This window comes from Streptomyces sp. NPDC002623, from assembly GCF_053592635.1.
In genome coordinates, this window is sequence record NZ_JBSFWB010000004.1 from 156,941 (window position 1) to 212,912 (window position 55,972).

Sequence of the window (55,972 nt, forward strand, 5' to 3'; positions counted from 1 at the left end):
GGTGGGTGTCACTCGGCCGGAACAGGCGTGACAGGTGCTCCGGCGAGCGCCCTGCAGTCATCACGTTACCCAGTGCTCCACATTTCTGTGAAACCCCTCCTGACCTGCGTTTTTGCTTGGATTTCCAAGTAAATCGGCAAAGTCGGGAAGGCACCTGGTCACAGCCTTGCAGGAGGCCGGAGCAACGGCACGTTATCCCGGCCACCCCGGCCACGGGAAGAGTCCGTCTTCGGGCGGGTCGTCGGGTGATGCGCCGGGGCGTACGAGGCGGCGGACGACCGTCGGCGACCGTCCGTGTCCCCGGTTGACCTTCGGTGACTGTCTGTGACAACGCCCAGCTCACAGCCTCGCATCGTGCCCTAGCATCGGGCGCGTGCCGCGCTCCTGTGTACCACCCTCAGTGCCCCACGCGCCCCCTCTGAGCGCCCTGCTCCGCCGCTACACCGCCGGCGCAGCGCTCGCCTGCGAGCCCGTCGAGGAGGGACTGCTGAACCGCGGCTACCGGCTGCACACCACCCGAGGCCGCTACTTCCTCAAGCACCACTTCGATCCGGACACCGCCGACCCCGTCTCCATCGCCCGCCAGCACCGGGCCACCGCGCGGCTGGCCGACCTCGGCGTCCCGGTCGCTCCCCCGCTGCCCGGCCACGACGGACGCACCGTCGCCGTCGTCGGCGGCCACGCCTACGCCCTCCACCCCTGGATCGACGGCCGCCACCGGCACGGCGCCCAGCTCACCCCCGGCCAGTGCGGCCGCCTGGGGGCTCTGCTGGGGGTGGTGCACGCCGGCCTGGAGCACGTGATGCCTTCAGGGGGCGCGGAGCCCGTACTACCGGCGCACGAACGGGAGCGCACCACCCCTGCCGACACGTTCACGCTCATCGACGACCTCCTCGCGCGCGTGCGCCGGCACCGCCCCGCCGACTCCTTCGACGAGCTCGCCCGCCACCGCCTCCTGGAGCGGCGCACGCTGCTGGAACGCCACGCGGACCGGCGTCCCCCGCACAGCGGCCCGGTCGGCTGGGTGCACGGGGACTTCCACCCGTTCAACCTGCTCTACCGCGGGGACGCCCCCGCCGCCATCGTCGACTGGGACCGGCTCGGCGTGCAGCCCCGCGCGGAGGAGGCCGTCCGCGCCGCCGCCATCTTCTTCGTCCGGCCCGACGGCGCCCTCGACCTGCCGAGGACGAGGGCGTACGCACGCGCGTACCGACGCACGGCCGACGCCTCGCCCTCCGAACTGGCGGCGGCCGTGCACCGCGTGTGGTGGGAGCGGCTCAACGACTTCTGGATGCTGCGCTGGCACTACGAGCGCGGCGACACCCGCGCGGACTCCCAGTTCCCGGCCGCCTCGGCCCTCGCGGTGTGGTGGACACGCGAGTACGACGCGGTGTGCGGGGCGTTCACCGACTGAGCGGACTCACCGGCGCACGGCCCGGAAACGACACGCGCGCGTGGAGCCCTGTCTCGGGCCCACGCGCACGTGGAAGAAAAGCCGACGGCCGGGAGCCTGGCGGGTCGGGCGGGTGGGGTCAGCCGCCGAGGCCGGTGCCGAGGGTGGTGGTGCCCTCCGTGCCGCCCGTCGGGTCCCCGCTCGGGTCGCTCGTCTCGGTCTCCGTGTCGGTCGGCTCGTCCGACGGCTGAGTCTCCGTCTCCTCGTCCGTGGGCTCGCTGCTGGCCGACTGGGAGGCGCTGGACGAGGGCGTCCAGGACGGCGAGTAGGACGGCGTCCAGCTCGATCCGGAGCCCGAGCCGCTGCCGTCGTCCGTGCTCTCGTCCGTGGACGTCTCGCTCTCCTCTTCGGTCGGCGACGCGCTGGGCGAGGTCGAGGCCGACGGTGAGACGGACGGCGACTTCGTGGTCTCGCTGCCGCCGCTGCCCTTCCCCTGGCCGTTCAGCGCGAGCGCGACGCCCGCGGCGATGGCGATCACCGCGAAGACGGCGAGTATCCACAGCTTGCCGCTGCCGCTGCCCTTGTTGCCGTGGCCCTCGAAGCCGCCGTCGTCACCGCCGCCGTAACCGGCGGGCAGGATCGGCTGCGGGATCTGCGAGGTCGCGGAGCCGTCGGCGCCGTGCGGCAGCACCGTCGTGTGCGCGAAGCCGCCGGGGGGCGTGCCCCGGCCGTCGTGCGCGCCGACCGGGCCGGTGTTCCAGGTGCCGGTGTGGGCGCCCTGGTCGTACAGCATCTGCAGCCCGTACTGGACGAGGCCGCGCATCTCCTCAGCCGTCTGGAACCGGTCGTCGGGGTCCTTGGCCAGTGAGCGCATGACGAGGCCGTCGAGCTCCGGCGGGCACTCGCCGTCCGAGGTCTGCGACGGCGGCACCGGAATGTCCTGCACATGCTGGTAGACCACCGAAAGCGGCGTCTCACCGGTGAACGGCGGCCGCAGCGCGAGCAGTTCGTACAGCAGACAGCCCGTCGCGTACAGGTCGGAGCGATGGTCGACGGCCTTGCCGAGCGCCTGCTCCGGGGAGAGGTACTGCGGCGTGCCCATGACCATGCCGGTCTGCGTCATCGTCGTGGACGCGCCGTGCAGGGCGCGCGCGATGCCGAAGTCCATCACCTTGACAGCGCCGTTGTGCGTGATGATCACGTTCGCCGGCTTGATGTCGCGGTGCACGATGCCGTGCTGGTGCGAGTAGGCGAGCGCCTCCAGGACGCCGGAGACGATGATCAGGGCCTGCTCCGGCCCGGGCGCCTCGGCATTGAGGAGAAGGTCGCGGATCGTGCGTCCCTCGACGATCTCCATCACGATGTACGGCACGCTCAGGCCGCCCACGAAGTCCTCGCCGGAGTCGTACACGGCGACGATCGCGTGGTGGTTGAGCCCGGCCACCGACTGGGCCTCGCGTGTGAAGCGGGCCTTCGAGGTCGGGTCCTCCGCGAGGTCGGCGCGCAGCAGTTTCACCGCGACGGTGCGCCCGAGACGTACGTCCTCGGCCGCGAACACCTCGGCCATGCCGCCTCGGCCGAGTCTGTGGGTGAGCCGATACCGGCCGTCCCCGACCAAGCCGCCGTTGCCCCAGTTCTCCGGCGCATCTGACATACCGCCGCCAGTCGCCTCGGGGTCGGACGGGCCCTGAGCGCGCTGCTGTGCCATCAGTCCTCGCCGTCGTTTCTGCCCGCGGTGCGCGCGGTGTTGTTACGGTCTCCGTCGGCCACGCTACAGCCTCTGCGCAAGCCTCCGGTCCGGGGCGATCCCCGAAGCGATGCCCGGGACGGGCCCGGACGCCGGTCCGAGACGGACCGGCCATGAAATCTGTACTCCGTGCCGGCGTGCAAATTCTGTGTACCGGCCGTACGGCACCTGTAACGCTTCCGCGACGCTTCTTTCTCGTAGGGTCACGGAACGGGCACCGAGCTTGACGTGTCAGTGCCCTGCGGCAGACTTGGCCGGGAATAGCACTTTCGATCAACGACAGTCAACGGCGCCTGAAGGCCTACGGGGGACGCAGAAGATGAGCCAGGACGGCGCGCAGGGCCGGTACGCGGGGCGGGCGCTGGCCGCCGGCCGCTATCAGCTGCGCGACTTGCTCGGCGAGGGCGGCATGGCCTCGGTGCACCTCGCCTACGACGCCGTGCTCGACCGTCAGGTCGCGGTGAAGACCCTGCACACCGAACTCGGCCGCGAGCAGGCCTTCCGCGAGCGCTTCCGCCGCGAGGCCCAGGCCGTGGCCAAGCTCACGCACACCAACATCGTCTCCGTCTTCGACACGGGCGAGGACGAGGTCGAGGGGCTGACGACCCCGTACATCGTCATGGAGTACATCGAGGGCCGCCCGCTCGGCTCGGTGCTCGACGAGGATGTGCGGCAGCAGGGCGCGATGCCCGCCGACAAGGCGCTGAAGATCACCGCGGACGTGCTGGCCGCACTGGAGATCAGCCACGAGATGGGCCTCGTCCACCGCGACATCAAGCCCGGCAACGTGATGATGACCAAGCGCGGCGTCGTCAAGGTGATGGACTTCGGCATCGCGCGCGCCATGCAGTCCGGCGTCACCTCCATGACGCAGACCGGCATGGTCGTCGGCACCCCGCAGTACCTCTCGCCCGAACAGGCGCTGGGGCGCGGTGTGGACGCCCGGTCCGACCTGTACTCGGTCGGCATCATGCTGTTCCAACTCGTCACCGGGCGGCTGCCCTTCGAGGCGGATTCACCGCTTGCGATCGCGTACGCGCACGTGCAGGAGGAGCCGGTGGCTCCCTCCTCGATCAACCGGGCGCTCCCGCCGGCCGTCGACGCGCTCGTCGCCCGCGCGCTGAAGAAGAACCCGAACGAGCGCTTCCCGACCGCCGTCGCCATGCGCGACGAATGCCTGCGCGTCGCCGCCTCCTTCCAGCCGGCCCCGCCGAGCATCGTCCCGGGCGCGCAGACGTCGAGCGGCGCGGGCGTCGGCTCCGCGGTGTTCCCGCCGGTCGGCCAGAGCACCCCGGCGCCGCCCCACCCGGGCGTCCAGACGCCCTACCAGCCGGCCCCGACCCCGAACCCGTACGGCACGCCCCCGACCCCGGCGCCGTCCTACGGCTATCCGCAGCAGGGCGGCTACCAGACGCCCGCTCCGGCGTACGGCCACCAGCAGGCGCCGCACACCCCGCCCGCGTACAACCTCAGCCCACAGCCGCCGACCACGGTGTCCGGCGGCGGCCGCAAGAACAGCAAGGCGGTGCTGATCGGCTCGACCGTCGTCGCCGTGGTGGCCGTCGGCGGCCTCATCACCGCGCTCATCATGGAGGGCGGCAGCGACGACGACGCCAAGGGCGGTACGACGAGCTCCTCGCCGTCGGCGTCGAAGGCGGCGGACTACCGCGGGCCGGACGCCTCGAAGACCATCGATTCGACGGAGTGCGTGGAGCCGCAGGAGTCGTACAACGACCCGGACAAAATCCAGGTGCCGAACTTCAAGTTCAAGTACATCGCCTCGGTCAAGGAGTGCTTCCAGGCCGCGGGCTGGAAGATGAAGATCACGAAGGTCGACGAGAACACCTACGGCGACGGCGCGGTCATGGACCAGTTCCCCTCCGCCGGGACGGACGTCGACCCGGCGGAGATGCCCGAGATCGAGCTCAAGGTGTCCTCGGGCAACCCGGCGTCCTGACGTCGCGCGCCAGGACACTCGGGCTCTCGGGCATTCGGGCATTCGGACATGTAGAAGGGGCCCGGCGTTTCGGACGCCGGGCCCCTTTTGCTTGGTCGCTGCCGTGGGTTCTACAGGTACGGGCCGCCCGAACGGCCGCCCGTACGCGGGTCGTCGGCGCCCTCATGACCGACGCCCGGCGGCAGCGCGCGGCGCATCTGCTCCAACTGGGCCCGCGCGGCCATCTGCTGAGCGAAGAGCGTGGTCTGGATGCCGTGGAAAAGGCCCTCCAGCCAGCCGACCAACTGGGCCTGCGCGATGCGCAGTTCCGCGTCGCTCGGAGTCGAGTCCTCGTTGAACGGCAGTGACAGCCGCTCCAGTTCCTCGACCAGCTCCGGCGCCAGGCCGTCCTCCAGTTCCTTCACCGAGCTCGCGTGGATCTCCTTCAGCCGGACCCGGCTCGCCTCGTCCAGGGGAGCCGCGCGCACCTCCTCGAGCAGCTGCTTGATCATGCTGCCGATCCGCATGACCTTCGCCGGTTGCTCGACCATCTCGGTGACCGGGATCTCACGGGAGTCCTCGTCAGCGTCGATGCCGCCGAGCGCCATGCCGTCCTGACCTACGACCAGGATCTTCTGGGCGTTCTCCGGCGACCTTTCGTTCCTCGGCATCTCCATGCCGCCATTCTCTCGCACGTCCCCACCTCATCACCCTGGTGCCCCCCTCGAAGGCTGATCCACCGTTTCCGTTCGGCGGAGTCCGGAATGCGGCGACAGTTCCCTGATGTGAGGCTTATTGCGTTCTTTTCCTTGGCGACCGGGCACCGGGAGGGGGTCACGAACGTGACTCCATGGCAGCAGGTGAAGTGCGCGACACGGGTATGCGTGGGGGTGGGCGTGGTCGCGACGAGCGTGGCGGGCATGATCGCGCTGCCCCACGGGAGCGCGAACGCCACACCGTACGCCGCGGTGTCGACGTATGCCGCCGTGTCGGCGTCCGCCCGCCCCACACCCGGCTCCACCGCCTCCTCCCCCGAGCCCGACCGGGCCGGCAGCCGGGCGGGCGAGGGGCGACAGCGGCCCGGACGGGCGGACGACGGGGGAGAGGACGCGGAGCCGGAGGGCTCGGAGGCCGAGGACCCGGGCGGCGAGGACACCGCGGGTGAGGACCCGGACGAGGTGAGCGGCGACACGGAGGCCGGCGACGGCGACCAGGTCGACGACACCGGCGCGTCCGCGTCCCCCGCCGCCGTCGCCCCCGTGGCCTCGGACGCACCGCAGGACGCGGTACGGCAGGCGGCCACCCAGGGTGAGCGGGCCGACGGACCCGTGCTGCAGATCCTGCCGCTCGGCAGCGGCCTCGTCCTCATCGGCCTGGGCATCGCCCTGGCCCTGGCCGCACTGCGCCTGCGCCGCTCCTAGGGCATGCCCCTACACCGTGAGCAGGACCTTGCCGACATGACCGCTCTCCTCGACGACCCGATGGGCGGCCGCCGCGTCGCTCATCGGGAGTTCGCGGTCGACGACCGGCCGTACCCGACCCGCCGCGATCAGGGGCCAGACATGCTCGCGGACGGCCGCCACGATGGCCGCCTTCTCCGCCAGGGGGCGGGCCCGCAGCGAGGTCGCGCTGATGGCGGCACGCTTGCCGAGGAGCGCGGCGATGTTCAGCTCGGCCTTGATGCCGCCCTGCATGCCGATGATCGCGAGCCGGCCGTTGACGGCGAGGGCCTGGACGTTGCGGTCCAGGTACTTCGCGCCCATGTTGTCGAGGATGACGTCGGCGCCCGCGCCGTCCGTGGCCTGCCGCACCTCGGCGACGAAGTCCTGCTCCCGGTAGTTGATCAGGATGTCCGCGCCCAGCTCGGCGCACCGGTCCAGCTTCTCCCTGGTGCCCGCGGTGACGGCGACCCGCGCGCCGGCGGCCTTGGCCAGCTGGATCGCCATGGTGCCGATGCCGCTGGAGCCGCCGTGCACCAGCAGCGTCTCACCGGGACGCAGGTGGGCGATCATGAAGACGTTCGACCAGACCGTGCTGGTCACCTCGGGGAGCGCGGCGGCCCGCGCCAGGTCGACGCCCTCGGGCACGGGCAGCAGCTGACCGGCCGGGACGGCGACCTTCTCGGCGTATCCGCCGCCCGCGAGCAGCGCGCACACCTCGTCGCCGACGCTCCAGCCGGAGACGCCGGGGCCGATCTCGGCGATCCGGCCGGAGCACTCCAGACCGGGGTGGCGGGAGGCGCCGGGCGGCGGGTCGTACAGGCCCTGCCGCTGCAGGATGTCCGCGCGGTTCACGGCCCCGGCCACCACCTCGACGAGGACCTCGCCCTCGCCGAGTACGGGATCGGGGACCTCGTCCCACACCAGCGCCTCGGGACCACCAGGTTCGGGAATCGTGATCGCATGCATGAAGGGGACGCTACTCCTCGTCGCGCCGCCGCCGGCCGCGGGCCCGCGCCGAAAAAAGGGTGCGATCACCGATGAGTTCCGGCCAGGGTAAAGGTCTCCCCATGCGTAACCCACGTGCGCGGAAGGACACCCCACCATGAGCCAGCACACGTCCGACCTGGCCATCGAGACCGCGGGACTGGTGAAGACGTTCGGTGAGACCCGGGCCGTCGACGGCGTCGATCTCGCCGTCCCGGCCGGCACGGTCTACGGCGTCCTCGGCCCCAACGGCGCCGGCAAGACGACGACCGTGAAAATGCTCGCCACCCTGCTGCGGCCCGACGCGGGCGAGGCACACGTCTTCGGCCACGACGTCGTACGGGAGGCCGACGAGGTCCGCGGCCGCGTCAGCCTCACCGGCCAGTACGCCTCCGTGGACGAGGACCTCACCGGCACCGAGAACCTGGTCCTGCTGGGCCGTCTCCTCGGCCACGGCAAGAAGGCCGCGCGGGTGCGTTCCGGGCAGCTGCTGGAGGCCTTCGGACTGACCGAGGCCGGTGGGAAACAGGTCAAGCACTACTCGGGCGGGATGCGGCGGCGTATCGACATCGCCGCGTCCATCCTGAACACCCCCGACCTGCTCTTCCTCGACGAGCCGACGACCGGGCTCGACCCGCGCAGCCGCAACCAGGTGTGGGACATCGTGCGCGCGGTCGTCGCCCAGGGCACGACCGTGCTGCTGACCACGCAGTATCTGGACGAGGCCGACCAGCTGGCGTCCCGGATCGCCGTCATCGACCGCGGCCGGGTGATCGCCGAGGGCACGAAGGGCGAGCTGAAGGCGTCCGTCGGCGCCGGCTCCGTCCACCTGCGGCTGCGGGACGCCGAGCAGCGGCCCGCGGCGGCCGAGGTGCTGCGGCGGACCCTGGACGCGACCGTGCAGCTGGAGCCCGACCCGGTCGCCCTCACGGCCCGGGTCGGCACGGCGACCAGCGGCATCGCCGCCGAGCAGGCCGCCCGGGCGCTCGGTGAACTGGCCCGCTCCGGAGTCACCGTGGACAACTTCTCGCTGGGGCAGCCCAGCCTGGACGAGGTGTTCCTCGCCCTCACCGGACACGACACGCATCGCCCGAAGGACGAGGTGGCGGCATGAGCACCACGACGACCACGGAAGCACAGGACCTGGCCCCCGTTCGCACCGAGTCGCTCGCCGCGCTGCTGGTCGCCGGGGAGCGGCCGCCGCGCCCGAGCGCATGGTCGGCCTCCCTCACCTTCGGCTGGCGGGCGATCCTCAAGATCAAGCACGTGCCGGAGCAGCTCTTCGACGTCACCGCGTTCCCGATCATGATGGTGCTGATGTACACGTACCTGTTCGGGGGTGCCCTGGCCGGGTCCCCGGAGGAGTACATCCAGTTCCTGCTGCCGGGCATCCTGGTGATGTCGGTCGTGATGATCACGATGTACACGGGCGTCTCGGTGAACACCGACATCGAGAAGGGCGTCTTCGACCGCTTCCGGTCGCTGCCGATCTGGCGGCCCTCGACGATGGTCGGCTATCTGCTCGGCGACGCCCTGCGCTACACCATCGCGTCCGTGGTGATGCTCACCGTGGGCATGCTGCTCGGCTACCGCCCGGACGGCGGGTTCGCGGGCGTCGTCGCCGGGATCGCCCTGCTGGTCGTCTTCTCGTTCGCGTTCTCGTGGATCTGGACGATGTTCGGGCTGCTGCTGCGCACCGAGAAGTCAGTGATGGGCGTCAGCATGATGGTGATCTTCCCGCTCACCTTCCTGTCCAACGTGTTCGTCGACCCCAGCACCATGCCGGGCTGGTTGCAGGCCTTCGTCAACAACAGCCCGGTGACCCATCTGTCGTCGGCGGTGCGGGGGTTGATGGCCGGTGACTGGCCGGGCGTCGAGGTCGCCTGGTCGCTGGGCTGGTCGGCACTGTTCGTGCTGGTCTTCGGGCCGGTGACGATGCGGCTCTACAACCGCAAGTAGCGGGTGGGGGCGTTCAGGCCGGCGGGAGGGGCGGGACACCGGGCATGCCGGGCGACCCGAGGGTGGGTCGTGCGCTGGGCGGGCCCACCCGCACGATGGTGACCAGCCGGTCCGTCGCCTCCAGCACGCCGATCGCCGGGTCGTCGTAGGCGAGGACGCGGTGCCCCCGGACGACGCTCACCACCAGGTCGGCCGTCTCGCGCGGGCCACGGCCCGTCTCGGCCTTGGTGACGGGCCGTTCGACGAGGTCCAGCCCGTCACCCTGCTGGATGAGGTCCTCCATGACCTTGCCCGCCGCCGGGCTGAGCACGGACAGGCCCAGGAGCCGGCCGGCCGCACCGGCGCTGGTGATGACCTCGTCGGCGCCGGACTGCTTGAGCAGCGGCGCGTTCTCCTCCTCGCGGACCGCCGCCACGATCTTCGCCCGCGGGTTGAGCTGGCGGGCCGTCAGCGCCACCAGGACGGCCGTGTCGTCGCGCTCGGTCGCGATGACGATCCGCCCCGCCCGCTGCACCTCGGCCCGCCGCAGCACATCACTGCGCGTCGCGTCGCCGACCACGCCCTCGTAGCCCTCGGCCGTCGCCGCGTCGACGACCTTCGCACTCGGGTCGATCACCACGACCTGCTCCTTGCGCAGGCCCGAGGTGCAGGCGGTCCGGATCGCGGACCGTCCCTTCGTGCCGAAGCCGACGACGACAGTGTGGTCACGCAAGGGGACCTCCGGGATCATGGACAGTTGGGGACTCATGAAGACGTGTTGCTTCATGACGGGCACCGACCCGCCGGGAACCATGGTGCCCGCCGCTCGAATGACCACCACAGGGGGCACGCGATGAAGGACCAGGAACGACACCCCGCCGGTCCGGCCCGGCTCTCTCTCTTCAGGTCCCTCTGGTACCGCTCGCGCGCCGAGGCCCGGGACGACGCCGAGGCGGGCCGCTCCATCACGATGCCCATGCACATCGGCGCGCCCCCGCTCCAGCAGGTGCTGCGACGCCTCGCCATGGGCCTGCTGGTGCTGGCCGTCACCACCCTGATCGTCTACGCCGACCACGACGGGTACAACGACAACTCGGACGGCTCGGTCGACCTCCTCGACGCCGCCTACTACGCCACCGTCACCCTCTCCACCACCGGCTACGGCGACATCACCCCGGTCAGCGACATGGCCCGGCTCGTCAACATCCTGGTCATCACACCGCTGCGCGTGGTGTTCCTGATCATCCTGGTCGGCACCACCCTGGAGGTGCTCACCGAGCGCACCCGCCAGCAGGTCCGCATCCACCGCTGGCGGGCCCGCACCAGCAACCACATCGTGGTCGTCGGATACGGCACGAAGGGCCGGCACGCCGTGCAGACCCTCATCGGGCAGGGCATCCCCAAGGACCGGATCGTGATCGTGGACGCACAGCGGAAGTCCGCGAGCATGGCCGGCGACGACGGGCTGGTCGCGGTGACCGGGGATGCCACCCGCTCCGAGACGCTCCTCAAGGCCGAGGTCCAGAACGCCTCCCGGGTGATCGTCGCCCCGCAACGCGACGACACGGCAGCCCTGGTCACCCTCACCGCCCGCCAGCTGAACCGGCGCGCCACGATCGTGACCGCCGCCCGGGAGGACGAGAACGTACCGCTGCTCAAGCAGAGCGGCGCGGACACCGTGATCACCAGCTCCAGCTCCGCCGGCCGACTGCTCGGCGTCTCGATGGTCAGCCCGACCGTGGCCCGGACCCTGGAGGACCTGATGACCCTCGGCAGCGGCCTGGACCTCATCGAGCGCCCGATCACCAAGGCGGAGGCGGGAAAGGCGCCACGGGCCTGCGCGGACCTGGTCGTCGCCGTAGTCCGGGGCAAGGAACTGCTGGACTACGCCGATCCCCGGCTCACCAGTCTGCGACCGGGAGATCACGTCATCACGGTCAGCCGGGCCGTTCCGCCCGCCGACCAGGCATGACGATGTTTCACGTGAAACAGCGCCCGATCCAAGGGTGTTGAGCGCCCGGTCCAGGGGGTGTTTCACGTGAAACACGGTGCATGTTTCACGTGAAACATGCACCGATCCCGGCGGTCGCCCACGGCAGGTCGAGGAGCTCGGCCTCCTGACCCGCCCGCGCGCCGCCGGGCGGGACGACGGCGAGGGCGTCGGCGGCCGCGATGCCCCGCAGCATGGCCGGCCCGTTGTAGTGCAGCGGCCCGGCATGGTCGCCGCGCAGGACGACCGGGATGAGCCGCGTGTCGTAGGGGTGCCCGTGCACCGATTCCCTCAGCGGCAGCGCATACGACTCCGGGGCCGACCGGGCGGCGAGCGTGCGCAACAGGGGCTCGGCGAGGGTGAGCAGGCCGGAGACGGCCGCCAGCGGATTGCCGGGCAGACCCACGAGGTGCTGGTCGTCCTTGATGCGGGCCAGCAGCATGGGGTGTCCCGGACGCACCTTGACGCCGTCGACGAGGAGTTCGGCGCCGATGCGGCGCAGTGTGGGGTGGACGTGGTCGACAGGGCCGGAGGCGGTGCCCCCGGTGGTGACGATCAGGTCGGCGCCGGACGAGGTGATGGCCTTGTGCAGGACCTTCGCGTCGTCACGAAGCCTGCGGACGGCGATGACCTCCGCGCCCAGCGCCCGCAGCCACGGGGGCAGCATCGGGCCGAGCGCGTCCCGGATGAGGCCGTCGTGCGGGCGGCCCTCGGTGAGCAGTTCGTCGCCCAGGACGAGCACCTCGACCCGGGGCCGGGGAACGACGGCCAGCGTGTCGTACCCGGCGGCCGCGGCGAGGCCGAGGACGGCCGGGGTCACCACGGCTCCGGCGAGCAGCAACTGGTCGCCGGAGCGGCACTCCTGACCCCGCGGGCGGATGTCCTGGCCGTGCTGCATCTCGCGGGTCGGGTGCAGTCGGCCGTTGTCGTCGGTGCGGCCGTGCTCGCTGCGCAGCACCGCGGTGGTGTCCGGGGGGATCCGGGCGCCGGTGGCGATCCGGACGGCCTCGCCGTCGGCGAGCGGTGCGTGTGCCGCGCTCCCGGCCAGCACGCCCTGGTCCCGCACATGCCAGGGGCCGGGACCTGCGACCGCCCAGCCGTCCATCGCCGAGGTGTCGAAGGAGGGCAGGTCGGTGAGGGCGGTCAGCGGGGCGGCCAGGACGAGTCCGAGAGCGTCGTCGAGGGTGACGGAGACGGGGGCGCGGCGGGCGCCGGACCGTGCGGCGCGGGCGGCGATCCTCCGCGCCTCGGGCCAGGCAGTGGCCTGGTGGCGGTGCTCGTCGGCGGCGGCCCGGTGCCCGGCCTGCGGAGCGGGGGAGGACTGCGTGCCGCTGCCGTCGCGCTGCGTGGGGCCGTTGCCGTCCTTCACGAGAGCGAGCGCCTCCTCGACGTCGAGGTCCTCGGCATCGAGGCCCTGCCGGGTGCCGCGGGGCGTCATCCGGCGTCCGGACCGGAGCCGCCGGCCTTCTCCTGCTCAGCCTTGTCCTGCTCGGCCTTGTCCTGCTCGGCCTCCTCCGCCCAGCGCAGCGCCAGCGCGGCGGCCTTGCGGGCGGCCTCGGCGACGGCCTCCGGGCCGCCCTGGGCCCGGGCGGCCGCGTAGCCCACCAGGAAGGTGGTCAGCGGCGCCGCGGGCCGGGCCACCCCGTGGGCGGCGTCGCGGGCGAGGTCGAGAAGGAGGCCGGTGTCGACATCGAGGTCGATGCCCAGCTCGTCCTTGACTGCGGAAATCCATTCGTCCAACACGTGGCCATGCTCCCTGATACGTGCCCTGGCGGTGGCGATGTCGTCCCAGGTGTCGCAGTCGAAGGACCCGACCGGGTCGGGGACGCGGGTGAGATCGAGCCCGGCGGTCAGCCGGCGCAGGGGCAGCCCGCCGAGGCCGCCCTGGTCTGCGGTGAGCGCCGCCAGTTCGCGGCGCAGGGCGGCGGTACGGTACGCGGCGACGAGCGGCTGGTCACGGCCGTCCGCGTCGGTGAGCAGCGCTCCCTCGGCCGCGTCGGCGCGCAGGGTGGTCAGCAGCCGCCGTACGGTGCCCGTCGCGAGGAACGGCAGGTCGGCGGAGAGGACCAGGACGTCCTGCGCGGTGGTGTGGCGCAGCCCCGCCTCGAGCGCGGCGACGGGACCCGCACCGGGCGGGTCCTCGCGCGCCCAGCGCACGGAGCGGGCGGTACGGCGCGGGTCGGCGACGACGACGGTGGTCCGCGCGTCGGCACAGGCGCCCAGCACCCGGTCCAGCAGCGCGCGCCCGCCCACCCGCACGCCCGGCTTGTCGGCTCCGCCGAGCCGTCGGGCACCGCCACCGGCGAGCACGACGGCGTCGTAGGCAGCGGCGTCCGCGGCATCGGCGGCGTCGTGTTCGACGGACTCGGCGGGCTCGTTCGAGGTCACCCCCCGAGTATGCGGTCCGTCCCGGGGATGCGTGCCCCCTGGATCACGGGGAACACGGAAGCCCGCCCGCGTTCACAGCGTGCGCAACAGCACCGCCGGCTGCTCCACGCAGTCCGCGACGTAGCGCAGGAACCCTCCCGCCGTGCCGCCGTCGCACACCCGGTGGTCGAAGGTCAGCGAGAGCTGGACGACCTGGCGCACGGCAAGCTCGCCCTCGTGCACCCACGGCTTGGGGATGATGCGGCCGACGCCGAGCATGGCCGCCTCGGGGTGGTTGATGATCGGCGTGGAGCCGTCGACGCCGAACACTCCGTAGTTGTTCAGCGTGAAGGTGCCGCCGGTCAACTCCCCCGGGGTGAGGCGTCCTTCGCGGCCGGCCTCGGTGAGCCGCGCGAGCTCGGCGGTGAGCCCCTCCGCGTCCCGGGCGTGCGCGTCCCGGATGACGGGCACGACGAGTCCCCGCGCGGTCTGCGCGGCGAAGCCGAGGTGGACATGGTCGAACTGGACGACCTCCCGGGCCGCCATGTCGACGCTCGAGTTGAGCTCCGGGAACCGGACCAGGGCCGCGGTGCAGATACGGGCCAGCAGCGCGAGGAGGGAGATCTTCGGCCCGCCCGTCGCGTTCATGGCGGCCCGGGCACGCATCAGCTCCGTCGCGTCGGCGTCCACCCAGCAGGTGGCGTCCGGAATCTCGTGCCGGCTGCGGGAGAGCTTGTCGGCGACGACACCGCGGACGCCCTTGAGGGGGATCCGGCGGCCGCCGACGAGCGCGGAGGAGGAGACGGGCTGTGCCGGTTGCGGGTGCTGGACGGGCTGGACGGGCGGGGCGACATGGTTGTCGGCAGTGCCCGCGCGCAGCGCGTTCTCGACGTCCGCGCGCAGGATCAGCCCGTCGCGGCCGGTGCCCGTGAGGTCCCGAAGGTCCAGGCCGTTCTCGCGGGCGAGACGACGCACGAGCGGGGAGATCACCGGGACGGGCCCGTCGGCGACCACCGAAGCCGCCGCTGCTGCCGCTGCTGCCACTGCTGCCGCCGAAGCCGCCCGAGCCGCCGGTGCCGGCGGCCGCTGCACCCGGCGCCTGCGCGCGGGGGCCTCCGCCGTGCCGTATCCGACCAGCACGTTGCCCGAGCCCGAGCCCGAGCCGGAGCCGGAGCCCGAGCCCTTGGTCGGGCCGGCGGGCTCGGCCGGGCCGAGCGCCTCGCCGGAGGCGGGCGCACCGACCGCGACCGTGATCAGCGGAGCGCCCACGGGCAGTTCCGTGCTCTCCTCGCCGAAGCGGGCCGTGACCACGCCGCCGTAGGGGCAGGGCACCTCGACCATCGCCTTGGCCGTCTCGACCTCGACGACCGGCTGGTCCACGGCGACGACATCGCCGACCTGGACCAGCCAGCGCACGATCGTCGCCTCGGTGAGCCCCTCGCCGAGGTCGGGCAGTTTGAACTCCAGCACCTGTGCCATCAGTTGTCGGCCTCCCACTGCAACCGTGCCACCGCGTCCAGGATCCGGTCGACGCCGGGCAGGTGGTGGCGCTCCAGCATCGGCGGCGGGTACGGGAGGTCGAACCCGGCGACGCGCAGCACCGGTGCCTCCAGGTGGTGGAAGCAGCGCTCCGTGACGCGGGCCGCGATCTCTCCGCCCGGGCCCCCGAAGGAGCCCGACTCATGGACGACGACCGCCCGGCCGGTCCGCCGTACCGAGGCGCAGACCGTGTCGTCGTCGAACGGCACCAGGGAGCGCAGATCGACGACTTCGAGATCCCAGCCCTCGGCGCTCGCCGCCTCGGCGGCTTCGAGGCAGACGGGCACCGACGGCCCGTACGTGATCAGTGTGGCGCTCCGCCCCGAGCGCCGCACCACCGCACGGCCTATCGGTTCAACGGTCCCCGGGTCCTCAGGGTTCCAGGAGTCCTTGGACCAGTACAGCCGCTTGGGTTCGAGGAAGACGACGGGGTCGTCGGAGGCGATGGCGGCACGCAGCAGGCCGTAGGCGTCGGCGACCGTGGCGGGCGCGACGACATGGAGGCCCGGGGTCGCCATGTAGTAGGCCTCGGACGAGTCGCTGTGGTGCTCGACGCCGCCGATGCCGCCGCCATAGGGCACCCGGACGGTGATCGGCAGCGGCATCCGGCCGCGGGTGCGGTTGCGCATACGGGCGACATGGCTGATGAGCTGCTCGAACGCCGGGTAGGCGAAGGCGTCGAACTGCATCTCGACGACCGGGCGCAGACCGTACATGGCCATGCCCACGGCGGTGCCGAGGATGCCGGCCTCGGCGAGCGGGGTGTCCGTGCAGCGGGCCTCGCCGAACTCCTTCGCCAGGCCGTCGGTGACGCGGAAGACGCCGCCGAGGGTGCCGACGTCCTCGCCCAGGACGTGCACGGAGGGGTCGGCGGCCATCGCGTCCCGCAGCGCGCGCGTGAGGGCCTGCGCCATGGTGGCGGGCTTGAGGGCGACGGTCGTCATCGGTGCGTGCCTTCCTGCTCCGCCTCGAGCTCCGCGCGCAGCAGCGCCCGCTGCTCCCGCAGTTGGGAGGTGGGTTCGGCGTACACGTGGGAGAACAGGTCCATGGGGTCGAGGTCGGGGTCCTGGTTCATCCGGGTGCGCAGGTCCGCGGCCATCGTCTCGGCGGCGTCCCGCGCGGATCTCTTCAGCTCCTCGTCGAGCAGTCCGCGCGCGGTCAGTTCGCGCTCCAGCAGCTCGATCGGGTCGTGCTCGCGCCAGGTCTCGACCTCGGCGTCGCCGCGGTAGCGGGTGGCGTCGTCGGCGTTGGTGTGCGCCTCGATGCGGTAGGTGACCGCCTCGACGAGCGTCGGACCGCCGCCCTCGCGCGCGCGGCGCACGGCGTCGGCCAGCACCTCGTGCACGGCGGCCGCGTCGTTGCCGTCGACCAGGCGGCCCGGCATGCCGTACCCGACGGCCTTGTGGGCCAGCGAGGGGGCGGCGGTCTGCTTGGCGAGCGGGACGGAGATCGCGAAGCCGTTGTTCTGCACGAAGAAGACGACCGGAGCCTGCCAGACGGCGGCGAAGTTCAGCGCCTCGTGGAAGTCGCCCTCGCTGGTGCCGCCGTCGCCGACCATGGCGAGCGCGACCACGTCGTCGCCCTTGAGTCGGGCGGCGTGCGCGAGGCCGACGGCATGCGGGAGCTGGGTGGCGAGCGGGGTGCACAGGGGCGCGACCCGGCGCTCATAGGGGTCGTAGCCGGTGTGCCAGTCGCCGCGCAGCAGGGTGAGGGCCTCGACGGGGTCCACGCCGCGTGCGACGACGGCGAGGGTGTCGCGGTAGCTGGGGAAGAGCCAGTCCCGCTCCTCGAGGGCGAGCGCGGCGGCGACCTCGCAGGCCTCCTGGCCGGTGCTGGAGGGGTAGACGGCGAGTCTGCCCTGCTTGGTGAGGGCGGTGGCCTGGACGTTGTAGCGGCGGCCGCGCACCAGCTGTGCGTAGAGCCGGCGCAGCAGCTCCGGGTCGGCCTGTGCGGCCGCGTCGGTGCCGAGGACGCGGTACGGCTCCGCGTCGGGCAGCAGCGGCGCGGGGTCGGTACGGGGCTGCCAGGCGGGCGGCGGCGTGGGGCGGTACGTGCCCCGCTGCTCCATGACCGTCATGACGGCACCTCCTCGTGGGAGCGGCTACGGGAGACGTGTCGGATGTGACCCGTCTCACCTACCGATTGTTCGGTCGTCGGCACATTTTGGCTACAGGCCCCCTCAGGCTGTGGACAAACGGTTCTCCACAGCCTGAGATGGACGCAGTACGTCCATGACAGGAAGGTGGGGGGACATGGCACCTGAACAAATGGCCGAAGGGCCGGAGCACGGTGCCACGCTTCCCGCGACCGGCCCGCAGCCGAGCGGCACACAGCCGACCAACCCCCAACCGAGCGGCACACAGCGGCCGGGCGGTCCGGCGCAGCCGGGCGGCGCGCCCCAGCCGCACAGCGCCCCCCTGTCGCCGCCGCGCCCGCTGGACGCCATCGATCAGGACATTCTGCAGATGCTCCAGGCGGACGGCCGCGCCTCGATACGGTCGGTCGCCGAACGGGTCCACGTCTCACGCGCAAACGCTTACGCGCGGATCAACCGGCTGATCGAGGACGGCGTCATCCGCGGCTTCGGCGCCCGGGTCGACCACGAGCGCGCGGGCCAGGGCACGAGCGCCTACATCACGCTGAAGATCGTCCAGAACTCCTGGCGGACGGTGCGCGAGCAGCTCACACAGCTGCCCGGCGCCTCCCACATCGCCCTCGTCGGGGGCGATTTCGACGTCCTGCTCCTGGTGCACACGCCCGACAACAGAGCGCTGCGCGAGGTCGTGCTGACCCGTCTCCAGGCGATCCCGGAGGTGCTCAGCACGCGCACGCTGCTGGTGTTCGAGGAGGAGGACCTGGAACCGCAGGGGTGAGCCCCCGAGCTCTCCCGTAGCTTCCCCGTAGCTCTCCCGAGCCCTAGGGGGCCGCTTGGGGAGCCGTTCGCAGCCCCTCGAAGACCAGCCGTACGACCGCGTCGGCCACCTCGCTCTCGACCATGCCCCGGCCGCCGGGCCGGTACCACTCGACGATCGAGTTGATCATCCCGAAGACCAGCCGCGTCGCGAGTCGCACCTCCACGTCGCCGCGTACCTCCCCGTCGGCGGCGGCCGCCTGCAACAGCTCGGCGACACGGTGGTCGAAGTCGCGGCGGCGCTCCAGCGCCCATCGCTCCGTGTCGGTGTTGCCGCGCACGCGCAGCAGCAGCGTGACGTAGGGCAGTTCGCCGATGAGCACCTCGACCATGCGCCGCACGACGTACTCCAGGCGCTGCGAGGCGTGCCCCACGCGCGCGTGCTCCTCGTCGAGGATCCCGAAGAGGCCGTCCAGGGCCCGGCTGACGGCCCGCCGCAGCAGTTCCTCCTTGCCGGCGACATGGTGGTAGATCGACGACTTGGAGATGCCTGCGGCCTTGGAGAGGTGCTCCATGGAGGTGCCGTCGTAGCCGCGCTCGTTGAAGATCTGCACGGCGACCGAGAGCAGGGTCTCCGGCGTGTAGGTGTCGCGCTTGGCGGTGGTCACGAGGCGCCCTCCCGCTTCTCGGTGGCGTAGGAGTGCCGGTAGAGCGCGAGGGACGGCGCATAGCGGCCGGAGGGGTCGCGGTCGTGCAGGTCGTCCAGGAGGGCGCAGGCCCAGGTGCGCCCGAGCCTGCGGCTCCACTCGAAGGGGCCCAGGGGGTAGTTCACGCCCAGGCGCATCGCGGTGTCGACGTCCTCCTCGGTGGCGACGCCCTTGGCCACGGCGTCGTGCGCGAGGTCGACGATCCGCGCGACCGTACGGGCGACGATCATCCCGGGGACGTCGCCGATGACGCTGACGTCCTTGCCGAGCGCCTGGAACAGGCCGATCGCCTCGGACATCGTCTGGGTGGAGGTGTCCTGGGAGGCGGACAGGGCGATGCGGGTGGCCTTGCGGTAGTCAAGGGCGAGGTCGAAGTAGACGACGTCCCGGAACTCCACGGAGGTCTGGCCGTCGGCCAGGGCGAGCTGTCCGCCGCCGGGCAGCACCAGGCGGGTGCCGTGGTCCTCTTCCTCCTCGCGGACCTGGACGCCCGCCTCACGGATCAGCGCGAGCAGCTCCGACGCGGGGCCCAGGTTGCCCTCGGCGACGACGTACGCGGGCGGCTGGGACGGCTCCGCGGTGTGCGGCTCGGCCGGCTCGCCTTCCTCCCGGTAGTCGTACCAGCCCTGGCCGGACTTGCGGCCGAGGCGGCCCGACTCGACCAGGCGGCGCTGGGCGAGCGAGGGCGTGAACCGCACGTCCTGGAAGAAGGAGTGCCACACGGAGTGCGTGACCGACTCGTTGACGTCCTGCCCGATCAGGTCGGTCAGTTCGAAGGCGCCCATCCGGAAGCCGCCCGACTCGCGCAGGATCGCGTCGATGGTGGCCGGGTCGGCGCCCTGTGCCTCGTAGACGGCGAACGCCTCGGCGTAGAAGGGCCGCGCGATGCGGTTGACGATGAAGCCGGGGGTGTCGGCGCAGGCGACCGGCGTCTTCCCCCAGGAGCGGGCGGTCTCGTACGCGCGCGTGGCCGAGGTGACGTCGGTGGCGTACCCGGAGACGACCTCCACCAGCGGCAGCAGCGGCGCCGGGTTGAAGAAGTGCAGGCCGACGAAGCGGCCCGGGTTGCGCAGGGCGCCCGCGACGGCGGTCACCGACAGGGACGAGGTGTTGGTGGCGAGGAGACAGTCCTCGCCGACCACGTCCTCCAGCTGCCGGAACAGCTCCTGCTTGGCCGCCAGGTCCTCGACGACGGCCTCGACGACCAGGGTGCAGTCCGCGAGGTCGGCGAGGCTCTCCGCGGCCTTCAGGCGGGCCCGGGCCTCGTCGCGGTCGGTGGCGGCGAGACGGTCCTTGTCGACGAGCCGGTCGAGCCGGGCACCGATCGCGGCGGCCGCCTCACGGGCGCGACCGGGGACGGCGTCGTACAGCCGCACGGGGTGGCCCGCTACCAGCGCGACCTGGGCGATGCCCTGGCCCATGGTGCCGGTGCCGACGACGGCCACGGGGCTGCTGAGGTCGTTTGCTGTCATGTGCGCGATCCTCCCGCACGGGGTTTTCCACAGATGCGGCAGGCCCCCTTGTCCCGACCGATCGTTCGGTTACTCTAACTCTGACGGGTGGTGCCTGCCCAGGTTTCCACCAGGTCATGGGCTCGAAGAAGAGTTCTCACGACGAGGAGTTGGTCCCGCATGGCCGCCGAACTGTCCGTGCCCGCCCTGATCGCCCAGCACCGGCCCACCCTCGATCAGGCCCTGGAAGCGATCCGCACCCGCGCGTACTGGTCCCCGCACCCGGAACACCCCAAGGCCTACGGGGAGAACGGCAGCCTGGACGCGGCGGCGGGCAGGGCCGCCTTCGACGCCGTCCTGAACACCCGGCTCGACCTCGGCCAGCCCGGCACCGACGACTGGGTGGGCGGCGAGGTCTCGCCGTACGGCGTAGAGCTGGGCGTCACGTACCCGCACGCGGACGTGGACACCCTGCTGCCCGCGATGGCGGCCGGACAGCGCGCCTGGCGGGAGGCGGGCGCGGAGGCCCGCGCGGTGGTCTGTGTGGAGATCCTCAAGCGGATCAGCGACCGGACGCACGAGTTCGCGCACGCGGTCATGCACACCTCCGGCCAGGCCTTCATGATGGCGTTCCAGGCGGGCGGCCCGCACGCGCAGGACCGCGGCCTGGAAGCGGTGGCGTACGCGTACGCGGAGCAGGTCCGCACGCCCGGCACGGCGGAGTGGGCCAAGCCCCAGGGCAAGCGCGACCCGCTCGCGCTGACCAAGAGCTTCACCCCGGTCCCGCGCGGCACGGCCCTGCTCATCGGCTGCAACACCTTCCCCACGTGGAACGGCTACCCGGGCCTGTTCGCCTCCCTCGCCACCGGCAACGCGGTCCTGGTCAAGCCCCACCCGCGCGCGGTGCTGCCGCTCGCGCTGACCGTCGGCGTCGCGCGCGAGGTGCTCGCCGCGGCCGGCTTCGACCCGAACCTGGTCGCGCTGGCCGCCGAGCGCCCCGGCGAGGGCATCGCCAAGACGCTGGCCACCCGTCCCGAGATCAGGATCGTCGACTACACCGGGTCGACCGCCTTCGGCGACTGGCTGGAGGCCAACGCCCGCCAGGCGCAGGTCTACACCGAGAAGGCCGGCGTCAACACGGTGATCGTGGACTCCACCGCGAACTACAAGGGCATGCTCGCCAACCTGGCGTTCTCGCTGTCCCTGTACAGCGGCCAGATGTGCACCACCCCGCAGAACCTGCTGATCCCCCGCGCGGGCATCCGCACCGACGAGGGCCTGAAGAGCTTCGACGAGGTCGTCGCCGACCTGGCCCGCTCTGTCGACGGCCTCCTCGGCGACGACACGCGCGCGAACGCGCTGCTCGGCGCGATCGTCAACCCGGACGTCAAGGCCCGTCTGGAGGCCGCGGCAGGCCTCGGCGAGGTCGCGCTCGCCTCCCGCGAGGTGAGCAACCCGGAGTTCCCGGACGCGGTCGTGCGCACCCCCGTCATCGTCAAGCTGGACGGCGCCAAGCCGGACGACGAAGCCGCCTACATGAACGAGTGCTTCGGCCCGGTCTCCTTCGCCGTGGCGGTCGACTCGGCGGCCGACGCGGTCGCCCTGCTGCGGCGCACGGTGCGTGAGAAGGGCGCGATGACGGTCGGCGCGTACACCACCGACGAGGAGGTCGAGCGGGCGATCGAGGAGGTCTGCCTGGAGGAGGCCGCCCAGCTGTCCCTCAACCTCACCGGCGGGGTGTACGTGAACCAGACGGCCGCGTTCTCCGACTTCCACGGCTCGGGCGGCAACCCGGCGGCCAACGCGGCCCTCACGGACGGCGCGTTCGTCGCGAACCGCTTCCGGGTGGTGGAGGTCCGCCGGGAGGCGTAGGCGCTACGCGGGTGCGCCCCCGGTGGCGCTCCAGTGGTACAGCGTCATGGCCACACTGGTCGCGAGGTTGTAGCTGGAGACCTGGGGGCGCATCGGCAGGGCCAGGAGATGGTCGGCACGCGCACGCAGCTCGGCGGAGAGCCCGCTGCGCTCCGAGCCGAACGCGAGGAGGGCGTCGTCCGGGAGCTTGACGCCCCGGATGTCGTCGCCCTCCGGGTCGAGGGCGAACACCGGGCCGGCCGGCAGCTCGTCGACCGTCAGCCGCTCCACGGCGGTCGCGAAGTGCAGCCCCGCCCCGCCGCGCACGACGGTCGGATGCCAGGGGTCGAGCGTGCCGGTGGTGACCACCCCGGTCGCCCCGAAGCCCGCCGCCAGCCGGATCACCGCCCCCGCGTTGCCCAGGTTGCGCGGGTCGTCGAGGACGACGACGGGAGTGGCCCGGGGCAGGTGCCCGAGCCGCTCCAGGTTGCCCGCGCGGGAGGGTCGTACGGCCAGGGCGGCGACGCCGGTCGGATGCGGGCGCGGCACCAGGGACGCGTACGTCGCCTCCGGGACCTCCGTCAGGAGCCCGTCCAGCCACTCGCGTACGTCGGGGGCGAGTTCGTCGGCCAGAGCGAGCGTCGCCCGCCGGTCGACGGCGACCGCGACACGGACCTCGGCCCCGAAGCGCACGGCGTGCTTGAGGGCGTGGAAGCCGTCGAGCAGGACGGCGTCGTCGGCGTACCGACGCCACCGGCCGAGCGGATCGGGTCCGTCGAGCCCGTCGGGTCCGTCGGGTCCGTCGGGCGGATCGAGCCGCTCGGAACCGGCGGTCGCGCGATCGGTCATGCCGTGAACCCTACGCGGGTGGGCTCGGGCTCCTTCTGGCCCGACGGCTCCGCCGCGGCCGTACGCCCGCCGCCGGAGAACAGCCGTCCACGCGCGCGTGCCGCCCATCCGCCCAGCCGGTGCAGGAACGGGGTCGGCAGGAAGACGGCGTCCGTCGCGATCATCGCCAGCGAGAAGAACGGCAGGCCGAGGACCACGGCGATCACCGCGTGCTCGGCCATCATCAGGGCCAGCAGGACGTTCTTGAGCCGCCGGTTGAACAGGGTGAACGGGAAGGCGACCTGCACGATGACGGTCCCGTAGGTCGCGAGCAGCACCATCGTGCCGCTGGCGGCCAGCAGGTCGGCGAGCGCGGGCCAGGGCGAGAAGTAGTCCAGGTGCAGCGGGTAGTACACGGCGGTGCCGTCCTGCCAGCGCGAGCCCTGGATCTTGTACCAGCCGGCCGTCGCGTAGATCAGACAGGCCTCGATCATGATCACGACCAGGGCGCCGTTGTGCAGGATGTTGCCGATCACCTCGAACAGGATCCGGGGCTCCGGCGACTTCCTGAGACGCCCGACGGCCCACCACAGGCCCTGCACGACCCACGCCGCCCACAGCAGCACGGGAATGGTCGCCTCGCTGTGGAAACGGCCCGCCACGGTCACCGTGACCAGCACGAACCCGGACGCGGCCCACAGCACGGGACCGACCCGGTCCGTTATCAGCTCCCCACGCGCGCGTGCCTCGCGCTCCCGCCGTGCCCGCCGCGCGTCCAGAGACCACACCTGGCCGCAGCGCATGAACACCAGATAGATCGACATCAGGTGCAGGACGTTGTCGCCGCCGTCTCCCATGAAGACGCTGCGGTTCTGCAGCGAGAGCACGCCGACCATGAACAGCACCGACATCGTGCGGGTGCGCCAGCCGAGCAGCAGCGCCACACTGGCGAGCAGCCCGAGCACGTACACGGCCTGGAACCAGGCCTGTCCGTCCGACCACATGAGGGCCGTGAACGCCCCGTTGGTGTCGATCAGCTGCCGGGCCAGCTCCCAGTCCCAGGGGCTGTCGGGGCCGTAGAGCTCCTGGCGGTGGGGGAACTCGCGCAGCAGGAACAGCAGCCAGGTGGCGCTGAAGCCGATCCGGACGACGGCGCTCTGGTACGGCGCGAGCGCCGACTCGGTGACACGGGCGATGGCCGTGGACACCGTCAGGGAGAACCGGTTCACCTCGCGCCTCCCTCGGTCTCGCCGGTCGGCACCGACCACCAGGACAGCTCGCGGTACACCGGGCTCATCGACACCTTCTCGGTGCTCCACTTCGGCGGGGTCACGTTGGTGGTCTGCGAGCGGACCTGGATCCGCTCGACGACACCGTCGCCGCCGGCCACGCCGCCCCGCTCCAGACGCAGCACCACGATGTGGCGCAGATACGTCTCGGAGAGAGCGCCGCGAACACCGACGGGGCGGTTCTCGTTGTTGTGCGTGGCGGTGAAGAAGTCCCAGGCACGACGCAGCTCGTTCTGCTGCGTGTGGCTCGGCAGCAGGTTGCCGTCGATGGCCCGGCCGTCCTGCGCGGACAGGTCGTACCAGCCGGTGGTCCGCGACCCGCCGTCCACGGTGCGGACCTGCGCGCGGACCTGGACGGCGATGTTCTGCTGCAGCGGGTTCGGTGCGAACAGCTTCCAGTTCTGTTCGAACTCCGGGTACACCCATTCGTCGATCGCCCGGCCGTGCGCCTTCGTGACCGTGTTCTGCGGCGCGACATGCAGGAACACCATCCCCACGTGCACACAGACGGCGACGGCGACGACGGCGAGCGCCAGCGCGGCACCGATCTGATAGCGCGGGGAGAGCGCGGCCACACCGGTCCGGGGCTCGGCGTGGGGAGGCTCGGCCGCGAGACCGAGGCCGGGGGTGGCCGCGAGGCCGGGGGCGGGGGCGGCCGCGAGGCCGGGGGCGGGGGCGGGGGGCGCGCTCGGACCGGCGGCACGGTCGGCAGCCGAGGCAGCGGCGGCGGGCTCGGCACCGGGACCGTCGGCGTCGGGACCGTCGTCGGCGGCGGCCCGCGAACCGGGTTCGGAGCTCGAGAGCTCCGTGCTCGGAAGCTCCGTGCTCGGAAGCTCCGTCCGGGGCCGGGGAACGACGTCGCCGGGAAGAACATCCTCCTCGGGCGGCGTCTGTGCCTCCGCCTCCGCGTCCGCGTCCGTCTCCGCCTCCCCTGACGTGTTGCGCCCCCGTGAAGCGCCAGAGCCTCCGTCGTACGCGTCCATTCCGCCCCGTTCCCCGATCCCGGTCGTCTTCGTGCTGCATCGCGCAATCGCGAACGGTACTCAGCCTCACCCGTTCGGCGCAGCCCTCCCCCCGCTTCGCCCGGGACGGGCCGGGGGCGGGGCGGTTGTCCACAGGGGACGCCCGCAGGTTATCCACAGCGGTTGACACCTTACGACGGCCGTCCCACCATGGAATCGGACGGACCGAACGATCGGTCGGGAGATGGCTCCGGGAGAGCCGTGGCCGAGGCATCCAGCCGAGGCCCGAGGTCAAGGGGGACCGCATGGCGACAGCAGCCGCGCACCAGACGGCCCGCACACAGGGGCACAGCGCGCAGGACAGCGGCGTCGAAGCCGACGCGGCGTACGAGCGCGCGTTCGACGCCACCGTGGCCGCCGACGAGCGCATCGAGCCACGCGACTGGATGCCCGACGCCTACCGCGCGACGCTGGTGCGCCAGATCGCCCAGCACGCCCACTCCGAGATCATCGGCATGCAGCCGGAGGCCAACTGGATCACCCGCGCCCCCTCCCTGCGCCGCAAGGCCATCCTGATGGCGAAGGTCCAGGACGAGGCGGGCCACGGGCTCTACCTCTACAGCGCGGCCGAAACCCTCGGCACCGGCCGCGACGAACTGCTCGACAAGCTCCACACCGGCCGCCAGAAGTACTCCTCGATCTTCAACTACCCCACCCTGACCTGGGCGGACGTCGGCGCGATCGGCTGGCTGGTGGACGGCGCCGCGATCACCAACCAGGTCCCCCTGTGCCGCTGCTCCTACGGCCCGTACGCGCGCGCGATGGTCCGCATCTGCAAGGAGGAGTCCTTCCACCAGCGCCAGGGGTACGAGCTCCTGCTGTCCCTCAGCCGCGGCACCCCGGAGCAGCACGCGATGGCGCAGGACGCGGTGGACCGCTGGTGGTGGCCCTCGCTCATGATGTTCGGCCCGCCCGACGACGAGTCCGCGCACTCCGCGCAGTCGATGGCCTGGAAGATCAAGCGCCACTCGAACGACGAACTGCGCCGGCGCTTCGTCGACATCTGCGTCCCCCAGGCGGAGTCCCTCGGCCTCACGCTCCCCGACCCGGAGCTGAAGTGGAACGAGGAGAGCGGGCACCACGACTTCGGCCCCATCGACTGGACCGAGTTCAAGCAGGTCCTCAAGGGCGACGGCCCCTGCAACGAAGAGCGGATATCCCAACGCAGGCGCGCACACGACGAGGGCGCATGGGTCCGGGAGGCGGCCGCGGCCTACGCGGACAAGCACAGCGGCGAGACAGGAGCGACACGAGCATGACGAACACCGACTGGCCCCTGTGGGAGGTCTTCGTGCGCTCCCGGCGCGGCCTCTCCCACACCCACGCCGGCAGCCTGCACGCGCCGGACGCCGAGTTCGCCCTGCGCAACGCACGCGACCTGTACACCCGCCGCGGCGAGGGCGTCTCGATCTGGGTCGTGCCGTCCTCGGCGATCACGGCCTCCTCGCCCGACGAGAAGGACCCGTTCTTCGAACCGTCCGCCGACAAGCCGTACCGGCACCCGACGTTCTACGAGATCCCGGAGGGGGTGAAGCACCTGTGAACGCACCCGTGAACGCACCCGTGAACGCGCCTGTGACCACGACGGTCGCCACGACCACCCCCACGACGACGGCCGCCCTCGCCCTCGGCGACGACGCCCTGGTGCTCTCCCACCGCCTGGGGGAGTGGATGGGCCACGCGCCCGTGCTGGAGGAGGAGGTCGCCCTCGCCAACATCGCCCTCGACCTGCTGGGCCAGGCCCGGATCCTGCTGTCGATGGCCGGCGACGAGGACGAACTGGCCTACCTGCGCGAGGAACGCGCCTTCCGCAACGTCCAGCTGGTCGAACAGCCCAACGGCGACTTCGCCCACACCATCGCCCGCCAGCTGTACTTCTCCACTTACCAGCACCTCCTGTACGACCGGCTGGCGACCGCAGCGGGCCCGTTCGCGGGGCTCGCGGCGAAGGCCGTCAAGGAGGTCGCCTACCACCGCGACCACGCCGAACAGTGGACCCTGCGGCTCGGCGACGGCACCGAGGTCAGCCACGAGCGGATGCAGCGGGCCTGCACCGCACTGTGGCGGTTCACCGCAGAGATGTTCCGCCCGGTGGACGGCCTCGACCTCGACCGGGCCGCCATGGAGGCTGCCTGGCTGGAATCGGTGGGGCACCTACTGGGGCGGGCCGGCCTGGCCGTGCCCGAGGGGTCGCGCACCGGAGCCTGGAGGGCCGGCGCGGGCCGTGAGGGCCTGCACACCGAGTCCTTCGGCCGGATGCTCGCCGAGATGCAGCACCTGCACCGCAGCCACCCGGGGGCGTCATGGTGACCGCCACCGCCCTGGAGGCGGAGCTGCTGGAGATCGCCGGCGCGGTCCCCGACCCCGAGCTGCCGGTGCTCACCCTCCAGGAGCTGGGCGTCGTGCGCGCCGTGCGCGTGCTCGGGACACAGGCCGTGGAGGTCGAGCTGACCCCGACGTACACCGGCTGTCCGGCGGTGGAGGCGATGTCCGTGGACATCGAGCGCGCGCTGCACGCGCACGGGGTACGCGAGGTGACCGTACGCCGGGTGCTGTCCCCCGCCTGGTCGACCGACGACATCACGGACGAAGGACGCCGCAAGCTCCGGCAGTTCGGCATCGCACCGCCCCGGACGGTACGGGACACCGGCCCCGTCGCCCTGGCCCTCGGCCCGAGCAGAACCCTCGGCCCGACCCGGACCCTCGCACCGGAACCCACCCCGGAACCCACCCCGGACCCCGACCCGGTGCGCTGCCCTCACTGCGGGTCCGCCGACACCGAGTTGCTCAGCCGCTTCTCCTCCACCGCCTGCAAGGCGCTGCGGCGCTGCCTGACCTGCCGTGAACCCTTCGACCACTTCAAGGAGTTGTGATGGCCCGCTTCCACCCGCTCCGGGTGGCCGCGGCGGACCGTCTCACCGACGACTCCGTCGCCCTCACCCTCACGGTCCCCGACGGACTGCGCGAGGAGTACCGGCACGCCCCCGGACAGCACCTCGCCCTGCGCCGGGTGGCCGACGGGACCGAGCTCCGGCGGACGTACTCGATCTGCTCGCCCGCCCCCGACCCGTCCGGCGAGGGACCCCGCACGCTCCGGGTGGGCGTCCGACTGGTCGACGGCGGAGCCTTCTCGACCTACGCCCTGAAGGAGATCGACGTCGGCGACGAACTGGAGGTGATGACCCCGGCGGGCCGGTTCACCCTCGACCCCACGCCCGGCCTGTACGCGGCGATCGTCGGCGGCAGCGGCATCACCCCGGTGCTGTCGATCGTCTCCACGCTGCTGGCCCGCGAGCCCGCCTCCCGGTTCTGCCTCATACGCAGCGACCGGACGGCCGCCTCGACGATGTTCCTGGAGGAGGTCGCCGACCTCAAGGACCGCCATCCCGCGCGGCTGCACCTGGTCACCGTGCTCTCCCGGGAGGAGCAGCAGGCCGGGCTGCCCTCAGGCCGACTGGACCGGGAGCGGCTGACCGCTCTGCTGCCCTCGCTGCTCCCGGTGGAGCAGGTGGCGGGATGGTTCCTGTGCGGCCCCTTCGGGCTGGTGCAGGGCGCGGAGCAGGCGCTGGGCGAGCTCGGGGTCGCGCGCTCCCGGATCCACGAGGAGATCTTCCACGTGGACGACGCGCCCCCGCCGGCGCGCGCATCGGCCCCCGCCCACAGCACCGTGACCGCCCGGCTCGACGGCCGGGGCGGAAGCTGGCCCGTGCGGGACGGGGAGTCGGTCCTGGAGACGGTGCTGCGCAACCGGCCCGACGCGCCCTACGCCTGCAAGGGCGGGGTGTGCGGGACCTGTCGGGCCTTCCTGGTCTCCGGCGAGGTCCGCATGGACCGCAACTTCGCGCTGGAGCCGGAGGAGACGGACTCCGGATACGTACTGGCCTGCCAGTCGCACCCGCTGACGGAGGCGGTGGAGGTGGACTTCGACCGGTGATTCGTCCGGTGAGGCGTACATCGGGCGGGCGGTGAGAAGTGACCGCCCGGTTCCCTTCTTCTAGAACCTGTTCTATCTTGACGCTCCGTCAGATCAGCTGACCCGTCGGGAGGACAGGCCGTGGACTTCACCTTCACCGAGGAGCAGCAGGCCGCGGCCGAGGCGGCGCGGGGAGTGTTCGCCGGGGTCGCCCCCGACGGCGTGCCGAGCCCCGCGCTCACCAGGGGCGCCGTGGCCGACGACTTCGACCGGGCGCTGTGGGCCAAGCTCGCAGCCGCGGACCTGCTGAGCCTGCTGCTCGACGAGGAGTTCGGCGGCGCCGGCCTCGACGCGGTCGGACTCTGTCTGGTGCTGCGCGAATCGGCGAAGGTGCTGGCACGGGTGCCGTTGCTGGAGAACAGCGCGGCCGCGGCCGCCGTACAGGCATACGGGAGCCCGGAGTTGAGGTCGGCGCTGCTCGCGCGGGCCGGGCGGGGAGAGACCGTCCTGACCGTCGCCGCCAACGGCCGCACCGGCCACGACCCGGCCGAACTCGCCGTGACCGCCCGGCAGGACGGCACGGACGCGACCGGCGCAGGCGACGGGGACTGGGTGCTGGACGGCGTACAGACCGCGGTCTCCTGGGCGTACGACGCCGACTTCGTCATCGTCCCGGCGCGCACCGAGGACGACCGGAGCGTCCTCGCCGTCGTTCCGCGCGAGCACGAGGGAGTCGTGCTCGCGGAGCAGATCTCCACCACCGGCGAACGGCTCGGCGAACTGCGTCTCGAATCCGCGCGGATCGCCGCCCCGAACGTCATCACCGCCGACGGCGCGTGGGAATGGCTGCGCGCCCTGCTCACCACGGGTACCTGCGCGCTGGCGCTCGGTCTGGGCGAGCGCGTGCTGGAGATGACCAGCGACTACACCGGCAAGCGGGAGCAGTTCGGGCACCCGATCGCCAGTTTCCAGGCCGTCGCCGTGCAGGCCGCCGACCGCTACATCGATCTGCGCGCGATGGAGGTCACGCTGTGGCAGGCCGCGTGGCGGATCGCCTCCGACGCCCCGGGCGCACTGCCGGCCTCCGGTGACGTCGCCGTGGCCAAGATCTGGGCCTCCGAGGGCGTGCGGCGGACCGTGCAGACCGCACAGCATCTGCACGGAGGCTTCGGCGCCGACGTCGACTACCCGCTGCACCGGTACCACGCCTGGGCCAAGCACCTCGAACTGTCGCTCGGCCCGGCCGCCGCGCACGAGGAGGCCCTGGGCGACCTACTGGCCGCCCATCACCTCAGCTGACCCGCACAGGCCCTGGCCTCGGCATCGGCCTCGGCATCGGCTCCGCCCTACAGGACGAAGCCCGGCTTGCCCTCGGCGGTGACGACCGGGCGGCCCGCGGCGGCCCAGATCTGCATGCCGCCGTCGACGTTCACGGCGTCGATGCCCTGCTGCACCAGGTACATCGTGACCTGGGCGGACCGACCGCCGGAGCGGCAGATCACATGGACCCGCCCGTCCTGCGGAGCCGCCTCGGTCAGCTCGCCGTAGCGCCCGACGAACTCGCTGATGGGGATGTGCAGGGCCCCTTCGGCATGACCCGCCTGCCACTCGTCGTCCTCACGGACGTCCAGCAGGAAGTCGCCGTCCTTGAGGTCTCCGACCTCGACCGTGGGCACACCAGCTCCGAAACTCATGCCCCGACGCTACCCGACAGGGCGTACGAGACGACGGGGCCGGCCATCGGACGGACCCCTTGGGCCGTGTCCGCCCAGCCCACCAGCTCGGCCGCCCAGCCCACCAGCTCGGCCAGCTAGCCCACCAGCTCGGCCAGCTCCGCCTCGCGTGCGGCGACGTCGGCGAGAAGCTTGTCGGCGATCTCGTCCAGGAGGCGGTCGGGGTCGTCCGGAGCCATCCGGAGCATCGAGCCGATCGCGCTGTCCTCCAGCTCCCGGGCGACCAGCGCGAGCATCTCCTTGCGCTCGGCGAGCCACTCGAGGCGGGCGTAGAGCTCCTCGCTGGGGCTCGGGGCGCGCTCCGCGGGCACCGGACCGGCCGCCCACTCCTCGGCCAGCTCGCGGAGCAGGGCCGCGTCGCCCCGTGCGTAGGCCGCGTTGACGCGGGTGATGAACTCCTCGCGCCGGGCCCGCTCGGCGTCCTCCTGCGCGAGGTCGGGGTGGGCCTTGCGGACCAGCTCGCGGTACAGCTTGCGGGCCTCATCGCTGGGCCGCACCCGCTGCGGGGGCTGGACGGACTGGTCCGTGAGCATCGCGGCGGCCTCCGGGAACAGCCCTTCGCCGTCCATCCAGCCGTGGAACAGCTCCTCGACCCCGGGCATCGGCAGCGCCCGGGCCCGCGCCTCGGCGGCCTTGCGCACATCCTCGGGGTCACCGGTGCGCGCGGCCTTGGCCTCGGCGATCTGGGCGTCCAGTTCGTCGAGCCGGGCGTACATCGGACCGAGTTTCTGGTGGTGGAGCCGCGAGAAGTTCTCGACCTCGACGCGGAAGGTCTCCACCGCGATCTCGAACTCGATCAACGCCTGCTCGGCGGCCCGCACGGCCTGCTCCAGCCGCGCCTCGGGCCGGGGCTGCTCAGCTTCGGGGGTCGTCACCCGACCAGCCTAGGCCAACGATCCCCCCGCCATGTCGACCCACCGTCCGCGGGGGCCCCGGCTCCGCACGCGACACGCCTCGGATGCGCCTCACACCCCGGTCTCCGCGGCGATCCGTCCCGCCCGTACCGCGGCGACCAGGTTCGTGTGGTCCGCCTCGGTGCGGTCGGCGTAGGCGACGGCGAACGTGGCGATCGCCTCGTCGAGTTCCTCGTTCTTGCCGCAGTATCCGGCGACGAGGCGGGGGTCGGCGCTGTGCGAGTGGGCACGGGCCAGCAGGGCGCCGGTCATCCGGCCGTAGTCGTCGATCTGGTCGGCTGCGAGCGCCGCCGGGTCGACGCTGCCCTTGCGGTTGCGGAACTGCCGTACCTGGAAGGGGCGTCCGTCGACGGTCGTCCAGCCCAGCAGTATGTCGCTGACGACCTGCATGCGCTTCTGGCCGAGGACCACCCGGCGGCCCTCGTGGTCCACCTCCGGCGCCTCGAAGCCGGCGGTCAGCAGGTGCGGGACGAGGGCCGAGGCGCGGGCCTCCTTCACCTGGAGGATCAGCGGCTCGCCTCGGTGATCCAGCAACAGCACCACGTACGACCGGGCCCCGACACTGCCCGTGCCGACGATGCGGAAGGCAACGTCGTGCACCGCGTGGCGGGCCAGCAGGGGGTGGCGGTCCTCGGACAGGGTGGTCAGGTACTGCGCCAGGGACGCAGCCACCACCGCGGCCTCCGCGTCCGGGACCCGGCGCAGCACCGGCGGCGCGTCGACGAAGCGGCGGCCGCCGTTCTCCGTCGGCTCGGTCGACTTCGCCGCGAACCGTCCGCTGGTGTTGGCCCGCGCCTTCTCCGAGACCCGCTCCAGGGTGCCCAGCAGATCGTGGGCGTCGGTGTGGGAGACCAGCTCCTCGTCGGCGATGGCGTTCCACGCGTCCAGCACCGGAAGTCGGGCCAGCAGCCGCATGGTGCGTCGGTAGGAGCCGGCCGCGCCGTGCGCCGCCCTGCGGCAGGTGTCCTCGTCCGCGCCGGCCTCCCGGCCCGCGAGCACCAGGGAGGCGGCGAGACGCTTGAGGTCCCACTCCCAGGGGCCGTCGACCGTCTCGTCGAAGTCGTTCAGGTCGATGACCAGACCGCCTCGGGCGTCGCCGTACAGGCCGAAGTTGGCCGCGTGGGCGTCGCCGCAGATCTGGGCGCGGATCCCGGTCATGGGCGTGCGGGCCAGGTCGTACGCCATGAGCCCGGCCGAGCCGCGCAGGAACGCGAACGGCGTGGCCGCCATCCGGCCGACCCTTATGGGCGTCAGTTCCGCGATGCGGCCCTGGTTGGACTCCTCGACCACCGTCACCGCGTCCGGCCGCGAGGCGTCCAGCTCAAGCTCGGCGTGCGCCGCGCGCGGCACCCGGCCCCGCAGCGCCCGGCCCGCCTCCTTGGGCGCCCCGAGCACAGACCCAGACTCGGCACCCGCGACCGCGCCCTCACCCGCGACAGACCGCTCGACAGACCGCTCGACGGGCCATTCCGCGAACCCGGGCACCCGAGGAAGCCTGCGCGCTCCACCCGTCTCGGCCCCTGTCCCTGCAACACCGGCCTCGGTCACCACGACCGCCTCCCCCGCACACGTCCGTCCGTCGGCTCGACGAGCCGATCATCAACTCGTGCCGACCGTACAGCCGACGGCCGGGACCCGTCAGACCCTGTGGATGGCATGTTTCACGTGAAACACGCCACCGCCCTCACCACACGCACGGCAACTCCACAGTGATCGCGGTCGGCCCCCCGACCGGACTACTCACGCTCACCGCACCGTCCAACGCGGCGACCCGTCGCCGGATCCCCAGCAGGCCGGACCCTTCCCCCTCGTCCGCGCCGCCGAGACCCTCGTCCCGCACCACCGCCCGCAGCCCGTTCCGCAGCCGCACCAGCTCGACGTCGGCCCGCGGTGAACCGCTGTGCTTGGCGACGTTGGTGAGCGCCTCCGCCACCGCGAAATAGGCAGCGGCCTCCACGGCCGCGGGCGCCCGGTGCACACCGGCGCCCCCGTCATCGAGTCCCTCCACCCGAACCGTCACCTCCACTCCGCTGCCGGCGGCCAGCGCCCGGACGGCGCCCGTGAGTCCGCGGTCGGTGAGGATCGGCGGGTGGATGCCCCGCACGACGTGCCGCAGCTCGGTCAGCGCCTGTTCGGCCTGGTCCTGCGCATCCGCCATGAGGGTGCGCGCGGCGTCCGGGTCACGGTCGAAGGCCCGCTGGGCAAGCCCGATCCGCATGGACAGGGCGACCAGCCGGGCCTGGGCGCCGTCGTGCAGGTCGCGTTCGATGCGACGCAGTTCGGCGCCGTGCGCGGCGATCGCGTCGGCGCGGGTCTCGGTCAGCGCCCGGACGCGGGCGGCGAGGCGCGCCTTCGGGGACGGCCTGAGCAGCGCCCCCGACCAGCGGGCCTCTAGATCGGCGAGCCGGACGACGAGCGGCAGGACGACCGCGTCCCGGCGCAGCAGCCCGCACCGCACCCCGTCGACGACCAGCGCCGTCGGCCACAGCGGCAGCGCGAGCAGCACCAGCCAGCCGTAGACGTAGTGGGCGACCATCCAACGCAGGTCGGCGAGGGTGCCGGGGTCGCGGACGGCCGTCCGGACGCGCTCGCGCAGCGATCCGGTGAGCGGCTCGTACGCCTCGGGGATCTCGCGGCCCGTCCAGCCCGCGACCTGATGGCGCTTGGCCCCGGCGATCCGGCGGATCAGCAGCACCGCCTCGGGCAGCAGCCACGCGCCGACGACGGTGAGCGTGCCGATGGCGGCGATGAGCAGCACGGTGATGAACAGATACGTGCCGAAGGTCATCGCCGCGGCGACGGCCAGCTGGACCGTTGCCCGTCCTGCCTGCCGGATCATCGTCGTCGGCCGGATCGTTTGCACCATGCACCCAACGCTAGGTCGCGCCCCGCCCGAACGCGGTGTAGCCCGCTACACCACCGGTCACGGCACCGGTCACCGCACCCGCCGCCACCGGCCCCGACCCTGAGATGTTCCTCACAAGCTGTGATCAACCATGGCCTGTGCTCGGCGGCTGCCTGCCGGTGCGGAGAAACGCGAAAGCCCCTCAGGTCCGAGGACCTGAGGGGCTTCCAGCTGGTGCGCGAGGGGGGAGTTGAACCCCCACGCCCTTGCGGGCACTGGAACCTGAATCCAGCGCGTCTGCCTATTCCGCCACCCGCGCATTGGGTGTGTCCTCCGGCTTGTTGGCCTTGCGGCCTTGCGCCTTCCGACACGCAGAACATTAGCACGCGGGTCAGGGTGCGTTCACATCCCTTGTTCGGGGGCAGGGAGCAGGTGGGAGGCCTTCGGCAACCTTCTTGGGTCTCGGCGGTGACCGGTTCACGTATCAACCTCGTACTAGAGGCGGCCGTCTCCCCAGGAGCCGGACGAGGACCACAGTCAGGTGCGGGACACTGGTCCACGGCCGCCTCTACGATCCTGGGCAGAAGTACATGCGCAAGAGGGCGTCGACATCCGTCGGCGGGGCCGACAGGGGGAACCAGCCGATTCACCGGCGCGTGGATACGATCAGTAAGCAGTACCAGGTAAGCAGCACGGCACGGGACGGCAGCCACTACGGAGGAGGTGCCCCATGGGAGTCCTGAAGAAATTCGAGCAGCGTCTCGAGGGTCTGGTCAACGGCACCTTCGCCAAGGTCTTCAAGTCCGAGGTCCAACCCGTGGAGATCGCCGGTGCGCTCCAGCGCGAGTGCGACAACAACGCCACGATCTGGAACCGCGACCGCACGGTGGTCCCCAACGACTTCATCGTGGAGCTGAGCACGCCGGACTACGAGCGGCTCAGCCCCTACTCCGGCCAGCTCGGCGACGAGCTCGCGGGCATGGTGCGCGACTACGCCAAGCAGCAGCGCTACACCTTCATGGGACCGATCAAGGTCAACCTGGAGAAGGCGGACGACCTCGACACCGGCCTGTACCGGGTGCGCAGCCGTACGCTCGCCTCCACCGGCGGCCAGGCGCCGGAGCAGGCGCCCGCCGGCGGCCGACCGCGTCCCGCCGGACCCGGCGGGGCGGCCGCGCCGCCCATGCCTGCCGCACCGCCGCCCGGCGGCGCTCCCGGCGCCCGTCCCGGCGGCTACGGCTACCCGCCCGCGGCCGGCGCCCAGCGCCCGGGTGCGGCCGGCGGCGGTCTGGCCGGGGCTCCGCAGCCCGGGTCACGCACCCGCCACTGGATCGAGATCAACGGCACCCGCCACCAGATCTCCCGCGCAACGCTGGTTCTGGGCCGCAGTACCGAGGCCGACGTGCGGATCGACGACCCCGGCGTCTCCCGCCGGCACTGCGAGATCCGAACCGGTTCGCCCTCGACGATCCAGGATCTCGGCTCCACCAACGGCATCGTGGTGGACGGGCAGCACACCACCCGCGCTACGCTCCGCGACGGCTCGCGGATCGTCGTGGGCAGCACCACCATCATTTACCGGCAAGCCGAAGGGTGAAGCGGGGGCAATGTCAGAGCTGACCCTCACGGTCATGCGGCTGGGTTTCCTGGCCGTACTGTGGCTGTTCGTGATCGTGGCCGTGCAGGTCATCCGCAGCGACCTGTTCGGTACGCGGGTCACCCAGCGCGGTTCGCGCCGGGAGGCCGGGCGCGCGCAGCAGCAGCAGGCGCAGCGCCAGGCGCCCCCGCAGCAGCGCCAACAGCCCGCCGCCGGCCGCACGCGCCGTAATGCACCTACCAAGCTGGTCGTGTCCGAGGGCACCCTCACCGGCACGACCGTCGCGCTCCAGGGCCAGACCATCACGCTGGGCCGGGCGCACGACAGCACGATCGTGCTGGACGACGACTACGCCTCCAGCCGCCATGCCAGGATCTACCCGGACCGCGACGGCCAGTGGATCGTCGAGGACCTGGGCTCCACCAACGGCACGTACCTCGACCGATCGCGGCTGACGACTCCCACACCGATCCCGCTGGGCGCGCCGATCCGTATCGGCAAGACCGTCATCGAGTTGCGGAAGTAGTGCTACATCATGACTGAGCGCGAGCGGAGCGAGCACGCGGCGGCGGCCGGCACCCAGGGCCCCGTTGTGCTCCCGACCGGAGGGTGGGCAGTGTGGCTCGACACGACCGGCTGTACCCGGGGCCGACGGGCGAGGTGCGCATGAGTCTGTCACTGCGCTTCGCCGCCGGATCGCACAAGGGCATGATCCGGGAGGGCAACGAGGACTCCGGTTACGCCGGTCCCCGCCTGCTCGCCATCGCCGACGGCATGGGCGGCGCCGCCGCCGGTGAGGTCGCCTCGTCCGAGGCCATCTCCACCATCGTCGCCCTCGACGACGACGTCCCCGGCTCCGACGTCCTCACCTCGCTCGGCACCGCAGTCCAGCGCGCCAACGACCAACTGCGCGCCCTGGTCGAGGAGGACCCCCAGCTCGAGGGCATGGGGACCACCCTGACCGCGCTGCTGTGGACCGGTCAGCGCCTCGGTCTGGTGCATGTCGGCGACTCGCGCGCCTACCTGCTGCGGGACGGCGTGCTGACCCAGATCACACAGGACCACACCTGGGTGCAGCGCCTCGTCGACGAGGGCCGCATCACCGAGGAAGAGGCCACCACCCACCCCCAGCGCTCCCTGCTGATGCGGGCGCTGGGCAGCGGCGAGCACGTCGAGCCGGACCTGTCGATCCGTGAGGTCCGGGCCGGCGACCGCTATCTGATCTGCTCCGACGGTCTGTCCGGAGTCGTCTCCCACCAGACGCTCGAGGACACCCTCGCCAGCTACCAGGGCCCCCAGGAGACCGTGCAGGAGCTGATCCAGCTCGCGCTGCGCGGCGGCGGCCCCGACAACATCACCGTGATCGTGGCCGACGTCCTCGACCTGGACACCGGCGACACCCTCGCCGGGCAGCTCTCCGACGTCCCGGTCGTGGTCGGCGCGGTCGCCGAGAACCAGCTCCAGCTGCACGACAACGGCATCATGCAGACCCCGGCCGGCCGGGCCTCGGGCCTCGGCCGCCGGCAGCAGGGGCACGGCGGGGGCGGCGAGTTCGGCCCGCCCGGCTCCGGCGGCGACATCACCGGCTTCATCCCCACCGACGGCTTCGGCGACTACACCGACGACGACTTCGTCAAGCCGCGCGGCGGCCGTAAGTGGCTGAAGAGATCCTTCTACAGCGTGCTCGCGCTCGCCGTCATCGGCGGCGGCCTGTACGGCGGCTGGCGCTGGACGCAGACGCAGTACTACGTCGGCACCAAGGGCGAGCACGTCGCGCTCTACCGGGGCATCAGCCAGGACCTGGCCTGGGTGTCGCTGTCGAAGGTCGAGAAGGACCACCCCGAGATCGAACTCAAGTACCTCCCGGAGTACCAGCAGAAGCTGGTCGAGGCGACGATCGCCGAGGGCAGCCTGTCCACTGCCCAGAAGAAGATCGACGAGCTGGCCGTCCAGGCCTCCGCCTGCAAGAAGCAGGCCGGTACCGGGACAGCGAGCACGACCGGCTCCACGACCGGCCCGAAGACCGGTGAGGGCGAGGCAGGCGGCAGCACGGGAACCACGCCCGCGTCTCTCACGTCCAAGGCATCGCCGAGCCCCTCGGCATCCGCGTCCCCGTCCGTATCCGCGACCGCCACTCCCACCCCCGGCCCCAGCCTTTCGGAGGAAGAGCAGAAGGTCGTCTCGCGGTGCGGTGAGCAGTAGGCAAGCCGTGAGAGGCCCCGTCACACGATGAGCAGTACTACCAACTCGCCGACGCATCACACGTCCACGATCGGCTCGATCGGTACGCCGAGCCGGCGCAACACCGAGCTCGCGCTGCTGGTGTTCGCCGTCGTCATCCCGGTGTTCGCCTACGCCAACGTGGGCCTGGCCATCAAGGAGGAGGTGCCGTCCGGCCTCCTGAGCTACGGGCTCGGCCTCGGGCTCCTGGCCGGCGTCGCCCATCTCGTCGTCCGCAAGTTCGCGCCGTACGCGGACCCGCTGCTGCTGCCGCTGGCCACGCTGCTGAACGGGCTCGGACTGGTCGCCATCTGGCGGCTGGACCAGTCGAAGTATCTGCAGAACGCCGAGCAGGCCGGCACGGCCGCGCCACGGCAGCTGCTGTACACGGCGATGGGCATCGCCCTGTTCATCGTGGTGCTGATCTTCCTCAAGGACCACCGCGTCCTGCAGCGCTACACCTACATCTCCATGGTCGGCGCGATCTTCCTGCTGCTGCTCCCGCTGGTGCCGGGCCTCGGCCAGAACATCTACGGCGCCAAGATCTGGATCTCGGTCGCCGGCTTCTCCATCCAGCCCGGTGAGTTCGCCAAGATCGTGCTGGCGATCTTCTTCGCCGGCTATCTGATGGTGAAGCGCGACGCGCTCGCCCTGGCCAGCCGCCGTGTGCTCGGTCTGTACCTGCCGCGCGGCCGCGACCTCGGCCCGATCATCGTCGTCTGGATCATCTCGATCCTGATCCTGGTCTTCGAGACGGACCTCGGCACCTCGCTGCTGTTCTTCGGAATGTTCGTCATCATGCTGTACGTCGCCACCGAGCGGACCAGCTGGATCGTCTTCGGCATGCTGATGTCCGCGGTCGGCGCGGTCGGCGTGGCCCAGTTCGAGAGCCACGTACAGCAGCGTGTCCAGGCCTGGCTCGACCCGATGGGCGAGTACAAGCTCTCCCAGGAGGGCGTCATCGGCCACTCCGAGCAGGCCATGCAGGCCCTGTGGGCGTTCGGCTCCGGCGGCACCCTCGGCACCGGCTGGGGCCAGGGCCACTCCGAGCTGATCAAGTTCGCCGCCAACTCCGACTTCATCCTCGCCACCTTCGGCGAGGAGCTGGGCCTGGCCGGCGTCATGGCGCTCCTGCTGCTGTACGGGCTGATCGTCGAGCGCGGTGTGCGCACCGCCCTCGCCGCCCGCGACCCGTTCGGCAAGCTCCTCGCGATCGGCCTCTCCGGCGCCTTCGCACTGCAGGTCTTCGTGGTCGCCGGCGGTGTGATGGGCCTCATTCCGCTGACCGGTATGACGATGCCCTTCCTGGCGTACGGCGGTTCCTCCGTCATCGCCAACTGGGCCCTGATCGGCATCCTGATCAGAATCAGCGACACCGCGCGCCGCCCGGCACCCGCGCCCGCTTCCAACCCCGACGCCGAGATGACCCAGGTGGTCCGCCCGTCATGAACAAGCCCCTGCGCCGGATCGCGATCTTCTGCGGCCTCCTGGTCCTCACCCTGCTGCTGCGGGACAACTACCTGCAGTACGTCAAGGCGGACAGCCTCGCCAGCGACACCAAGAACCGCCGCGTCAACATCACGCGCTACTCGACGCCGCGCGGCAACATCATCGTCGACGGCAAGGCCATCACCGGCTCGGTCGAGACCACCGGCGACTACAAGTACAAGCGCACCTGGACCAACGGCGCGATGTGGGCGCCGGTCACCGGCTACTCCTCGCAGGCCTTCGGCGCCAACCAGCTGGAGAAGCTGGAGGACGGCATCCTCAGCGGCAACGACGACCGGCTCTTCTTCCGCAACACCCTGGACATGATCACGGGCAAGGACAAGGAGGGCGGCAGCGTCATCACCACCCTCAACGCCGCCGCGCAGAAGGCCGCTTACGAGGGCCTGGGCAGCAAGAAGGGCGCGGTCGCCGCGATCGAGCCGTCCACCGGCAAGATCCTGGCGCTGGTCTCGACGCCGTCGTACGACCCGTCGAAGTTCGCCGGATCCTCCGACGCGGACTCCGACGCGTGGAGCGCGGTCCAGAAGAAGAACGACGCCGACGACCCGATGCTCAACCGCGCGCTGCGCGAGACCTACCCGCCGGGCTCCACGTTCAAGGTCGTCACCGCCGCCGCCGCGCTGGAGAACGGCGAGGTCTCCGGCGTCGACGAGAAGACCGAGACCCCGGATCCGTTCAAGCTGCCGGAGTCCTCGAGCAAGCTCACCAACGAGCACGGCGATTGCGAGAACGCCACCCTGCGGTACGCGCTCATGGTCTCCTGCAACACCGTCTTCGCGAAGATGGCCGACAACGTCGGCAACGAGAAGATGATCGAGCAGGCGGAGAAGTTCGGCTTCAACGAGGCCGAGCTGGACACCCCGGTGCGCGCCGCGGAGAGCATCTACCCCAAGGACAACCGGCCGCAGAACGCCCAGGACGGCATCGGGCAGGCCTCCAACCGCGCCACCCCGCTACAGATGGCCATGGTCGCCTCGGCGGTCGCCAACGACGGCAAGCTGATGAAGCCGTACATGGTCGACCAGCTGAAGGCCGCGAACCTGGACACCATCGAGACGACCGAGCCGCAGCAGCTGTCGCAGGCCGTCTCGTCCAAGACCGCGCAGGCCCTGCAGGAGATGATGGAGACGGTCGTCAACAACTCTCAGGGCACCGGCGGCAAGGCCAAGATCAGCGGCGTCATCGTCGGCGGCAAGACCGGTACCGCACAGCACGGCCTCAACAACAGCGAGAAGCCGTACGCCTGGTTCATCTCGTACGCGAAGCTGTCCGACGGCAGCGCGCCGGTGGCCGTCGCCGTCGTCGTCGAGGACGGCGCGGCCAACCGCGGCGACATCACCGGCGGCGGTCTCGCCGGCCCGATCGCAAGGGACGTGATGAAGGCAGTCATCGACAGCAAGAAGTGACCCCCATCACGTCGCCTACACATCGGTGCACGTTGCGATACCGGTCCTGTATCGGGTGACGGGCTTGGCCAGGTCACACAGCGCGGTCCGGGTACGGTAGCCCGGACGGCAGCCTCCGGCCGCACACGTGTGCCGGTCGGGACCGACGGAGAGGGCTGGTAGGTAGCTATGGAAGAGCCGCGTCGCCTCGGCGGCCGGTACGAGCTGGGCCACGTGCTCGGCCGTGGTGGCATGGCGGAGGTCTATTTCGCGCATGACACCCGCCTGGGCCGCGCCGTGGCGGTGAAGACGCTGCGCGCGGACCTCGCGCGCGACCCTTCCTTCCAGGCCCGGTTCCGCCGGGAGGCCCAGTCGGCCGCCTCGCTCAACCACCCCGCGATCGTCGCGGTCTACGACACGGGCGAGGACTACATCGACGGGGTCTCGATCCCGTACATCGTCATGGAGTACGTCGAGGGCTCCACGCTCCGTGAGCTGCTCCACTCCGGCCGCAAGCTGCTGCCGGAGCGGACGCTGGAGATGACCATCGGCATCCTCCAGGCCCTGGAGTACTCGCACCGAGCCGGCATCGTCCACCGCGACATCAAGCCGGCGAACGTCATGCTGACGCGCAACGGCCAGGTCAAGGTCATGGACTTCGGCATCGCCCGCGCCATGGGCGACTCCGGCATGACGATGACGCAGACGTCGGCCGTGATCGGCACCGCTCAGTACCTCTCGCCGGAACAGGCGAAGGGCGAGCAGGTCGACGCGCGCTCCGACCTGTACTCCACGGGCTGTCTGCTCTACGAACTGCTCACGGTGCGGCCGCCGTTCGTCGGGGACTCCCCGGTCGCGGTGGCCTACCAGCATGTACGGGAGGAACCGCAGCCCCCGAGCGTCTTCGACCCCGAGATCACCCCCGAGATGGACGCCATCGTCCTGAAGGCGCTGGTCAAGGACCCCAACTACCGCTACCAGTCGGCCGACGAGATGCGTCTCGACATCGAGGCCTGCCTCGACGGTCAGCCGGTCGCGGCCACGGCAGCGATGGGCTCGGTCGGCTACGGCGGTTACGGCGACGACCAGGCGACCACGGCCATGCGCTCCGCGGACGCCGGCGCCACGTCGATGCTGCCGCCCATGAACCCGGACGACGGCGGCTTCGGCTACGACGACCGTCCCGACCGGCGGCGCCAGAAGAAGTCCAACGCCTCGACGATCCTGCTGGTCGTCGCCGCGGCGCTGGTGCTGGTGGGCGCGATCCTGATCGGCAAGTGGATCTTCGACGGCGACGCCGCCGCGGACAAGGCCTTCCCGGTCCCGAACTTCGTGAACAAGTCGCAGGCCGAGGCCAAGACCATGGCCGAGAACGTCGACCTGAACGCGGTCTTCACCGAGAAAGCCTGCGAGAGCTCCTCCAAGGGCAACATCTGCTCGCAGGACCCGGCGTTCGGAAAGACCGTCAACAAGGGCGACACCGTCAACCTCGTGGTGTCCACGGGCGCGCCGAAGGTGGCGGTGCCGAACGTGATCGACAAGGACGTCGAGACCGCGACGAAACAGCTTGAGGACAAGGGCTTCCAGGTCGAGACAAAGCAGACGACGTCCTCGCAGGACGCAGGTACCGTCCTCAGCCAGGACCCTGACCCGGCCACGGAGTTGGAGAAGGGCTCCACAGTCACCCTCGAGATCGCCAAGGCCGAGGAGAAGGCCACCGTGCCCGACGTCTCCGGCAAGAGCTGTGACGACGCCAAGGCCCAGATGGCGCAGAACGACCTGACGGGCACCTGTGTCGAGGTCGACACCCAGGACCAGAACGCGGTCGGCAAGACCATCCAGACCGTCCCGTCGATCGGCTCCCAGGCCGACAAGGGCTCCACGGTCCAGATCCAGATCGGCAAGAGCAGCCAGACCCAGGTTCCGTCGAACCTTCAGGGACTGAGCCTGAAGGACGCCAAGCAGGCGCTGCAGAACGCGGGTCTGAACGTGGGCAGCATCACCGGCTCCCAGGACGACGACGCCCAGGTCATCAGCTCGAACCCGGCCCCCGGCAGCACGGTCAACAGGGGCCAGACGGTCGACCTGATCGCCATCAAGAACGGCAACAACAACGGCGACGGCGACAACGACGGCAACCCCTTCAACTGACACCGAAGGACATACGAAGAAAACGAAGAACAGGGCCCCGCCGGTCGTGACCGGCGGGGCCCTGTTCTTCGTATGTGCCTGGAAGGAATGCTCTTCGTAGGTCCTGGCAGGAAGCTTGTCGGCTCAGCCGAGTTCCTTCGGCGGAGTCCGGTCCGCGTCGACCTTGTCCACCCGGACCAGCTCGCCCCAGACCACGTACCGGTACCGGGACGTGTACACCGGCGTGCAGGTCGTCAACGTGATGTAGCGGCCGGCCTTCTTCTTGCCGGATTCCTTCGGGATCCGGCCGAGGACCTCGACGTTGTACTTCGAGGTTTCGGGAAGGACCGCGTACACCTTGTAGACGTACCAGTTGTCCTTCGTCTCGAAGACGATCGGGTCGCCCTTCTCCAGCTTGTCGATGTTGTGGAACTTCGCGCCATGGCCGTCGCGGTGGGCGGCGAGCGTGAAGTTGCCCTCCTTGCCGCTCGTCGGGAGGGCGGCCTTGATCGGGTCGGTGTAGTAGCCGGCGACGCCGTCGTTGAGGACCTTCGACGACGTGCCCTGCTCGACCAGCACCTCGCCGTTCTTCATCGCGGGCACATGGAGGAAGCCGATGCCGTCCTTGGTGTCGAGCGCGCCGGGACCGGTGTCCTGCTGGGCCCAGTTGTCGCGCACCTTGTCGCCCTGCCGGTCCGCGTGCCGGTCGGCGACGACGTTCGTCCACCAGAGCGAGTAGACGACGAACAGGCCGAGCACCAGGCCCGCGGTGATGAGGAGTTCGCCGAAGACGCTCACGGCGAAGGCGATCCGCCCGCCCGCGCGGCGCGGCGGCGGGGTTTCGGGCGCGTCCACGCGCGCGTGCTCTTCGTGCTCGGTGTCGCCGGTGGTCGCTGCCACGTTCATCTGCCTTTACTCGACTACTCGACGGCACGCCTACTCGACGAGCGCGTCCGGCTTGCCCTTGCTGCGCGGCCGTTCCTCGACCATCTTGCCCCAGACGATCAAGCGGTACTTGCTGGTGAACTCCGGCGTGCAGGTGGTGAGGGTGATGTACCTGCCTGGCCCGGTGAACCCGGAACCCGGCGGGACGGGGTCCAGGACGCTCGTGTTGCTGGGCGCGGTCACCGGCAGCGAGGACGTCATCTTGTAGACGAAGTACTCGTTCTGCGTCTCGACGACGATGTCGTCGCCCGCCTGGAGCCGGTTGATGTACCGGAACGGCTCGCCGTGCGTGTTGCGGTGGCCCGCGAGCCCGAAGTTGCCGGTCTTCGCGTCGGGCATCGCCGTCTCCAGCGGGCTCTCCCCGTAGTGCCCGACCATGCCCTTGTCGAGCACCTTCTTGTTGCTGATGCCCTCCGCGATCGGCACGACCACGTCCAGCTTGGGGATGTGCAGCAGGGCGAAACCCTGCCCCGGCGAGAAGACGCCGGGGGCGCCCTTTCCCTTCGCCCAGTCGTCCTGGAGGCTGTTCGCCTCCTTGTCCGCCTGCGCGTGGGCCCGCACGTTCGTCCACCACAACTGGTAGGTGACGAACAGCAGCATCAGCACGCCCGTGGTGATGAACACCTCGCCGACCGCCCGGCTGGCGACGACGGCCGCGCTCGGCTTGCGGGCCCGCTCCCTTCGGCGGGCCTCGACGCGCGACAGGCGCCGCTCGCCCTGGGACGGCGCGTCGGCCCCGTTGTACGACTCGGAGTCGTCGCCCGGGCCGCCATGACGCCCACGACGGCCCTTGGCGGCCTTTCTGCGGGCCGCACGTCCACCGGCAGGTGTTCCAGGGAGCGGAGAGGCCGTTGAGGCTCCAGAGGCCGATATGGCCTCGCCGCCGAACGGGGAGGCCGGCGGCGGTATCCGCAGCGCCACCGTCTCCTCGTCGATCGGCGGTTGGTACGGCTCCCCCGCGTAAGGGGCGGCGCCGTACGCGTCACCGCCGAAGGACTCGTACGGCGCGGTGCCGTACGAGTCCTCGCGCTCGGGGCGCAGCGCGGTCACGCCGTGGCCCTGCCCACCACCGGGGCGAGCCCCGCCGACCTCGCCACCGCGCCCTGGTCGCCGCACTCCACCAGCCAGTTGGCCAGCATCAGGTGCCCGTGCTCGGTCAGCACCGACTCCGGGTGGAACTGGACGCCCTCGACGGGCAGTTCACGGTGGCGCAGGCCCATGATGATCCCGTCGTGGGTACGGGCGGTCACCTCGAGTTCGGCCGGTACCGTCGCCGGCTCGGCGGCCAGCGAGTGGTAGCGGGTCGCGGTGAACGGGGTCGGCAGGCCCGCGAAGACGCCCCGGCCCTCGTGCTCCACCAGCGAGGTCTTGCCATGCAGCAGCTCCGGCGCCCGGTCGACGACACCGCCGTACGCCACCTGCATCGACTGCATGCCCAGGCAGACGCCGAAGACGGGGACACCGGTGGCCGCGCAGTGCCGGACCATCTCGATGCAGACGCCGGCCTCCTCGGGCGTACCGGGGCCGGGGGACAGCAGAACGCCGTCGAAACCGTCCTGGGCGTGGGCCGTGGAGACCTCGTCGTTGCGCAGGACCTCGCACTCGGCGCCCAGCTGGTACAGGTACTGAACCAGGTTGAAGACGAAGCTGTCGTAGTTGTCGACGACGAGAATGCGCGCGCTCACTGGTTGTCCACCGTCACATCGTTGAAGGGAAGCAGCGGTTCGGCCCACGGGAAGACGTACTGGAACAGCGCGTACACCACGGCCACGACCAGCATGATCGAGATCAGCGCCCTCACCCACGCGTTTCCCGGCAGATGCCGCCAGATCCAGCCGTACATGCCGTCCCTTCCGTTCGCACCACGGCACCTGACTCACGCCGTACGTCACCAGACTAACGGCGCAGAGCCTTCGGTTCGCCTGCCTCCACAGGCTGTGTGGAGTCCAGGTGCGCCCAGACGATCAGCCGATGACTGTGCCCCCATTCCGGATCGCACGTGGTCAACGTCAGGTACCGGCCCGGACGCGTGTACCCCGACTTACGTGGCACAGCGTCGATCACCTCGACATCCGAGGGCACGGTTTTGTAAGGGCCTTTGTCGATCCGATACGTGAACCAGGTCGTTCCGTCCGTCAGCACCACCGCGTCCCCGCGCCTGAGCTTCGGGAAGTCCTTGAAGGGGTCGCCGTAGGTACGGCGGTGACCTGCGACGGAGAAGTTCCCGGTCTGCCCGAGCCGGGCCGTCCCCGCATAGTGCCCCAGCCCCTTCTTCAGGGTGCCGGTCCCCGTGCCCTCGAGAACCGGCTTGTTCCACGTGAAACCAAGACGCGGGATGTACATGACCGCGAACGGCTTGCCGCTCCGGTACGGCGCCGGCTGCGCGGTGGCGCTCGGGCTCGGGCTCGACCTCGGGCTCGCGCTCGTACCGGGGGTCGGCTGAGCCCACTGGTCGTGGAGGGCGTCGATCTGGTCGTCCATGACACGGTCGGCCTGGACACCGGTCCAGAACAGTACGTAGACGACAAACAGGACGATGACGGCGCCTACCGTGATGCACAGCTCGCTGAACGTCCTGACGATCACCCGCACCGGCGGCTCCGATAAGGACTCGCTCGACGGCCCGCTTGAGGCCTTACTCCACAGGCTTGGCGTAGTGCAGATCCACTGTGCCCGAGTAACCCGGCAGAGTCACCGCCCCGTCCTCGGTGACTTTCCAGCCGAGGCCGTAGACATTCACGTAGACCATGTAGTTCTGGATCGCCGGGGCGTCCGCGAGCGCCTGCTGCAGCTTCTCCGGGTCGCCGACCGCCTGGATCTTGTACGGCGGCGAGTAGACGCGGCCCTGGAGGATCAGGGTGTTGCCGACGCAGCGGACGGCGCTGGTGGAGATCAGCCGCTGGTCCATGACCTTGATGCCCTGGGCGCCGCCCTGCCAGAGCGCGTTCACCACGGCCTGGAGGTCCTGCTGGTGGATGACCAGGTAGTCGGGCTGCGGTTCCGGGTATCCGGGGAGCTTGGCGGTGGCGTTCGGCGGGGCGTCGTTGAGCGTGACGGTGATCGCCTTGCCCTTGAGCTGCTGGGTGCCAGCGCCCTTCTCCAGTCCCGCGAGCTTGTCGTCCTGGGCCTGGGTGCTGCCGTCGTCGGCCTCGGCCAGCGACTCCACGTCGTCGCGCAGGGCTCCGTTCGCCCCCTCCAGTTCGCCGTTCTTCTGGCTGCGTTCCTGGATGAGGTCGGACAGCTTCAGCAAAGAGGCGTCCGTGCGGATGTTGGTGCCCTTGGCGGTGCTGAAGCTGGTGAAGAAGAGGAGACCGGCGAGGGCGAAGACGCCCACGGTGAGCACCCGCACGGGACGGAAACCGCCCCGGCGATCGGCGGAGGAAGCCGCGGAGGAAGCAGCCGGGGAAGCCGCGGAGGGAACGGGTGAGGGAACGGAAGGGGAAACGGGGGTGGGATCGGGGGGTGAACCCGTTGAACCCGTCCGGGGGGAGTCGGCAGAATTGCTCAACGTACCCTTATCTCCTTCGGCGCCGTAGAAGCACTACGCTAACGGACGCCCGGAGGAGCCCCTCAGTCCCCTGGCACGCAGCCCCCGAGCCCGACCCCAGCACTCTGCGCGGCCACGCAGCGCATCGACAGGAGAGACCCTCGTGCCGAAGTCACGTATCCGCAAGAAGGCCGACTACACGCCGCCACCGGCGAAGCAGACGACCGCCATCAAGCTGAACAGCCGTGCCTGGGTCGCCCCCGTGATGCTGGCCATGTTCCTCATCGGGCTGGCCTGGATCGTGGTCTTCTACGTGACCGACGGCTCGCTGCCCATCGACAAGCTGGACAACTGGAACATCGTCGTCGGCTTCGGGTTCATCGCGGCCGGCTTCGGCGTCTCCACGCAGTGGAAGTAGCTCTGCCCACGGCTGTTCCGTGAGTTATCCACAGCGGTTTTCCACATGGGGAAAAGAAAGACGATCTGTGGATAACTCATCGAGGGTTGACGCCGGTGTGACGTAACTACCGGCTGTCACCTTCACTCGAAAAACTGTTCGCCCCCTGCCCGACCTGCGCAAACGCGGGTCGATGACAGGGGGCACAGTTGTTCCCGCACGTTGTGCACAAGATTCGACACAGACTGTGGACAACAGCGCGCTCAGGTGAGCTGAGCGGTCCTCAGGAGCGTCACGACCAGGACGACGGCCAGCATCACGGCGCAGGTCCCGAACTGCACGAGCGCCCTGCGATCGCGGGGCGCGTGGAGCATCCCGAAGCCGATGACGACGCCGGCGACCAGGCCGCCGATATGCGCCTGCCAGGCGATCCCGGCCCATCCGAAGGTGATGACCAGGTTGATCACCAGCAGGGCGATCACCGGCCGCATGTCCAGCCGCTGTCGGCGCACCAGCACGGCGAGCGCCCCGAAGAGCCCGAAGATCGCCCCGGAGGCGCCGAGCGAGGCCTCGTTGGGCGCGGCGATCAGATACGTGAGCGCGCTGCCGGCGAGACCGGAGACCAGGTACAGCGCGAGGTAGCGAACCCGGCCGAGGGCCGCTTCGAGCGGGCCGCCGATCCACCAGAGGCTGAGCATGTTGGACAGGATGTGGATGACGCTGCCGTGCAGGAACATCGAGGTCAGCAGCCGGTACCACTGTCCTTCGGCCACGCCCTGGAGTTCGCCGTACCCCAGAGCCGGCATGATCGCCCGGCCGATCAGGTCGAACCGGTCGGTGAAACTGTCGCCGAGGGCCTGCTGGAGCACGAACATCGCCACGTTGATCCCCAGAAGGATCTTGGTGACCAGGTGGGGATCGGCCGCGACCGCGCCGCCCGCGATGGTGCGGGGCTGCGAGGCGCCGGGCGCGTGGCCCGTGCCGGAACCCTCGCGGACGCAGTTGGGGCACTGGAAGCCGACGGAGGCGCTGACCATGCACTCGGGGCAGATCGGGCGCTCGCAGCGGGTGCAGCGAATGCCGGTCTCCCGGTCGGGGTGCCGGTAGCAGACGGGCAGGCCGCTCTGCGCGTCGTCCTGCCGGCTGCCAGGCGCCTGGTCCATGGGCTCCCCCAGTCAATACGTGCGAATCGCGTGAGCCGCCGTGTTCGAAGTGGACCGGAAGGATGGCATGGGAAGGGATCCGGTCGGAACGGATCGTAAAGGAACCGCCCTGCTCATCCTTACGGACGAGCAGGGCGCATGGTTCCCGAAGGCGCCGTTCAGCCCTTGCGGCTCTCCACGACGACCGACTCGATGACGACGTCCTTCAGCGGACGGTCGGTGCGCGGGTTGGTCTGGGTGGTCGCGATGGCGTCCACGACCTTCTGGCTGGCCGGGTCGGTGACCTCGCCGAAGATGGTGTGCTTGCGGGACAGCCAGGCCGTCGGGGAGACGGTGACGAAGAACTGCGAGCCGTTGGTGGCCGGGCCGGCGTTGGCCATGGCCAGCAGGTAGGGCTTGTCGAACCGCAGGTCCGGGTGGAACTCGTCCTCGAACTGGTAGCCGGGACCGCCGGTGCCGTTGCCCAGCGGGTCACCGCCCTGGATCATGAATCCGCTGATCACCCGGTGGAAGACCGTGCCGTCGTAGAGCCTGTCCGTGGACTTCACGCCGGTTTCCGGGTTGACCCACTCACGCTCACCGGTGGCGAGCTCGACGAAGTTCCTGACCGTCTTCGGGGCATGGTCCGGGAAGAGCCGGATCTCGATGTCGCCGTGGTTGGTCTTCAGGGTGGCGTACAGCTGCTCGGCCACGATCTGCCTTCCGTTGTCTTCCTGTGACCCCCCGATCCTCGCACGGTCGGCGGCCCGCATGGTCGGACGGCCCGCCCCCGATCGGAACCGACGGTTCCGGCACGGAATCGCACCCGAGTCGGCCTGGACGGGAGCGGGCGCGGCCGATCCGTGGCATCGTCGGCTTTGTCGCCCTGTAGACGCTCTGTTGCCAATGCACCGACTGTTTGCATTGATCAGAATCTGCACCGATCCACACCGAAGATCCGAATCCATCGATCCATCGATCCATCACCCGTCAAGCCATCAGGCCATCAGGCCATCGATCCATCCATCCGCTGTCGCACATGATCAGCGTGCGTTCAGCGCGCGACCGGCACCCGTATGCCCGTCCGCACATGCCGGGACGGCCGTCGGCAGGCATGATCCGTAAAAGGGTGGAAAGTCGAAATACCGTACGTACGCCACCGAGGAGGAGGAACCCGTGACCCGCATCGACAGCGTGCGCGCCGCGACCGGCTCGGCGAAGGACAGCGTGCTGCACGCCGCGGAAGTGGTGGCGCCCTACGCCGACACGGCCAAGGAGCGGGCCGCGCTCTACGCGCAGGAAGCCCGTGTACGGCTCGCGCCCAAGGTGTCGCAGGCCGCCGACCAAGCCCGAGTCCAGGCCCGCGTCCAGTACGACGCCCATGTCGCCCCGCGCGTGGAACAGGCCAAGACACATGTCCCGCCGAAGGTCGACCTGGCCGCACAGGAGGCGGCCGCCCGTGCCCGACTGGCCGCACGGCAGGCCGCCGACTACTCCCGGCCGAGGATCGAACAGGCCGTGGCCGCGGCCGGGCCCGTGCGGGACGAGGCCGCGGCCCGTGGCGTCGCCGCGCTGGCGGCCCTGCGCGGCCAGGTGACGCCGAAGGAGATCGAGAAGCTGGTGCGCAAGCACCGGCGCCGGGCCAAGGCGGGCAAGCTCGCCAAGGCGCTCGTGGTGCTGGGCGTCGTCGCCGGCGGCGCCTTCGCGGCCTGGAAGTGGTGGGACAAGCAGGCCAACCCGGACTGGCTGGTCGAGCCGCCGGCGGCCACGGAGGTGTCGGCCGCAGGCGGTCTGACCTCGGTGGACGGCAGCGACGACACCACGGCCCTGGACCCCGAGGTCCAGGCCAAGGAGGCCGAGGAGGAAGCCGCGAAGCGCGAGGACCGCGGCTGAGCGACCACCCACCGAAAAGACCCCTCCGACCTGCTTTCCGCAGGTCGGAGGGGTCTTGTGCGTGGAGCCTAGGGGAGTCGAACCCCTGACATCTGCCATGCAAAGACAGCGCTCTACCAACTGAGCTAAGGCCCCGCAAGAGACGACCGGCCGGAGAAACCTCTTACCGGCGGGCGCCGCAGACCAGAGTACCGGGTCACCCGGGGTATCTCGCAAAAAGATTGGGGGTCCCCGCGGATGACCACTCTCCGTAAGATGCTCGGACGTGGTTCGCGACAGCGAACCGCGGTTCTCTGGGGAAGAGCGATGGGGAGACGCAATGGACGCCGCACAGCAGGAAGCGACCGCGAGAGCGCGGGAACTGCAGCGGAACTGGTACGGGGAGCCGCTGGGGGCGCTCTTCCGTAAGCTCATCGACGATCTTGGCCTCAACCAGGCTCGTCTCGCGGGGGTACTGGGACTGTCGGCACCGATGCTGTCGCAGCTGATGAGCGGTCAGCGGGCGAAGATCGGCAACCCGGCCGTGGTGCAGCGGGTGCAGCTGCTCCAGGAGTTGGCGGCGCAGGTCGCGGACGGCAGCGTCAGCGCCGCCGAGGCGACCGAGCGCATGGACGAGATCAAGCGGTCGCAGGGGGGCTCGGTGCTCAGCAACACCACACAGACGACGAGCAGTTCAGGAGCGCCGACGGTCAAGCGGGTCGTCCGCGAGATCCAGTCCCTGCTGCGCTCGGTGGCCGCCGCCGGCGACATCATCGAGGCCGCCGACACTCTCGCCCCGACCCACCCGGAACTGGCAGAGTTCCTCCGGGTGTACGGCGCCGGCCGTACCTCCGACGCGGTCACGCACTACCAGTCCCACCAGAGCTGAGCCCTCGGCCCGGTCGCCGAAGGGGGTTCGGCAGCCGGGCAGTCGGCAACTTCGGGGGGCAGACCCCTTAGGGGGCGGTTCGGGGGCATACGGGGGTCGTATCGCTCATCGCGGGGGTGGCAACGGGGGAGAACCTAGAGAGACGAGACAGACGAGAGGGCCAAAGGGAGAAGGGGACAAGGGGGAGGAGCTAGGCACCGCCATGGGTGAGGTCTTCGCCGCACGGTACGAACTGGCCGACCCGATCGGCCGCGGAGGGGTCGGTGCGGTCTGGCGCGCCTGGGACCACCGTCGCCGCCGCTATGTCGCCGCCAAGGTACTCCAGCAGAGCGACGCGCACGCGCTGCTGCGGTTCGTCCGCGAGCAGGCGCTGCGGATCGACCATCCCCACGTCCTCGCGCCCGCCAGCTGGGCCGCCGACGACGACAAGGTCCTGTTCACCATGGACCTGGTCGCCGGCGGCTCCCTGGTCCATCTCGTCGGCGACTACGGCCCGCTGCCCCCGTTGTTCGTGTGCACACTGCTCGACCAGTTGCTCTCCGGGCTCACCGCGGTCCACGCGGAGGGCGTCGTGCACCGCGACATCAAACCCGCCAACATCCTGCTGGAGGCCACCGGAACGGGCCGGCCCCGGCTCCGGCTCTCCGACTTCGGCATCGCCATGCGGCTCGGCGAACCCCGGCTGACCGACACCAACCTCGTGGTGGGGACGCCGGGTTACCTCGCGCCCGAGCAGATGCTGGGCGCCGACCCGGACTTCCCGGCCGACCTGTTCGCCGTCGGCCTGGTCGCGCTGTATCTGCTGGAGGGCGCCAAGCCGGACGCCAAGGCGCTCGTCGAGTACTTCGCCGAACACGGAACTCCGAGCGCTCCCAAGAGCGTTCCGGAGCCGCTGTGGCAGGTCGTGGCCACCCTGCTGCAACCGGACCCGCAGTCCCGTTTCCGTACGGCCACGGGCGCGCGCAAGGCGCTCGCGGCGGCCGTCGAGCTGCTGCCCGAGCCCGGCCCGGACGACGAGACGATCGAGATCTTCGACCAACTGGGCGCACTGCCCAAGGGGTTCGGCCCCGAGGGCCCGACGACACCGACACCGCTCCGAGGCACGGGCACGGGCACGGGTTCAGACGTCGGTACAGGTACCGATACAGGTAGCGGCGCGGGTTCGGCTACAGGGACCGGCGCGGGCGCGGGCTTCCTGCCGCCCCGCCCGTACACCGCTCCGGATCCGCCCCGCCCGTACACCGCTCCGGATCCGGCCCGCCCGGGCACCGGCTCCCTGCCTGCCCGCCCGGAATGGGCCCCTGATCCCGCCCCGCCGGGCACCGGATCGTCTCCTTCCGGCCCAGGCGCGGCCGTCCATCCTGCCCACCCGGGCACCGGCTCCCTGCCCGCCCGGGCCGACAACGGCATCGGCGCGGGCACCGGCACCGGCACCGGCACCGGCACCGGCCGGTCGTGGCCCGGCACGGACTCCATACCGACCGACCCGCGCCGCCCCACACATTCGGCTCCCCAGCCGGTCACCCCGACTGCTGCTCCCGCCCCGGTCGCCGTCCCCTCCATGTCGGACACCGGCAGCTTCCACCTGCCGCCTCCGCAGCCGACGTCCGCCTCCCTCTCCACCCCCACACCCACCCCCACTCCACGTCCCCCCGCCTACGCGCCGACGCCCGTCTCCCCCGCGCCCTCGTACGGGCGACCGCGCGCCGATGCCTCCACCGCCACGTACACCGCGCAGACGCCCGCGCCGCAGAACGGCCGGCGGGGGCATCGCGCCGCGCGCCGGGGGCGTCCCGGCCCGCCGGCCAAGGTCGCGGTGCCGTTGCTGCTCCTCGCGCTGGCCTGCTACGCCGTGGGGTTCTGGGCGTTGGCGCGGATCTGAGCCGCCGCCCTGCGCCGGGCGGTCAGCGTCCAGACCCCGAGCACCGTCAGCAGCAGGCTTCCGGCGCCGAAGCCGCCCACCGCGACCACCCGCATCGCCGGGTCGCCGTCCGACGCGCCACCGCCCGAGGCGGTGCCGCCGCCGGTCCCGCCCCCGCCCGCCGACGGCTCCGGATCCAGCGCGCCGACGTCGAAGAACCCGCGCGGCACCGACCGTTGCGCGTATCCCGGTCCGTCCTGGGTGCTTCCGCGAAGGCCGACGCGCAGGGTCAGCCCGTAGGGGCCGTCCCCGAAACGCTCGTCCACCTGCGCGGCGAGGTGCACCACGAGGTAGTACGAGCCGGCGAACCGCAAAGAGTTCGTCGGGTCGGTGGGCGCGTACCGGTTGACGTATCTGACCGGCGGGACGGCGGGCAGAGCGGCCGACTTCTGGCTGCCGCCGTACCCGACGCTCGCGTTCGTCACCTCGGCCCGCACCGGGTTGTAGAGGGTCATGTCCAGGGCATCGACCACATACCCGGAGTTCTTGTCGGCGCTGCCGAGGTCGACGGCGGCGGACATCTGGCGGCCCCAGTCGACGGGCACCTTGTAGAAGAGGGTCTGCCCGGGGACGATCTCGTCGCTCCAGACGCCCTGCTCCACAACCGTCGCCTTGGCAAATCCGGCCCCGCCCCGGACGGTCACCGGCTCGGCCACGGGCGGCGTGGGCGTCGCGGAGTCCCAGGCCTCGGGCACGCTCGTGGCGGCCGCCTTCTGCAGCGACGGCTCCGACACGGCCGCGAGCTCCAGCTCCCATGGCTCCGCGGCGGCGAGATCCGTCCTGTCGTCGTCGGAGTCCTCGGAGGCCTCGGAGGCCTCGGAGGCCTCGGAGGAAGCCGCGCCGGTGCCGGTGCGCTCGACGACGACGTAGTACGTCCCGGCCTCCTGGCACAGCCCCTTGCCCGGCAGGAGCTCGCGCGCGCCCCAGGCCGTGATCGGCTGCGGGCTCTTGGACGCCCCGACGATCACCGAGTCCCGGGAGCAGGTGGCGCTGTCGGAGTCCTCCACGGAGACGCTGATCCCCTCGCCGACGGACAGCTCGGCATCCGCGCGCGGGACGGCCGTCACGGCGACGTACGCGTTCGAGGTGCCGTCGAGTTCGAGACGGTAGTAGGCCTTCTTCTTCCCCTCCAGGGAGCTCCGGTAGGTCGCGCCGGGCTCCAGGCGTGCCGCGCCGCTCGTGCCCGTCGCCGCCGCGGCGGTGCGGACGTCGTCGGCGAAGGCGTACGACGGGACGTCCGGCGCGGCCACGGCGACCGGACCGGGCAGCGCCGCGGACGACGCGCAGAGCGCCGCTGTCACGGCGGCGATCCGCGCGCGGGTGTGCCATCCGGCCGCCCCACGCCTTTCACGCCCCGTCCGCCCCGCACGCCGGCCCATCGAACCCGCCCCCTCGCCTTCGACCGAACGTGGGCCATCCTGCCCCGCCCGTGCGCGCGCCACCCGTGCATTCCGTAGGAGCGTCCGAAAAGCCCGCCTCTAACCGCAGGCCCGGGGATCCGCAACACAAAACCCCGACCGCAATCGGCGGCCGGGGTCTGCTCGGACTTCTCAGTCTTCGTATCGGTACTCACGAACCCGTGGGCACGGAGTCAGTCGCCTCCGTCCACAGATCCTGCTCGGCGCGATCCGCCTGGATCTGGCGGTACACAAGGAGCCCGCCGATGGCGGCCAGTGCGACCAGGAGAAGCTTCTTCACCGCGCGACCTCGTCTTTCCTTGACGTAGGGGACCTCTGGC

Annotated in this window: 51 protein-coding genes, 2 tRNA genes and 1 pseudogene; 24 read left to right on the plus strand and 30 right to left on the minus strand. The window is 71.1% G+C overall.

What is annotated here, in order from left to right:
• The first annotated feature begins 400 nt into the window (after positions 1-400).
• Positions 401-1,414, plus strand: a complete 1,014-nt coding sequence (locus ACWD4O_RS08755) for a phosphotransferase (RefSeq protein ID WP_451278796.1) — start codon at positions 401-403, stop codon at positions 1,412-1,414.
• Positions 1,415-1,532: 118 nt separating this feature from the next.
• On the opposite strand, the gene ACWD4O_RS08760 is transcribed toward ACWD4O_RS08755, so the two are convergent.
• The gene (locus ACWD4O_RS08760) at positions 1,533-3,047 is read right to left on the minus strand and encodes a protein kinase domain-containing protein (RefSeq protein ID WP_451278798.1); all 1,515 of its coding nucleotides are present in this window, start codon (positions 3,045-3,047) and stop codon (positions 1,533-1,535) included.
• Positions 3,048-3,459: 412 nt separating this feature from the next.
• On the opposite strand from ACWD4O_RS08760, the gene ACWD4O_RS08765 reads away from it, so the two are divergent.
• Positions 3,460-5,097: a protein kinase domain-containing protein gene (locus ACWD4O_RS08765; RefSeq protein WP_451278800.1), complete on the plus strand. Its 1,638-nt coding sequence runs from the start codon at positions 3,460-3,462 to the stop codon at positions 5,095-5,097.
• A 110-nt stretch (positions 5,098-5,207) separates the two neighbouring features.
• Here ACWD4O_RS08765 and ACWD4O_RS08770 read toward each other — a convergent pair whose 3' ends face one another.
• Positions 5,208-5,753: a bacterial proteasome activator family protein gene (locus ACWD4O_RS08770; protein ID WP_351905693.1), complete on the minus strand. Its 546-nt coding sequence runs from the start codon at positions 5,751-5,753 to the stop codon at positions 5,208-5,210.
• A gap of 219 nt (positions 5,754-5,972) precedes the next feature.
• Between ACWD4O_RS08770 and ACWD4O_RS08775 the strand changes: the two genes are divergently transcribed.
• Positions 5,973-6,497: a hypothetical protein gene (locus ACWD4O_RS08775; protein WP_451278802.1), complete on the plus strand. Its 525-nt coding sequence runs from the start codon at positions 5,973-5,975 to the stop codon at positions 6,495-6,497.
• A gap of 9 nt (positions 6,498-6,506) precedes the next feature.
• Here the strand turns inward: ACWD4O_RS08775 and ACWD4O_RS08780 are convergent, their stop codons facing one another.
• The gene (locus tag ACWD4O_RS08780) at positions 6,507-7,484 is read right to left on the minus strand and encodes an NAD(P)H-quinone oxidoreductase (RefSeq protein WP_451278804.1); all 978 of its coding nucleotides are present in this window, start codon (positions 7,482-7,484) and stop codon (positions 6,507-6,509) included.
• Between the two features lie 136 nt (positions 7,485-7,620).
• On the opposite strand from ACWD4O_RS08780, the gene ACWD4O_RS08785 reads away from it, so the two are divergent.
• Together ACWD4O_RS08785 and ACWD4O_RS08790 are read left to right on the plus strand one after the other, a co-directional pair.
• Entirely contained in the window at positions 7,621-8,616 is a 996-nt protein-coding gene (locus tag ACWD4O_RS08785) for an ATP-binding cassette domain-containing protein (RefSeq protein ID WP_451278806.1), read from the plus strand.
• Positions 8,613-9,461, plus strand: coding sequence for an ABC transporter permease (locus ACWD4O_RS08790; RefSeq protein WP_358802293.1), 849 nt, complete (start codon positions 8,613-8,615; stop codon positions 9,459-9,461). Before ACWD4O_RS08785 ends, ACWD4O_RS08790 begins: the two co-directional genes overlap by 4 nt.
• Before the next feature lie 13 nt (positions 9,462-9,474).
• Here the strand turns inward: ACWD4O_RS08790 and ACWD4O_RS08795 are convergent.
• A pseudogene (locus tag ACWD4O_RS08795) lies at positions 9,475-10,173 on the minus strand (potassium channel family protein); the annotation flags it as partial.
• 120 nt (positions 10,174-10,293) lie between these two features.
• On the opposite strand from ACWD4O_RS08795, the gene ACWD4O_RS08800 reads away from it, so the two are divergent.
• The gene (locus ACWD4O_RS08800) at positions 10,294-11,412 is read left to right on the plus strand and encodes a potassium channel family protein (RefSeq protein WP_451278808.1); all 1,119 of its coding nucleotides are present in this window, start codon (positions 10,294-10,296) and stop codon (positions 11,410-11,412) included.
• An 85-nt stretch (positions 11,413-11,497) separates the two neighbouring features.
• Here ACWD4O_RS08800 and ACWD4O_RS08805 read toward each other — a convergent pair whose 3' ends face one another.
• The 5 genes from ACWD4O_RS08805 to pdhA form a co-directional block, all read right to left on the minus strand.
• On the minus strand, positions 11,498-12,868 hold the full coding sequence (locus tag ACWD4O_RS08805; RefSeq protein ID WP_451278810.1) for a molybdopterin molybdotransferase MoeA: 1,371 nt from the start codon (positions 12,866-12,868) through the stop codon (positions 11,498-11,500).
• On the minus strand, positions 12,865-13,818 hold the full coding sequence (locus ACWD4O_RS08810; RefSeq protein WP_451278812.1) for an NTP transferase domain-containing protein: 954 nt from the start codon (positions 13,816-13,818) through the stop codon (positions 12,865-12,867). The genes ACWD4O_RS08805 and ACWD4O_RS08810 overlap by 4 nt, the downstream gene beginning before the upstream one ends.
• A 72-nt stretch (positions 13,819-13,890) precedes the next feature.
• Positions 13,891-15,276: a dihydrolipoamide acetyltransferase family protein gene (locus tag ACWD4O_RS08815; RefSeq protein ID WP_451278814.1), complete on the minus strand. Its 1,386-nt coding sequence runs from the start codon at positions 15,274-15,276 to the stop codon at positions 13,891-13,893.
• Complete coding sequence (locus ACWD4O_RS08820) at positions 15,276-16,280, minus strand: alpha-ketoacid dehydrogenase subunit beta (protein ID WP_351905669.1); 1,005 nt, start codon at positions 16,278-16,280, stop codon at positions 15,276-15,278. Before ACWD4O_RS08820 ends, ACWD4O_RS08815 begins: the two co-directional genes overlap by 1 nt.
• Positions 16,277-17,413 (minus strand): pyruvate dehydrogenase (acetyl-transferring) E1 component subunit alpha, encoded by a 1,137-nt coding sequence (pdhA, locus tag ACWD4O_RS08825; RefSeq protein ID WP_451278817.1) that lies wholly within the window; start codon positions 17,411-17,413, stop codon positions 16,277-16,279. Before pdhA ends, ACWD4O_RS08820 begins: the two co-directional genes overlap by 4 nt.
• Before the next feature lie 190 nt (positions 17,414-17,603).
• Between pdhA and ACWD4O_RS08830 the strand changes: the two genes are divergently transcribed.
• The gene (locus tag ACWD4O_RS08830) at positions 17,604-18,209 is read left to right on the plus strand and encodes a winged helix-turn-helix transcriptional regulator (protein WP_451279338.1); all 606 of its coding nucleotides are present in this window, start codon (positions 17,604-17,606) and stop codon (positions 18,207-18,209) included.
• A gap of 43 nt (positions 18,210-18,252) precedes the next feature.
• Here the strand turns inward: ACWD4O_RS08830 and ACWD4O_RS08835 are convergent, their stop codons facing one another.
• Together ACWD4O_RS08835 and ACWD4O_RS08840 are read right to left on the minus strand one after the other, a co-directional pair.
• Positions 18,253-18,855: a TetR/AcrR family transcriptional regulator gene (locus tag ACWD4O_RS08835; protein ID WP_450946520.1), complete on the minus strand. Its 603-nt coding sequence runs from the start codon at positions 18,853-18,855 to the stop codon at positions 18,253-18,255.
• Positions 18,852-20,366, minus strand: a complete 1,515-nt coding sequence (locus tag ACWD4O_RS08840) for a 3-hydroxyacyl-CoA dehydrogenase (RefSeq protein ID WP_451278819.1) — start codon at positions 20,364-20,366, stop codon at positions 18,852-18,854. Before ACWD4O_RS08840 ends, ACWD4O_RS08835 begins: the two co-directional genes overlap by 4 nt.
• 159 nt (positions 20,367-20,525) lie before the next feature.
• On the opposite strand from ACWD4O_RS08840, the gene paaN reads away from it, so the two are divergent.
• On the plus strand, positions 20,526-22,217 hold the full coding sequence (gene paaN, locus ACWD4O_RS08845; protein ID WP_451278821.1) for a phenylacetic acid degradation protein PaaN: 1,692 nt from the start codon (positions 20,526-20,528) through the stop codon (positions 22,215-22,217).
• Between the two features lie 3 nt (positions 22,218-22,220).
• Here paaN and ACWD4O_RS08850 read toward each other — a convergent pair whose 3' ends face one another.
• The 3 genes from ACWD4O_RS08850 to ACWD4O_RS08860 are packed head-to-tail and all read right to left on the minus strand — an operon-like array spanning position 22,221 to position 25,296.
• Positions 22,221-23,045, minus strand: coding sequence for a TrmH family RNA methyltransferase (locus tag ACWD4O_RS08850; RefSeq protein ID WP_451278823.1), 825 nt, complete (start codon positions 23,043-23,045; stop codon positions 22,221-22,223).
• Entirely contained in the window at positions 23,042-24,253 is a 1,212-nt protein-coding gene (locus ACWD4O_RS08855) for an HTTM domain-containing protein (RefSeq protein WP_451278825.1), read from the minus strand. Before ACWD4O_RS08855 ends, ACWD4O_RS08850 begins: the two co-directional genes overlap by 4 nt.
• Complete coding sequence (locus tag ACWD4O_RS08860) at positions 24,250-25,296, minus strand: DUF5819 family protein (RefSeq protein WP_451278827.1); 1,047 nt, start codon at positions 25,294-25,296, stop codon at positions 24,250-24,252. The genes ACWD4O_RS08855 and ACWD4O_RS08860 overlap by 4 nt, the downstream gene beginning before the upstream one ends.
• A 284-nt stretch (positions 25,297-25,580) precedes the next feature.
• On the opposite strand from ACWD4O_RS08860, the gene paaA reads away from it, so the two are divergent.
• The 6 genes from paaA to ACWD4O_RS08890 all read left to right on the plus strand — a co-directional run bounded on the left by paaA (position 25,581) and on the right by ACWD4O_RS08890 (position 30,547).
• Positions 25,581-26,594, plus strand: coding sequence for a 1,2-phenylacetyl-CoA epoxidase subunit PaaA (gene paaA / locus ACWD4O_RS08865; protein WP_451278829.1), 1,014 nt, complete (start codon positions 25,581-25,583; stop codon positions 26,592-26,594).
• Positions 26,591-26,878, plus strand: a complete 288-nt coding sequence (gene paaB, locus ACWD4O_RS08870) for a 1,2-phenylacetyl-CoA epoxidase subunit PaaB (protein WP_054242083.1) — start codon at positions 26,591-26,593, stop codon at positions 26,876-26,878. Before paaA ends, paaB begins: the two co-directional genes overlap by 4 nt.
• Positions 26,879-26,886: 8 nt before the next feature.
• Positions 26,887-27,645 (plus strand): 1,2-phenylacetyl-CoA epoxidase subunit PaaC, encoded by a 759-nt coding sequence (gene paaC, locus ACWD4O_RS08875; RefSeq protein ID WP_451278831.1) that lies wholly within the window; start codon positions 26,887-26,889, stop codon positions 27,643-27,645.
• Positions 27,639-28,208 (plus strand): 1,2-phenylacetyl-CoA epoxidase subunit PaaD, encoded by a 570-nt coding sequence (gene paaD, locus ACWD4O_RS08880; RefSeq protein WP_451278833.1) that lies wholly within the window; start codon positions 27,639-27,641, stop codon positions 28,206-28,208. The genes paaC and paaD overlap by 7 nt, the downstream gene beginning before the upstream one ends.
• Positions 28,208-29,269, plus strand: coding sequence for a 2Fe-2S iron-sulfur cluster-binding protein (locus ACWD4O_RS08885; RefSeq protein WP_451278835.1), 1,062 nt, complete (start codon positions 28,208-28,210; stop codon positions 29,267-29,269). Before paaD ends, ACWD4O_RS08885 begins: the two co-directional genes overlap by 1 nt.
• A gap of 120 nt (positions 29,270-29,389) precedes the next feature.
• Positions 29,390-30,547 carry an acyl-CoA dehydrogenase family protein gene (locus ACWD4O_RS08890; RefSeq protein WP_451278837.1) on the plus strand — a complete coding sequence of 386 codons (1,158 nt, stop codon included), beginning with the start codon at positions 29,390-29,392 and terminating at the stop codon, positions 30,545-30,547.
• Positions 30,548-30,594: 47 nt separating this feature from the next.
• Here ACWD4O_RS08890 and ACWD4O_RS08895 read toward each other — a convergent pair whose 3' ends face one another.
• From ACWD4O_RS08895 to ACWD4O_RS08915, 5 genes are all read right to left on the minus strand, one after another.
• Positions 30,595-30,924: a rhodanese-like domain-containing protein gene (locus ACWD4O_RS08895; protein ID WP_358802745.1), complete on the minus strand. Its 330-nt coding sequence runs from the start codon at positions 30,922-30,924 to the stop codon at positions 30,595-30,597.
• A 134-nt stretch (positions 30,925-31,058) separates the two neighbouring features.
• Positions 31,059-31,856, minus strand: coding sequence for a hypothetical protein (locus ACWD4O_RS08900; protein ID WP_451278839.1), 798 nt, complete (start codon positions 31,854-31,856; stop codon positions 31,059-31,061).
• Between the two features lie 90 nt (positions 31,857-31,946).
• Positions 31,947-33,446, minus strand: a complete 1,500-nt coding sequence (locus tag ACWD4O_RS08905; protein ID WP_451278841.1) for a DUF2252 domain-containing protein — start codon at positions 33,444-33,446, stop codon at positions 31,947-31,949.
• 133 nt (positions 33,447-33,579) lie between these two features.
• Positions 33,580-34,761 carry a histidine kinase gene (locus ACWD4O_RS08910; protein ID WP_451278843.1) on the minus strand — a complete coding sequence of 394 codons (1,182 nt, stop codon included), beginning with the start codon at positions 34,759-34,761 and terminating at the stop codon, positions 33,580-33,582.
• A gap of 211 nt (positions 34,762-34,972) precedes the next feature.
• Positions 34,973-35,059: transfer RNA gene (locus ACWD4O_RS08915), tRNA-Leu, on the minus strand.
• A 411-nt stretch (positions 35,060-35,470) separates the two neighbouring features.
• Between ACWD4O_RS08915 and ACWD4O_RS08920 the strand changes: the two genes are divergently transcribed.
• The 6 genes from ACWD4O_RS08920 (at position 35,471) to pknB (ending at position 43,602) form a co-directional block, all read left to right on the plus strand.
• Positions 35,471-36,337: an FhaA domain-containing protein gene (locus ACWD4O_RS08920; protein WP_451278845.1), complete on the plus strand. Its 867-nt coding sequence runs from the start codon at positions 35,471-35,473 to the stop codon at positions 36,335-36,337.
• Positions 36,338-36,347: 10 nt separating this feature from the next.
• Positions 36,348-36,863: an FHA domain-containing protein FhaB/FipA gene (locus ACWD4O_RS08925; RefSeq protein WP_451278847.1), complete on the plus strand. Its 516-nt coding sequence runs from the start codon at positions 36,348-36,350 to the stop codon at positions 36,861-36,863.
• Between the two features lie 92 nt (positions 36,864-36,955).
• Positions 36,956-38,539, plus strand: a complete 1,584-nt coding sequence (locus tag ACWD4O_RS08930) for a Stp1/IreP family PP2C-type Ser/Thr phosphatase (protein ID WP_451278849.1) — start codon at positions 36,956-36,958, stop codon at positions 38,537-38,539.
• A gap of 27 nt (positions 38,540-38,566) precedes the next feature.
• Positions 38,567-40,006, plus strand: a complete 1,440-nt coding sequence (locus ACWD4O_RS08935) for an FtsW/RodA/SpoVE family cell cycle protein (RefSeq protein ID WP_351905614.1) — start codon at positions 38,567-38,569, stop codon at positions 40,004-40,006.
• A complete protein-coding gene (locus tag ACWD4O_RS08940; RefSeq protein WP_451278851.1) occupies positions 40,003-41,472 on the plus strand; it encodes a penicillin-binding transpeptidase domain-containing protein in 1,470 nt (489 codons plus the stop codon). Before ACWD4O_RS08935 ends, ACWD4O_RS08940 begins: the two co-directional genes overlap by 4 nt.
• A gap of 168 nt (positions 41,473-41,640) precedes the next feature.
• A complete protein-coding gene (pknB, locus tag ACWD4O_RS08945; protein WP_451278853.1) occupies positions 41,641-43,602 on the plus strand; it encodes a Stk1 family PASTA domain-containing Ser/Thr kinase in 1,962 nt (653 codons plus the stop codon).
• Positions 43,603-43,725: 123 nt separating this feature from the next.
• Here the strand turns inward: pknB and ACWD4O_RS08950 are convergent, their stop codons facing one another.
• From ACWD4O_RS08950 to ACWD4O_RS08975, 6 genes are read right to left on the minus strand one after another with little or no spacing between them, the layout of a single operon-like run.
• Positions 43,726-44,487 (minus strand): class E sortase, encoded by a 762-nt coding sequence (locus tag ACWD4O_RS08950; protein ID WP_451278855.1) that lies wholly within the window; start codon positions 44,485-44,487, stop codon positions 43,726-43,728.
• Between the two features lie 30 nt (positions 44,488-44,517).
• On the minus strand, positions 44,518-45,576 hold the full coding sequence (locus ACWD4O_RS08955; protein ID WP_451278857.1) for a class E sortase: 1,059 nt from the start codon (positions 45,574-45,576) through the stop codon (positions 44,518-44,520).
• Positions 45,573-46,211, minus strand: a complete 639-nt coding sequence (locus ACWD4O_RS08960; RefSeq protein WP_358802267.1) for an aminodeoxychorismate/anthranilate synthase component II — start codon at positions 46,209-46,211, stop codon at positions 45,573-45,575. Before ACWD4O_RS08960 ends, ACWD4O_RS08955 begins: the two co-directional genes overlap by 4 nt.
• Positions 46,208-46,369, minus strand: a complete 162-nt coding sequence (locus tag ACWD4O_RS08965; RefSeq protein ID WP_351907539.1) for a hypothetical protein — start codon at positions 46,367-46,369, stop codon at positions 46,208-46,210. Before ACWD4O_RS08965 ends, ACWD4O_RS08960 begins: the two co-directional genes overlap by 4 nt.
• A 53-nt stretch (positions 46,370-46,422) precedes the next feature.
• Complete coding sequence (locus ACWD4O_RS08970) at positions 46,423-47,118, minus strand: class E sortase (RefSeq protein WP_451278860.1); 696 nt, start codon at positions 47,116-47,118, stop codon at positions 46,423-46,425.
• Between the two features lie 43 nt (positions 47,119-47,161).
• Entirely contained in the window at positions 47,162-48,034 is an 873-nt protein-coding gene (locus ACWD4O_RS08975; protein ID WP_451278862.1) for a DUF881 domain-containing protein, read from the minus strand.
• 142 nt (positions 48,035-48,176) lie between these two features.
• Here ACWD4O_RS08975 and crgA point away from each other — a divergent pair, with 142 nt between their 5' ends.
• On the plus strand, positions 48,177-48,431 hold the full coding sequence (gene crgA, locus ACWD4O_RS08980; RefSeq protein ID WP_127178975.1) for a cell division protein CrgA: 255 nt from the start codon (positions 48,177-48,179) through the stop codon (positions 48,429-48,431).
• 242 nt (positions 48,432-48,673) lie between these two features.
• Here the strand turns inward: crgA and ACWD4O_RS08985 are convergent, their stop codons facing one another.
• Entirely contained in the window at positions 48,674-49,573 is a 900-nt protein-coding gene (locus ACWD4O_RS08985; RefSeq protein ID WP_451278864.1) for a rhomboid family intramembrane serine protease, read from the minus strand.
• Positions 49,574-49,731: 158 nt separating this feature from the next.
• Positions 49,732-50,265, minus strand: coding sequence for a peptidylprolyl isomerase (locus ACWD4O_RS08990; protein ID WP_451278866.1), 534 nt, complete (start codon positions 50,263-50,265; stop codon positions 49,732-49,734).
• A gap of 463 nt (positions 50,266-50,728) precedes the next feature.
• Here ACWD4O_RS08990 and ACWD4O_RS08995 point away from each other — a divergent pair, with 463 nt between their 5' ends.
• Entirely contained in the window at positions 50,729-51,445 is a 717-nt protein-coding gene (locus ACWD4O_RS08995; protein WP_451278868.1) for a DUF5324 family protein, read from the plus strand.
• A gap of 62 nt (positions 51,446-51,507) precedes the next feature.
• Here the strand turns inward: ACWD4O_RS08995 and ACWD4O_RS09000 are convergent.
• Positions 51,508-51,580 (minus strand) — tRNA-Ala (locus tag ACWD4O_RS09000).
• A 184-nt stretch (positions 51,581-51,764) separates the two neighbouring features.
• On the opposite strand from ACWD4O_RS09000, the gene ACWD4O_RS09005 reads away from it, so the two are divergent.
• On the plus strand, positions 51,765-52,313 hold the full coding sequence (locus ACWD4O_RS09005; RefSeq protein WP_351907552.1) for a helix-turn-helix domain-containing protein: 549 nt from the start codon (positions 51,765-51,767) through the stop codon (positions 52,311-52,313).
• A gap of 202 nt (positions 52,314-52,515) precedes the next feature.
• A complete protein-coding gene (locus ACWD4O_RS09010; protein ID WP_451278870.1) occupies positions 52,516-54,195 on the plus strand; it encodes a protein kinase domain-containing protein in 1,680 nt (559 codons plus the stop codon).
• Here the strand turns inward: ACWD4O_RS09010 and ACWD4O_RS09015 are convergent.
• Positions 54,159-55,613 carry a hypothetical protein gene (locus ACWD4O_RS09015; protein ID WP_451278872.1) on the minus strand — a complete coding sequence of 485 codons (1,455 nt, stop codon included), beginning with the start codon at positions 55,611-55,613 and terminating at the stop codon, positions 54,159-54,161. The two genes, ACWD4O_RS09010 and ACWD4O_RS09015, sit on opposite strands and share 37 nt — an antisense overlap.
• Positions 55,614-55,803: 190 nt before the next feature.
• The gene (locus tag ACWD4O_RS09020; RefSeq protein WP_003999697.1) at positions 55,804-55,932 is read right to left on the minus strand and encodes a DLW-39 family protein; all 129 of its coding nucleotides are present in this window, start codon (positions 55,930-55,932) and stop codon (positions 55,804-55,806) included.
• Between the last annotated feature and the right edge of the window lie 40 nt (positions 55,933-55,972).

Excerpts from the sequence above, each read along its gene's own strand:
- ACWD4O_RS08760 (WP_451278798.1), bottom strand. The coding sequence starts at position 3,047 with ATGTCAGATGCGCCGGAGAACTGGGGCAACGGCGGCTTGGTCGGGGAC.
- ACWD4O_RS08765 (WP_451278800.1), top strand. The coding sequence starts at position 3,460 with ATGAGCCAGGACGGCGCGCAGGGCCGGTACGCGGGGCGGGCGCTGGCC.
- ACWD4O_RS08770 (WP_351905693.1), bottom strand. The coding sequence starts at position 5,753 with ATGGAGATGCCGAGGAACGAAAGGTCGCCGGAGAACGCCCAGAAGATC.
- ACWD4O_RS08780 (WP_451278804.1), bottom strand. The coding sequence starts at position 7,484 with ATGCATGCGATCACGATTCCCGAACCTGGTGGTCCCGAGGCGCTGGTG.
- ACWD4O_RS08785 (WP_451278806.1), top strand. The coding sequence starts at position 7,621 with ATGAGCCAGCACACGTCCGACCTGGCCATCGAGACCGCGGGACTGGTG.
- ACWD4O_RS08790 (WP_358802293.1), top strand. The coding sequence starts at position 8,613 with ATGAGCACCACGACGACCACGGAAGCACAGGACCTGGCCCCCGTTCGC.
- ACWD4O_RS08800 (WP_451278808.1), top strand. The coding sequence starts at position 10,294 with ATGAAGGACCAGGAACGACACCCCGCCGGTCCGGCCCGGCTCTCTCTC.
- ACWD4O_RS08805 (WP_451278810.1), bottom strand. The coding sequence starts at position 12,868 with ATGACGCCCCGCGGCACCCGGCAGGGCCTCGATGCCGAGGACCTCGAC.
- ACWD4O_RS08815 (WP_451278814.1), bottom strand. The coding sequence starts at position 15,276 with ATGGCACAGGTGCTGGAGTTCAAACTGCCCGACCTCGGCGAGGGGCTC.
- ACWD4O_RS08820 (WP_351905669.1), bottom strand. The coding sequence starts at position 16,280 with ATGACGACCGTCGCCCTCAAGCCCGCCACCATGGCGCAGGCCCTCACG.
- pdhA (WP_451278817.1), bottom strand. The coding sequence starts at position 17,413 with ATGACGGTCATGGAGCAGCGGGGCACGTACCGCCCCACGCCGCCGCCC.
- ACWD4O_RS08830 (WP_451279338.1), top strand. The coding sequence starts at position 17,604 with ATGGCCGAAGGGCCGGAGCACGGTGCCACGCTTCCCGCGACCGGCCCG.
- ACWD4O_RS08840 (WP_451278819.1), bottom strand. The coding sequence starts at position 20,366 with ATGACAGCAAACGACCTCAGCAGCCCCGTGGCCGTCGTCGGCACCGGC.
- paaN (WP_451278821.1), top strand. The coding sequence starts at position 20,526 with ATGGCCGCCGAACTGTCCGTGCCCGCCCTGATCGCCCAGCACCGGCCC.
- ACWD4O_RS08850 (WP_451278823.1), bottom strand. The coding sequence starts at position 23,045 with ATGACCGATCGCGCGACCGCCGGTTCCGAGCGGCTCGATCCGCCCGAC.
- ACWD4O_RS08860 (WP_451278827.1), bottom strand. The coding sequence starts at position 25,296 with ATGGACGCGTACGACGGAGGCTCTGGCGCTTCACGGGGGCGCAACACG.
- paaA (WP_451278829.1), top strand. The coding sequence starts at position 25,581 with ATGGCGACAGCAGCCGCGCACCAGACGGCCCGCACACAGGGGCACAGC.
- paaB (WP_054242083.1), top strand. The coding sequence starts at position 26,591 with ATGACGAACACCGACTGGCCCCTGTGGGAGGTCTTCGTGCGCTCCCGG.
- paaD (WP_451278833.1), top strand. The coding sequence starts at position 27,639 with ATGGTGACCGCCACCGCCCTGGAGGCGGAGCTGCTGGAGATCGCCGGC.
- ACWD4O_RS08885 (WP_451278835.1), top strand. The coding sequence starts at position 28,208 with ATGGCCCGCTTCCACCCGCTCCGGGTGGCCGCGGCGGACCGTCTCACC.
- ACWD4O_RS08910 (WP_451278843.1), bottom strand. The coding sequence starts at position 34,761 with ATGGTGCAAACGATCCGGCCGACGACGATGATCCGGCAGGCAGGACGG.
- ACWD4O_RS08920 (WP_451278845.1), top strand. The coding sequence starts at position 35,471 with ATGGGAGTCCTGAAGAAATTCGAGCAGCGTCTCGAGGGTCTGGTCAAC.
- ACWD4O_RS08925 (WP_451278847.1), top strand. The coding sequence starts at position 36,348 with ATGTCAGAGCTGACCCTCACGGTCATGCGGCTGGGTTTCCTGGCCGTA.
- ACWD4O_RS08935 (WP_351905614.1), top strand. The coding sequence starts at position 38,567 with ATGAGCAGTACTACCAACTCGCCGACGCATCACACGTCCACGATCGGC.
- ACWD4O_RS08940 (WP_451278851.1), top strand. The coding sequence starts at position 40,003 with ATGAACAAGCCCCTGCGCCGGATCGCGATCTTCTGCGGCCTCCTGGTC.
- pknB (WP_451278853.1), top strand. The coding sequence starts at position 41,641 with ATGGAAGAGCCGCGTCGCCTCGGCGGCCGGTACGAGCTGGGCCACGTG.
- ACWD4O_RS08950 (WP_451278855.1), bottom strand. The coding sequence starts at position 44,487 with ATGAACGTGGCAGCGACCACCGGCGACACCGAGCACGAAGAGCACGCG.
- ACWD4O_RS08965 (WP_351907539.1), bottom strand. The coding sequence starts at position 46,369 with ATGTACGGCTGGATCTGGCGGCATCTGCCGGGAAACGCGTGGGTGAGG.
- ACWD4O_RS08985 (WP_451278864.1), bottom strand. The coding sequence starts at position 49,573 with ATGGACCAGGCGCCTGGCAGCCGGCAGGACGACGCGCAGAGCGGCCTG.
- ACWD4O_RS09005 (WP_351907552.1), top strand. The coding sequence starts at position 51,765 with ATGGACGCCGCACAGCAGGAAGCGACCGCGAGAGCGCGGGAACTGCAG.
- ACWD4O_RS09010 (WP_451278870.1), top strand. The coding sequence starts at position 52,516 with ATGGGTGAGGTCTTCGCCGCACGGTACGAACTGGCCGACCCGATCGGC.
- ACWD4O_RS09015 (WP_451278872.1), bottom strand. The coding sequence starts at position 55,613 with ATGGGCCGGCGTGCGGGGCGGACGGGGCGTGAAAGGCGTGGGGCGGCC.